Consider the following 54,890-nt stretch of genomic DNA (forward strand, 5'->3'; position numbering starts at 1 on the left):
AGCGCCTGCCGGTGCAAGCGGTTGCGCGGCGGGCCGGGTATCCGCCGATAGGCGACCTGTTGAGCCAGGATGTGCCGGAAGAAGTAGCGAGCCGGCCCGGTCTCGCGCAGGATCGTGGCGCGCAGGGCTTCGGTCAAGCCCCGCGAGCCCTGTTCGGAATCCAGGCCGGCGACCTCGGCGAGGAGGTCCTCGGTGGCGGGGACGCCGAGGACTGCGGCAGCCTCCACCACAGCCACCGCGGTCGGCGGCAGGACGGCCAGTCGTTCGGTCAACGCTTCGCGCAGCCCTCGGGGCAGCTCCGTCAGCTCCAGATCGGCGGACTTCCAACCGTGGTGCGGCCCGTGCTCACTGAAGGTGATCAGGTCCTCCTCAACGACCAGCGGCACGCCCTGGCTGCGGTCGAAAAGGACGTTTCCCAGAGCCGTCGAGGCCTGGTCGCCGAGGGCGTCGCGGGCCAACTCCTGGACCGCCTGCGCCGACAGCGGTTCGAGGTGGATCTCGATTCCGCCCGTGCCGGGCTGGCGTCGATACGCCGAGCCGAGCAGCGGCAGGTTCGGCGGCAGGTCCTCGCCGCGGAACGTCAGCACCAAGCCCAGGTGCTCCGGCATGTCGCGGGAGAGCAGCAGGAGCATCTCCCGGGTGGCCTCGTCGACCCAGTGCAGGTCTTCGATCACCAGCACCGCGGGACCGACCGCGCCCAGGAAGGACCGTAGACCGTGCAGCACCTGGTGGCGCTCGGCGCGGGCCTCCGAAGCGCGGGGAGGTGGGCTCGGCAGCCGGTCGGCCAGGTCCGGCAACAACGAGGCCAAGGCTCCGGCGCTGCGGGGGATGTCCTCGACCGGAGGCAGCCACTTGCCGGCCTTGCGCATCGCGTCCACGACCGGGCCGTACGGCGAGGGCTCGCGCAGCGGATGACAGAAGCCGGTCAGTACCCGGGCACCCTGCCCGACCAGCGTCTTCGCGGCCTCGTGGACCAGGCGGGTCTTGCCGATGCCCGCTTCGCCCTCGACCAGCACGACGGCCGGCGGACGGCGCAGCGCGGCCAGTACCAGCCCGACTTCGTGCTGACGCCCGACGAACGCGAAACCTCCGATGGAGGACACCTTGTCGTCGTTGTCATGGTCGGCGATGCCCACGCGATCGCCCGTCTCGTCCACTGCTGCCCGTCGGTTCGGGTTGAGATCAAGACCAATCATAGGAGCGTACGGTCTCGAGTGCGCGCGAAGCGCGTCCCCGAGGGGACGAGCGGATCACCTCCGCGTGCGATGACGAGCTCGCCAGAGCACGGCTCTGCCGAAGACGTCGTGACAGCGGCGGTTCCTGTCTCGGAGGTCTGACCGCCCGCCCATAATTCGATGTTATCCCTTTTTGATATGCCTTCAGCTCTAGGCGCGCGTACGCGGGATCGCATACCGTTTCGGGCCACATCCCCCAACGTCCCAGCCAGGAGGCTTATATGCGCGTGCCCATATCCAGACGGGCGCTGGCGGCGCTGGCGCTCGTCGTCGCCGTCACGATTCCGGCGCAGACCGCTTGGTCGGACGGCTCGACGCCGCCGACGGCCTCCTCGAGCCATACTCCCGACGACGGCACGGGCGACCGTGCCGCCGAGCTCGCACAGTTCTCGTCGATGCGCGACGCGCCCGGCACCGCGTCTGTCGACTCCCGAGCCTACTTCGCTGGATTCCAGGCGGGGCAACAGCTTCCCGCCGCGCCGGGCCCCTGGAAGGAACTCACCGACGTCGACGTCCAGCAGGACGATCCGACCGCCATGGACCCGGTCTGGTCCGACTCCGGTTCCGGCTGGGGCGATGTCGCCGGCCGGGTGTCGGCGCTCGCCCTCGACGGCCCGCACACGATCTACGCCGGCTCCGCTTCAGGCGGTGTGTGGCGCTCGCGCGACGGCGGCGCGCACTGGAATCCGCTGTGGGACGGGATGCCGACCATGGCGATCGGCGCACTGGAGGTCGACCCGGCCGACCAAAGCGTGTGGGCCGGTACCGGCGAGGCCAACACCGCAGGGTTCGAGTTCAAGGGCGACGGCATCTACCGCTCGGGGGACCAGGGCCGCACCGCCCAGCCCGGTCCCTGAACCGTTCGCCGACCTGCTGCTCCGCCTATGCGACCAACGCCCGAGTATGGCTATGGCGACCAACCGGAACAGCCCGTGGCTCCTGCCCGGGCGACGGGCAGGCCGGCCGATGGAGGCGAACACCATCCGCAAGCGGCTCGCCCTCGCCGGCCTCCCGAACCTGCACGCCCGGACCGCTGCCCTACGGCAGCTCGTACTGCAGGTCCCCGCTCCCGTGGTCGCCGGGATGCTCGGCCTCCACCCCGTCCATGCGGCCTTTGTCACTAGAACGGCCGGCGCTGACTGGAGCCGCTACGCGGCTGGTGACCACACGCGGCCGACGAGCCAGCGAAGCCCCCAGACCCAACCTTGACAGGGTCCTCCGAGGCCTTGTTAGATTCCCTGCACTCCCAGCTCAGGGGCTTGCACGGCTGGCGAGGACGCTCGGGTGTGGTTACGGGACCTGACCGATCGCGTCAACGATGCCGCCACCGGTCACTGCTCGGCCTCCCTGGACCTTGTCGTGGGCCGACGACTGGAAACCGAGCAACTGGAAGTCGGCATCGAAGACCAGCTGGGAGGTGCCGCTGCTGCTGCCGCTGCCGAGCGTCCGGGTTACCGCAATGCCATGCCGACCAGCGCAGTCTGTCACGTTCTTGACGACCTTCGTGCCGGCAATCAGAGCCGCGGCCCGGAAGAGATTGGCTCGTACCTGCGGCGGGATGTAGGCCGATGTCGCGCCGTTGGCGATGATCCAGAAAGCTTCGCCGTCCCGGTCGGTGGAGATGACGCTCGCCTCCTTGTCGACGACGGCCAGGAGCGCTGCAGGGTCAGTGGGCAAGCTGAGAAGGAAGTCGTAGGTCGGGAAGAAGAGCGCGGGGAGTGTGGCAATGTCGCCGTTCCCTACTACGGCGCCTTCGACACCTGGCCCGAGTCCGACCCATTGGTGGTTGAGAGTCTTCGTCTCCTGGGTGCCGTTGAGGCTGCCTGTGGTGCGGATCAGTCCAGCGCCCTTGCCGTCGGGCGGAAGCCACTCCATACGCGTCACCTTTGAACCGCACTCCATCGTCTGGATGAAGCTGAGCTGCCCGGGACGCACGGTCGGGTTCGGCTGGGCGGCGGCGGTGCTTGCTGCCTTGTCCAGCACATCTGCTGCGGATGCGGAGTCCGCGCCGACGAGGGCGAACGCCATGAGTCCTGCGGTTGCGGTCGCGGCGGTGGCCCCGGCGACGGTGATCCGCATTCGTAGACGGCTGCGGTGACGCATGGCGGGCAGGAGGGCGGTGCGGGTCTGGGAGAGGTACTCGGAGGTGGGTGCTGGCAGGTCTGCGCGGAACTCGGTGAGTGGATTGGTGTCAGGCATCAGAGTTTGTCTCCTGGGAGGTCGAGGACAAAGTCGCCGAGTACGGGGCGGAGCTTTGTACGGGCTCGGTTGAGGCGCGATCGGACGGTCCCAATGGGGATGCCGAGAGCGTCGGCGGTCTCGGCGTAGGTGAGGTCACCCCACGCAATCAGGAGAAGGACGTCGCGGTCACCCTTGGCGAGGCTGGCCAGGCCGGCGGCCAGGTCGCGGGTTAGTGCGCTGGCTGCGACGCGGGCTGTGACGGCGTCCGCGTGGTTCTCGGTCACCGGGTCGAGGCCGGTTCTGGCCAGGGCTCGGTACTGGCGGGTTTCCTGGCGGTGGTGTCGGTGAAGCAGGTTGGTCGCTATGCCGTAGAGCCATGGGCGGGCATTGGTCTGCGCTGAGTCGTAACCGGAGCGCTTCTTCAACGCCACGAGGAAGGTCTCGGCCGTAAGATCGTCGGCGGCGTGCGGGCCGACTCGGCGGGACAGGTAGCCATGGATCGTCACAGCATGGCGGTCGAAGAGGACGGCAAAGGCGTCCGGGTCGTCGATCGACCGGGCTATGACGTCGGCGTCGGTACTCATCTCGGAGTCGAGCACCCGCCGCATGGCACTCACCGGCGACACGCTCTCGGTCTAGGGCGGCTACGCGGTCTCATCCGGGTCAGCCTCTTTGAGTAGGCGGTCATGCTGGCTGTTGCCCGATAGCTCCGAACGGGTTCACGGCCGGCCTCGGAAGCCTATTCGGGACTTCCTAGAGATAGGCCGGTCAGGCCGTCCCGTGGCTCGCGTTTCAGAGCTAGACCAGGTCGGTGGCATACAGCACCGAAGCGGGAACCAGATTCAACACCGGAGAACTGGCGACACTTCGATACGCGACACCACCAGTCATAACTCTGCGTGTCCGGAAAACGGCCTCGCCGAGCGGTCTGGGCGCCAGAGTCCGGCCGAATGTCCGTGTCCCTCGGCCCGATGTCCATGTCCGGACCGGAGGCGATGTCCATGTCCGCTCGCCTCCGGATGCCCATGTCCATGTGGACATCCATGGACGGGACATCGGGGCAGGTGTCCGTGTGCCGCCTATTGGCCTATGTCCGCGTTTCCGCGATGTCGGGCCCTCGTTGGCAGAACTATGACCGAACCACGTGCTGATCAGCGTTTTCCATCCATCGAGGAGGAACGCGCTTTGCTGCTGCGCGCAGCGGCGGCCTGTGCCGCGACGCTGGAGAACCTGTCCCGACTCTTCGACCAGGAACGTCGGTGGGAAGATGCCCCGACACCGGAGGATGGATCCGGCGTCGTCCCGCGTCCTCGCGCGCAGCGCCGTCGGGCAGGCACGGCCGGCCCGGCCCTGGACATCAGAACTGCGACGGATCCGCGACACGGTGCCTCGCTCAAGGCCCGGTTCTTCGCTGCCGCGGACCGGGAGACCGAAGGCAATCCGGATCATCCCCTACTCAGCGCCGACTCTGTAGTGCGCAACCAGGCTGCTGCTGCCGTTTTGGCAGCGATTGGCCATGCCGACACTCAAGCACAGACCGCGCGTAAGTACTCGCGAGAATTCAGAAGGACCAGAGCCCTGAGGTAGGGCGGCCTCGTCCCGCCGGTCGACGACTGAGTGACCCCGATCGCGGCTGGCGAAGGCCGGCCAGGCCCGCCGTTCCGCTCCCGGCCGGGTTCCCGGACACCGCCCACCTACGATCGCGCAGGCGCGGTACGGCGGGCACCTGCCGCAGGGGCGCGGCATATCTGCCCTCGCCCGGCGTATCTGTGGCAGCTGCGCTGCCACAGATACATTAGTCCTCGGAAAGCTTCGAGTTAAGGCACCACTAAACGCTGTTCAGCAGGAACTGCACGAAGTTCGGCTACTGCAAGGGCTCCTCAGGTTCGGGTGGGCTCCGAACTGGTCGAGGCTGGCTGCCCTAGGAAGCCGCACGGAGTACTAGGGTTGGGTCTGCAGCTCTGACAGGCGACATCACGACTGTGGGTACCGCGGGCGCAGTCGTCGCCGCGATAGCCATCGTTCGGTGGGGAAACCAACGGGGGACTTGGCAGACTGCGCAGGAACGCGGTGGGGCAGACACGCAACTGCGGGAGGAACATGCGCGTCGTGGGCGTGGACGTCGGCTCTGTGAAGCAGTCAAATTTCGCCTGGGCAGTAGTTGACTCACCGGAGCGCGCAGTGGTCTCCTGCGGGGACGATCCGGAGGGCGCTGTTCAGGCTCTGGTCCAGTCTCTGACTGAGGACAGCCGGGCAGTCCTGGTAGTGGAGGCGCCTATGGCCGTCCCCGTCCCGGCTCCAGACATTGATGGGTGGCAGTGGCTGGGCCGCGCCCGTACCGGCGAAGGCAACCGGGCTTGGTCGGCTGGTGCTGGCGCCGGAGCACTGGCCACTGGAGTTGCGCAGACCGCCTGGATGCTCTCCCGCCTGCATGCGCTCGCTCCGCGGGTGGTCGCGACCACCCAGGCCGAGTGCTTCACTGCCGGGAAAGCCCATCTCCTGCTCGCCGAGGCCTTCGTCTCAGGCGCCGGCAAACCTGCACAAGGAGCGGCTGGTCAGCACGCTGCCGACGCTGAAGCCGCAGCCCGCGCGACACTGGACTACCTTACCCACGGACCAGAAGGCTTCCTCCAGGTCAGCTGTGCACCCCGCCGCTGCTTCAACGTCCTTGCCGCTACTGCCAGCTGGGCCGGGTTGTTGGTGCCAGGCGACGAACTCCAGCAGGACGTGTCTCGGATGCCGCGGAAGGTTCGAACGGCCGAATGTCCAGCGTCATGGTCTCCCCCAAGTTTCGAGTGTCACTGTATGACGCCTTGCCGCCGGAAAGCCGCCAGAAAGCCGCCAGCCGAGTCGCCCCCGAGCGACTCGGCTGCTCCCGATTGACCGCAGTGCGGACGGTGCGGACAGTCAGGACCCGATCAGCTTCGCGATCGCGTCGTCGATCGCGCTGGGCGTCGGAGGCGCGGGTGTCGGAGCGGTGGGCGGTGGCTGCGGCCTGCTGGTAATGGTTGTAGGCAGTGGAGACGTCGGCCCACTTGAGGGTGAAGGCGTTGATCGCCGCTTGTTCGGCCGGGGTGGCGGTGGCGGCTTCGCCGAGGGTGCGGACGGCCAGTTCCGCGTTCTGCATTTCGGGCGTCGAGTGCGTCGGCGACCTTGTTCACCGGGTCGGCGATGAGGGTATTCGGGTTCTGGTTTACCGTGTCGACCAGTGTGGTGAAGGAGTTCGCGGCGGTGTTGACTTTGGTGCCGAAGTCGGTCGCCGCGGCGGTGGCGGCCTGGTCGTCGGCCTTGGCCTGCTGCTGGGTCTGGGTCTGGAAGTCGCGCAGGGTCTGGATTTGCGGGATGTCGGCCAGGGCGGTGTCGATGGACTGCTGGACGCTCGGGGTGAGCGCCTCGGGGCCGCCGAAGATCGTGGTCGTGCTGAGGTTCGGCATTTCGAGCAGGGTGCGGGCCGTGGGCAGCGACAGCTTCGCGCCGTCGGTCGTCAGCAGTGCGCCCTTGGGGTGGGCCGCGTAGACGCCGGCGACCAGGGGGTCGGCGAAGTCGGCCCCGGTGGCGACCACGGTGCTCTTGGCGTTCTTGAGCTCCGACTGGTCGCGACGGCCTCGGCGGTGGCGTACCGGTCGGCGTCGCCGATCCGGTCCACCGGGTGGCCCAGGGCCTTGAGCTGCGCTTCGACCTGCGGGCTGACGGTGTCGGCGCCGCCGAGGATCGTGATGGTCTTGGCGGTGTCCGAGCCGAGGGCCCGCTGGATCTCCGCGGCCACGCCGGGAGTCAGGGAACTGCCATCGGTGAGCAGCAGCGCCGCCTGCTTGGCGGTGGCCAGCGGAGTGCCGGCCAGGGCGTCCACGTACAGGTCGCCGCGGGCGATGACGACGCCGTGGGCCGATCCCGCGGCCGGGAAGTCCTCGACCGAAGCCTGGCTCGTGGTCGCGTAGCGGTCGGCGCCGCTGATGCGCACGGACTTCGCGGTGTCCGCGCTGCCGTTGTCGGCGGCCAGTGCCGGGGACGCGGTGACGGCGCCGGCCGCCACAGCGGTGGCGACGAGAGCGGCGACCGTCATGGGACGAGTCTTGATCATTGTGGTGGTACCCCCGCTGATGATGGATGAGCTCGATAAGGAGCCGCATCTCATCGCAAAGATGAGAAAAGAGTGAAATCGGCAACGGGGGTGGATGGCGTCGCTACCGACCGGAGCGGCGGGAAAGAGACTTATGGGGCGCGACTATCGCCTCGTCCTACCGGTATCCGACGCTGGAAGCGAAGGTACTGACGCGTAGCGTCGATGAGACCCACGCCACCATCGAACGCTCTGGCGATGTCGGTCGGGGCCCTGTCATGATCGCGTCACCATGGCTATGTCAGGCATTGGCCGAGCTTGAGGCGGACGGCTTCGACCACGGCTGAGCGCATATGAGGTTTCTGGCTCCTCCACGAGCGGTGTCCAAGTTGAGCGAGTGGGGACTCGTATTCGCTGGATGCTTGAAGGGCCAGAGAGGCGGGGCCGTCGGTTTCGGCGGCCCCGTACTTGTTGGACACCGTGGCTGATCATGGAACGTGAGAATTGTTCAGCTCGCCTCTTCCTACTGACGGGTAGCTGGGGCTACCCTTCCGGGACGGCTTGTTGTGACGACGGTCACAGCCGCCGGTTTCATGCGCTTCTTCCCTGTCCCCGGGCTCGTCAGGAATCGATGACATGCGTAAAACAGTTCTCGTCTTCGTCGCCGGCGCTGTGGTGTGCGCTGCTGCCGCGGGGGTGATCCGGTTCAAGTTGGTGCCGGATGCCGAGCGCGTTCAGAGCGACCAGAACACCGTCACGCGGTATGCGGGGACGGCTTCCTACCTTGACCAGCAGGCTGTGGCCGGCGGTGATCTGGCGCACGCGTTCGTCAAGGGGTCGCCGTTCACGGCGGTGGAGACCGTCAAGGCGACCGGTATGCACGGCAACGTCGCGGTGCTGTCGGACGTGACCGCGATCAGTGGTGCCGGCGGGGTGCTTGGCAATCCAACCGCGACGTGGGCAGTTGATCGCAAGACTCTGATGCCCGCGACCGCGCCGGCCGGGGTCGACGCCGATGCGCACCAGGGGCTGGCGGTGGGCTTCGCCTTCGGGCCGGGCAAGCACGACTATCCCTGGTGGGACGGGGCCACGGCCACGCAGGCCACGGCCAAGTACGTGCGCAGTGAGAATCACGTCGGCCGCTCCACCTACGTGTACACCGTGGATGTCTCTGGTGCGCTGAAGGATCCGGGCACGCTCAAGCAGCTGCCGCCGGCGGTGCCGGTGGCGGTGCTCAAGGGCCTGGCCGCGACGATGGCTCCGGACATGCAGGGCGCGTTGTCGGCGCTGCTGCCGCCGGGTGGCGACAGTGTGATGGTGCCGCTGTCGTACACGTCGTCGACGAAGACCACGCTGTACGTGGACCAGCTGACCGGCACCACCGTCGACGCCGACGCGCACCAGACGGTGACCGCGCAGATGAAGTCGAAGCTGGGGACGGTGCCGTTGACGGCGGTCCTGGACGTGGACACCAAGATGTCGCCGGCCGGGATCGCGGACGCGGTCAAGCAGTCCAAGGACGACCAGTCGCAGCTGCTGTGGGAGGGCACCGTGGCTCCCGTGGCGTTGGGGGTCCTCGCGCTGGCGTTCATTGGCGGCGCGGTGATGGTGGGTCGGCGCGGGAGGGTCGCCGAAGCGGGTGCTCAGGAAGGTACGCCGGCGCCGGAGCCGAGCGAGGCGACCTCTGAAGAAGAGTGATCTTCTCGTGGCGGCGATGGTGTTGGCGCCGTCGCCGCCACGAGGAACTTCAGCGTCGCCGCACGGTGGCGGTGACTGATTCGCCATGAGTTGCGGGGGTGGTGAACACCAGTACCCTTCCCGAACGTCCGGGCCCGGTCGGTGGGATGGTCACCGCCATCGCCCGGCCGGACACCGCTACCGCGACACCGTTCGGGTAGACGGAGCCCGGCAGCACGATTTCGGTGGTCTGCAGGCCTTTCCCGCTCTGTGTGTAGCTCAGGGTGTACGTCCCGGAGGCGGCATCGAAGGACGAACCCGTGGGCGTCCCGGCCACCGCTGAAGCGAAGGGCACGAACATCGGTGCCTCGCCCGGCAGCGGATTCCCGGCCTTGTCCAATGGCGCGTACCCGCCGGTCCCCAAGCCCCAGTACCAGCGCGTCCATCCGGTCGCGAACGTCGGCATCGCCTTCATCTGCGCCACGATCAGCGCGGCGTTCCCCGGTGTGCCGGTGTTCTCGCCCCACTCGCCCACGATCACCGGCATGCCGTGCGCCTTCGGGTAGGCGGTGATCGCGGCGACGTAGTTGTCAACGAAGCCGTCCGTCGGGTTCCAGTCCTGGCCGTCTTCTACAGCCGTGTCGTAGAAGTGCGGCGCGTACCCGATCCGAGGCGTTCCGTGGCGCGGGTCGGCGAAGCCCGGCAGGGCGGTCGGTACCCCTTCGCCCACCAACACCGTCGGCTCCACGAACAGCCAGGACTGCTGATCGACCTTTCGGATGGCGGAGATCAGCCGCTTGTACATCTCCTGCAGCCGGCCCTGCTCCAGCGCTTGCGAGGAGGCGATCAGCACCGCCGGATCGGACGGGTCGCCGAGAACAGGGCCGCTCGGCTCGTTGAAGAGGTCGTAGCCCAGCAGGCTCGGGTGCGACCGCAGCGCTGTGGCGACGTGCTGGTAGAAGGCGACCTGGGCCGCCCGCAGGTCCGCGTCGTCGTAGAGGTGCCGGAACGCGGCCTGCACCGAGGGTTCGAAGTATTCGCTGAACCAGTCGTTCGGGATCGGCGTGAACGGCAGTCCGTCGTCCCGGGTTGCCCACGCCGGGATGCCGTCCTGTCCGCCACCGAAGTAGGGCCCGTAGACGTCTTGGTGGAAGTCGACCAGGACGTGCAGTCCGTACCGGTCGGCCGCCGTCATCAGCTGCTGGATGCGCCCCATCGCGGCGGCGTCGTAGACGCCGGGGGCCGGCTCCAGCCGTGCCCAGGTGATGTCCAGCCGGATCAGGGTGAAGCCGCGGTCGGCGATGGCCCGGATGTCGTCCGGTGTGGACTCGTCGTACTTGTCGAGGTTGAAGCCGCGCAGGTCCAGCACTCGGCCCGACGAGTCGGTCAGGCGAGTGACACCGTCCGGTGTCGGTGCTGGTGTCGGCGCGGGCGGAGAGGCCCGCACCGCGCCGGGAAGAGCGAGGACGGCCGCGACAGTCGCTGCGGAAACCGCGGCGGCCAGACGTAGACGGAGACGGAGACGAGAAGGCGTTCGCATGTGACCTCCCACGAAAGGATCGTGGAGGCACGGTACTGAGGATCCTTCATGTTTTGAAGGGGATGGCGCTTCCTTGCCACGCAGCGTGAGCGTCGTTAACTTCCAGTGAGTAAGGTCACTGATTCACAGACGCACGAGCCCGAGGAGAGACCGCCGTGGAACTGCCCGCCGTCGTGTCGCAGGAGGAATGGCGCGAAGCCCGGACCGCGCTGCTCAAGGAGGAGAAGGCGGCCACCGCGCTGCTGGACCGGATCGCCGAACGCCGCCGGGCCCTGCCGATGGTCGAGGTGGTCAAGCCGTACACGTTCAAGGGCCGCGACGGCGAGGTCGCCCTGGCCGACCTGTTCGACGGCCGCCGGCAGCTGATCGTCTACCACTTCATGTGGATGGGCGACGCCGGCTGCTCGAGCTGCTCGATGGTCGCCGACAACATGGGCCACCCGGCCCACCTGGGAGCCGCGGACACGAACCTGGTCATGGTGACGCGCGCGCCGTGGCCGGACATCGACCGGTTCCAGCAGCGCATGGGCTGGAGCACGCCGTGGTACTCCTCCTGCGACAGCGACTTCAACTTCGACTTCCACGTGACCAACGACCCGGAGATCGCCCCGGTCGAGTACAACTACCTGAACCAGGCCGAGCTGGAGGCGAAGGGGATGGACTACGCCCTCACCGGCGACAACCCCGGCCTCAGTGTCTTCCTGCGGGACGGCGACCGGATCTTCCACACGTACTCCGCCTACGCCCGGGGCTGCGAGGCGCTGGTCGGCACGTACACCTACCTGGACCTGACGCCGCTGGGCCGCCAGCTGCACATCACCGAATTCCCGCACCACGACACGTACGACGGCGCGGCGCACCACTGCCACTGAACAGGAACGGGAGTGGGGGCGGGAGCGGGAACAGGGACAGGGACAGGGACAGGCTCGCCGAAGGCCGCCGCCGCGATCATCGCTGTCGTGGCGGCGGCCCGCTTTAGTCAGGGGGCAACCAAAATCAGGGGGCGACGAAAGCCGTGACCGCCTCCGCGAACAGTTCCGGCTCCTCCAGGTGTCCGAGGTGTCCGCTGTTCTCCAGGATCAGCAGCCGCGAGTCTGGAATCAGACTATTGAGTTCCTGGCCCCAACGGACGCCGCAGATCACGTCGAAGCGGCCCGCCACCACCAGCGCCGGTACGCGCAGGGTCGGCAGCGCGGCTCGGTCGTCGACGGGGTCGGGGGTGCCGTGCTCGTCCAGGCCGGAGATGTAGGTGGCGCGGATCTGCTCCTGGAGCTCGGTCCAGCGCTCGGGGTCGGCCCAAAACGAGGCGACGTAGGCCGGGATGATGCCGCGGGCCACGCGCATCATCGATGCGTCGTCGGAGATGGTCGGGATCGACGCGAACGCCTGCAGCGTGTCCGCCAGATGCGGGTTGCCGGCATGCCGTTCCGCTAGCTCGCCGACCATGCGCGCGGCTTCGGCGCCGAATTCGGGGCCGGCGGCCGGGGCGCTCTCGTAGAGCACCACGCCGGCCAGCTGGTCCGGGCGCAGGATCGCGTGGTGCTGCGCCACGAATCCGCTGTGGGAGTGGCCCAGTAGATGGACGCGTGCGACCGGCAGGTGGTCGATCAGTGCGGCCAGGTGCCGGCTGTACAGGTCGCGGGTGTAGCCGTGCGGGTGTGTGGCGAGGCGGCCGGAGTCGCCGGTGCCGGCCGGCTCCACGTAGACCATCGTCAGGTGCTGCTCCAGGGCTGCGGAGCGCAGGTACTCCCAGGCGATGCCGGGGCCGCCCGGGACGGCCACGCATACGGGTCCGGCGCCGTGGACGTGGTAGCGCAACGTGAGCCCGTCGACGTCGAAGGAGTGCGGGCCTTCGGTCAGCCGGTCGGCGGAGGGGGCGGAGGGGGCGGAGGAGGTGGCCACGTGCGGACTCCCGATCTTGTTGATGAGTGGTTCACCGGCACGATGCGGAGGGCGGGCCCGAGTTCGATTTCGGAGAAGTGATCTGGCTCACAGGGCGTCGGCTGGGGCCGCGAGGCGTTGCTCCACAACCGATTCGGCCATCGGACGCGGGTGGAAGAGCCGCAGCCGCTTGACCTTGCCGCCGTCCAGATCCATGACCCACGCCGCGGACGGCGGGCAGTGTCCGGGGTTCTCCGGCGGGCTGGTGATGTCCATCTCCCACACCGCCAGCGACCGGCCGGCGGTCACGTTCACCGGCCGCTGGCGCACTCCGGCGGCGAGATCGCAGTCCATGGCGCGGGTGATCAGGGCACTGCCACCGAGGCGGGCGGCGCCGTACATCAGCGCGACCTCGGGCGACCAGCGCTGGGCCACCACCGATCCGAAGGCGCCGGCTTCGGCGGTGGCGAGGGTGTCGCGGGCGTCGTCCCAGGTCGCCGCGGTGCGGGTGCGGGCGTCGCTGTGGGCGGCCTCGGCGGTGGCGGTCAGCGCGTCGGCGAGTTTGGTGCGGGCCTGATTCAGTCTGCTGCGAACCGTGCCGACCGGGACGCCGCAGACGCGCGCGATCTGGTCGTACGCCGTGACCTGCGAGCTGAAGTGGCGCAGCACGAGCGGCAGCTGCAAGGTCGGGGACAGCTGCTCGATCGCCTCCCATACCCAGTCCTGCATCGCGTGCCGGTCGAGCGTCTCGTCCGGGCCGGCGGCCGGATCCCGCCGCGGAGCCAATTCCTCAACCGGCACAAGGCGTCGCGCCTCACGCAGCCGGCCGCGACACTGATTGCGCACGACCATCCGCAGCCATGCCCCGACCGCGTCCGGATCCCGCACGTCGCCGATCCGGCGCAGCGCCACCAGAACCGCGTCCTGCACCGCGTCGTCCGCGTCCGATCCCGGGCCCAGGATGCTCAGCGCCACGGCGCGCATCCCGGCCCGGTGGTGTTCCAGCAGCAGTGCCAGCGCGGTGACCTCACCGGTCTGCGCGGCACGGACCAGCTCCGCGTCGGGGTCAGGCAGCGAGTTCATAGTCGAGGTTCTCATCGGTCGTCGCGGTCTTCGGCGCGGGCTTCAGGAACAGCGCGAGCCCGATCCCGACGGCCAGGGCCGGAGCGATCCACAGATATCCGGTGGCGGTCGCGTGAGCGAAGGCGTCCAACGCGTTCTGCCGCAGGCCTGCGGGCAGGTGGCCGATGCTGTCGGGCCGTGCGGCGTCGAAGCCGCCGGCGGTCGGCAGGCTCCGGGTGCGGTGGGCGAAGCCGGTGTCGAGCAGCGTGCCGAAGACGGCGACCCCGAACGCGGCGCCGATGGAGCGTGTGAAGGTCACCACGGCGCTGGCCGCTCCGAGGTCGGAGGCCGGGACGCTGTTCTGGACGGTCGTCAGCACCACCATCGGCACCATGCCGATGCCGATACCGGTGATCAGGAAGTAGACGCTCAGCAGCACCGTGTTCGGGCCGCCGCCGATGGTGCCCAGCAGGAGCAGTCCGGCCAGGTTCGCTCCGAGGCCCGCGAGCAGGATCGCGCGCAGCCGTTCGACGTGCGCGGCCCACCGCCCGGCCAGGGACTGGCTGACCACCAGGCCGGCGACCAGCGGCAGCATCGATATACCGGACAGCGTGGCCGAGACGCCGTGCACGATCTGCAGGTAGGTCGGCAGGTAGACCAGCACCGAGAACATCGCGGCGTTGGCGAAGAAGGCGATGAGCGAGGAGAAGACGACGGTCCGGGAGCCGAGCATCGCCGGCGGCAGGACCGGGGCGGCGGCGCGGCGCTCGACCGGGAGCAGTACCGCGGCCAGGCCGACGGTCGCCAGGATCAGGCCCACGATGGCCGGCGAGCCCCAGCCCCAGCGCTGGCCGAAGGACGTGACCAGGACCAGGCCGGTGGCCATGGACGCGAGGATCAGCGAGCCCAAGTAGTCGATGCGGGCCTTGGCGCCGCGGACGGCCCTGGGCAGCGCCCGCGCCGCGATGGCCAGCGCGACCAGGCCGACGGGCAGGTTGATCAGGAAGGCCCAGCGCCACGAGAGGTGGTCGGTGAACACGCCGCCGAGCAGCGGCCCGACGATGCTCGCGACGCCGTAGACGGAGCCGAACATGCCCTGGTAGCGGCCTCGCTGCGCCGGCGGGACGATGTCGCCGACCAGCGCGAAGGTCAGCACGATCATGCCGCCGCCGCCCACGCCCTGAAGGACCCGGGCGCCGATCAGCTCGGCCAGGTTCTGGGCCAGGCCGCAGGCCACCGAGGCTATGAGGAAGGTCGAGGTCGCGGCCAGGTAGAGCGGCTTGCGGCCGACCATGTCGCCGAGCTTGCCCCACAGCGGGGTGACGGCGGTCGAGGCGAGCAGGTAGGCGGCGCTGACCCAGGCGATGTTCGCGAATCCGTTGAGATCCTCGGCGATGCGCGGCAGCGCGGTCGAGACGATCGTCTGGTCCAGGGAGGCGAGCAGGACGGCCAGGACCAGGGCGGTCATCGCGGCGGCGACGCTCGTCTTACGACGGGTCCCGGGCTGGGTCTCGGGACGGTTCTCGGGATGGGTCTCGCGATGGGTCTCGGGGAACTGCCGTGACGTCGGCATCTGCGGGCCTCCTAGCTCGGTTCTGTCACATGAATGTAGCACTTAAGAGTGGAGGATTCATTCCTGTGTGACGATAGCCACCGCAGGCTGCACAGCGGACGGCTAGACTCGGGCACCGTGAGAGCCGACGCAGCACGCAATCTGGAAGCCGTACTGACCACCGGGGCCCGCATGCTCGCCACCGATCCGGGGGCGAGCATCGCGGCCATCGCGGCGGCGGCGGGCGTGGACCGCCGCACGGTCTACCGGCGGTTCGACTCCCGGGAGCAGTTGCTCGAGGCGATCTACGAGGCCCGCCTGGAGTCGATCGGCCGCGCCATCGACGACGCGCGGCTGCGCGAGGCGCCGGTGCCCGTGGCCCTGCACCGCTACGTCGAGAACATCATCGTGGTGAACCGGAAGTGGCCGGTCGACCTGTCCCGCATGCTCAGCGACGACGCGGTCCGCCGGCGCCGCGACGCCTACGTCGACGAGGTCGACGCGTTCCTCGCCCGGGCCACGGACGAGGGTCTGCTGCGCCCCGGGCTTCCCGCCGGGTGGGCCGGGGCGCTGCTGCCCGAACTGGTGAACCTGGTGAACCGGGAGCAGCCGGGGCTCAGTCCCGGCCAGGCGGCCGATGTCGTGGTGCAGACTCTGCTGCACGGCATCGGCGGCGCGTCCCGGTAGCGGCCGGCTCAGGCGCTGGTCTGGCCCTGGCAGCCCGGGTCGGGCGTCGGCCAGCCCCCCGGGTCGGGCGTCGGCCGGCCGCCGACTCAGGCGCGCGTCAGCTGGTTGCGCGCCTCGATCTCCTTGATCGTGTTCTTCAGCGCCTTGCCCAGCACGCCCTTGCCGACGCTGCCCAGCAGCACCCCGGTGGCGCGGCCCTTGAAGTTCTTGCCCTCGCGCACGACCACGACGTCCAGCTGCGTGGACCCGTCGGGCAGCGGGGTGAAGGTGTACGTGTGGCCCGAGGCGCCGCCCCAGATGTTGGAGTCGGTCGTGGTCATCACGACGCGGCGCGGGTCGGACCAGTCGTAGTCCAGCCGCTCCCATATCCCGCCGGAGCCCTCGGTGACGTCGGCGTGGTCCACCCCGGAGGAGTGGACTTCCAGGTACTCGTCGGCGCTGTTGGGGAAAAGCTGCTTGCGGCCCGGTCCGAAGTCCGTGAGCGCTGCCACGAACTGCTCCGGGGTCGCGAGGGTCTTCTCGGTGAAGTGGATGGTCGCCATGACCGTTCTCCTGTGCTCCTGGGTTCTCGTCCGTTTACCTCCCCAGGTTCCCTCGGCGAGGGCTCGATCGAGCCAGTACCGAACCCTGGTGGCACGGGCCCGGGGCCCGGCCAGGGTTCGTCCCTGGCGCGGGCCGGGGCCGTACGGGCCGAGTTCGACGGCGGCAAGGACGTCGCGTTGAGCACGGACTTCCCGGGGAGCGCCGACAACGCGGTGCTGTGAAGTCTCGCGATGAGCTTGCCGGCCCCCTGTGAAGCGCGCGCCCGTACGATGGCGCGAAACCGCCGGTAGCTCGAACCGCAGTGGGGGACCAGCACGATGAGAGCGCTTCTGTATGCCACCCTCATCGCGCTGGTCTGTTCGCTGGCCGGCACGCCGGTGGCGATCCGCTTCTTCACCCGGCGCGGCTGGGGGCAGGAGATCCGGGACGAGCTGCCGGAGCTGCACCAGGTCAAGCGCGGGACGCCGACGATGGGCGGCACGGTCATCGTGCTCTCGGCGCTGGCCGCGTACTTCCTGACCAAGGCCGTGACGATGAAGGCCCCGACGACGTCGGCACTGCTCGTGCTGTTCCTGATGGCGGGCCTGGGGGCCGTCGGGTTCATGGACGACTTCATCAAGATCTTCCGGCAGCGCTCGCTGGGGCTGCGGGCCAGGGCGAAGCTGGCCGGGCAGTTGGCGGTGACGCTCACGTTCGCGGTGCTCGTGCTGCACTTCCGGAACTCCGCGGGCCTCACGCCGGCCAGCGAGCACGTGTCGTTCCTGAGGGACATCGGCTGGCTCAGCCTGGGGCCGGTGCTGTTCGTGATCTGGAGCTACGTGATGATCGCGGGCTGGTCGAACGCGGTGAACCTCACCGACGGCCAGGACGGTCTGGCCACCGGCACCTCGGTCATGGCCTTCGGCGCGTACGTCGTGATCGGCCTGTGGCAGTACGGCCAGAACTGTGCCGTGTCGCCGAGCAAAGGCTGCTACCAGGTACGCGACCCGCTGGATCTGGCGATCGTCGCGGCCTCGGTGGTGGGCGCGTGCTTCGGATTCCTGTGGTGGAACGCGTCGCCGGCGAAGATCATCATGGGTGACACCGGTGCGCTCGCGCTGGGCGGGGCCTTCGCCGGTCTGGCCATCTGCTCGCGGACCGAGCTGCTCGCCCTGCTGATCGGCGGCGTGTTCCTCATGGAACTGCTCTCGGTGGTGATCCAGGTGGGCTCCTACAAGCTGCGGCACGGCAAGCGCGTGTTCAAGAACTCCCCGATCCACCACCACTTCGAGATGATGGACTGGCCCGAGGTCACCATCACCATCCGGTTCTGGATCATCGCAGGACTCTGTGTCGCGCTGGGCCTGGGCATGTTCTACGGCGGGTTCAAGGCTTCGGCATGACCGGATCCGGTTCTCCTCAGCTGCCGATGGCCTGCGGGTAGGAGAAGAAGCCGGCCGGGTCGTAGTCCTGCTTCACGGTGACGAGCCGGTCGTAGTTCTGTCCGTAGTACGCCGTGCGCCAGTCCTCGAGCAGGGGGTCGGGGAAGTTCTGGTACGAGTGCCGCGGCGGTCCGAAGGGGAAGATCGCGCCGTAGAACTCGTCGAGCCAGGCCAGGTTCTCCTTGACGACGCTGCGCGGATCGCTGTCGGCCCACGTGGTCTCGGCGTTCAGGATGAACGCCGCGCGGCGGTGCACGAACGCCGTCGCGTCCGGGGCGATCTCGTTGATCCGGCCGCCCATCCCGAACATCGCGAAGCCGGCGCCGTCGGGGTTCGCGCTGCCGGGCCAGGCCTTCAGCGTCTCGGCGGCGGCCTGGACCTGGTCGGCGTCGAGGAGGTCCGTGGGAGAGAGGACCGCGCATTTGGCGGCGAAACGGTCGACCGGTGTGGTGTGCGACAGCAGCTCGCTCGCCCGGCCGGGGGTGACTTCGCGGACTGACTTGGCGTTGCTCGCGCGCTCGCCGGGGGTCCCGATCCGCAGCAGGGGATCGAGGATGCCCAGCAGGTCCTCGACGCTGCCGTAGTGCTGTCCGATGACGTTGACGTTCGCGTTCGCCTCGATCTCGCCGCGGCGCTGTCCGGCGGTGCCGATGCCGAGGCGGCAGTGGAATCGCTTGTCGCCGAGCGTCTCCGTCGCGATCTGCTGCATCGCGGCCATGACCGGCTGCACGCTTTCGACGGTCCACGTGAAGGAGTAGAAGGCGACGTTGCCGGCGAACTGGTCGTAGCCGAAGGTGAAGGACGTGTGCACGCCGAAGTTGTTGCCCGCTCCGCCGCGCACCGCCCAGAACAGGTCGGGGTTGGAGTCCTCTCGGGCCTCGACCACGCTGCCGTCGGCCAGCACCACGGTGGTGGACAGCAGCCGGTCGCAGGTCATGCCGAACATCTTGTCGCTGAAGCCGATGCCGCCGCCGAGCACGAGGCCGGCGACGCCCACCGACGGACAGCGCCCGGTGGGCACGAACATCCCCTCGTCCTCCAGCAGCGGATGCACGTCGCCGTTGGTCACCCCGGCTCCGACGGTCACGGTGCCTGCGTCGTGGGAGACCTGGATCGGCCCGTACCGCCGGGTCCGGCCGCCCGGGCCTTTCGCGGACGTGATCGCCTTCATGCGGCTCATGTTCAGCAGCAGGCCCGTGGTGGTCGAGTATCCGGCGTAGTTGTGTCCCAGGCCCGAGCGCGGCACCGCCGGCATCCCGACCGCGCCGGCCCAGCGGATCGCGGCAGCCACGTCGGCGGTGGTCGCGCAGGCGACGATGCCGGCCGGCCGGATGGCTTCGTAGCGGTGGTTGAACGGGATGGAGAGCGGCCAGAAGGCCGGGTCCCAGGGGCGGTAGAGGGAGGCCGCCGGGGAGAGGGACTTGGCCAGGGCGCGCCAGTCGGCGCCGGATACGTCCCGCGCTGTGGCTGTGGCTGTGGTTCTGGACGTGGCCGACGCGGACGCCGGTTGTGCGACCGCTGCGCTCGCCGCCGCCAGCGTGCCCGCCGTGCCGAGCCTGAGCACATCTCGCCGGTCCAACACGTCGGACTCCTGCCGCGTCGGGGATGGAGAACATGGAAAGCGGGATCACCGTATGTGCAGGTGGCGCCGGGTCCGGCGTGGCGCGGCGTCGCCACCTGCGTGGCCACTCGGACGGCCTATCGGGACGTATGGCCCTGGCCCAAAGACCCGGTCGAGGCGCATCCTGGAAGTGGGAGGAGGAAGGGATACCAGGAGGCGCCGTGCAAAGCCGTATCCAGCCCGACCGCAAGTTGACCGTGCGGATGGGCCTGACTCTTTTCCTGCTGGGACTGCTCTACGTCGCCTTCGCGGCGGTACTGGTGGTCCTGCTCAAGTCCGTCGTGCTGATCGTGGTGATCCTCGGCGGCCTGCTGTTCGTCCAGTACTGGTACTCCGACCGCATCACGCTGGCCGCCCTCAAGGGGCACGTCGTGACCGCCGAGGAGTATCCGCAGCTGCACGCGATCGTGGACCGGCTGTGCGCCCTGGCCGACATGCCGAAGCCGAAGGTGGCCGTCGCCGAACTGGACGTGCCCAACGCCTTCGCCACCGGCCGGAACGCCGAGCACGCGGTGGTGTGCGTGACGACCGGCATCATGGGGATCCTGGATGAGAAGGAGCTGGAGGGCGTCATCGCGCACGAGCTGACGCACGTGGCGCACCGGGACGTCGCGGTGATCACCATCGCCTCGTTCCTGGGCGTGCTGGCCGGCATGATGATGCGCTTCGCGCTGTTCTCCGAGCTCGGCCGCCGCCGCGACCAGAACACGGCGGTCATCCTGATGGCCACCATGGTGGTCTCGATCACCGTCTACGCGCTCAGTTTCCTGCTCATCAGGGCCCTGTCGCGCTATCGCGAGCTGGCCGCGGACCGGGACGGCGCGATCCTGACGGGACAGCCCTCGGAGCTGGCCTCGGCCCTGGTGAAGCTGTCCGACCGGGCCAACCGGATCCCGCGCCGGGACCTGCGGACCGTGCAGGCGTTCAACGCGTTCTTCATCAACCCGGTCGGCGGGTCGATCGCCGATGTGTTCTCCACGCACCCGAAGCTGGAGCGGCGGCTGGAGCAGCTGGCGCGGATCTCCGAGCAGTTGGGGCGGCCGGTCTGAGCGTGGCGGGCGTTCGGGCGTCCGGCCGTCAGGATCGTCCCGGGCTCACTCGTCGTGCTCGTCGTCGGGGTGGTGCGGGATCCGGCGGCCGACGACCTTCTCGGTGACGATCTTGATGAAGTGCTCCCGCTCGCCCGGGGCCCACGGGTCGACGCCCAGTCCGGCCAGCCGGGTCTGTTCGGCCGGGCTGGTGATCAGCTTGGCGCGGCCCAGGAAGGTGACGTACCAGCCGTCGTGCGCCGCCTCGTCGATGCGGTCGACCTCGAAGGCGACGACGGTCTCGGCCACGCCGGCGCCGAACATCGAGCCCTTGCGGGTCCGGAACACCGGGTCGCGGCCGTCCAGCCGGAAGTTGACGACGAAGACGGCCGGCAGCGCGTAGCGGCTGTAGACGATGCGGCCGATCGGCACCGTCGCGGCGAGGTCCAGGGCCTCGGCCTCACTGAAGTGCTCCATTCGCTGTCCCACGGTCATGCCTCGATCGTGTCCACCGCCCGGGAGGCGGCAGAAGAGGCTTTGGACCCTACTTCCCGTGGCCTCTCACTCCGCGTCATCCGGGCAGGGCCGGATTACAGTGGGAACGACGGGGCCGGCCCCGGCCACCGGTTGGCCAGCGGTTCGCCAACGCTTCGCCAACGCTTCGCCAACGCTTCGCCAACGGTCGGAAGGGTGGCTCGGGGATGGCCGATCGGGACTCGGGCGAACCCCGGAACTCTTTGCTGCCGCAGCTGCGGATGGACGAGCTGCTGGACGAGCTGATCTCCCGGGTGACCCAGATCCGGGCCACCCGCGACCGGGTGCAGCAGCTGTTGCAGGGCGTCCTGGCGGTCTCCGGCGGTCTGGAGCTGGACCAGGTGCTCTCCACCATCATCAGCACCGCGACGGAGCTCGTGGACGCCCGGTACGGCGCCCTGGGCGTCATCGACAGCGCCGGGGAGCACTTGGAGCGTTTCATCACCGTCGGGTTGAGTCAGCAGGAGATCGACGCCATCGGGCCCTATCCGACCGGAATGGGGCTGCTCGGCGAGCTGATCCGGCATCCGGTGCCGCTGCGGCTGCACGACATCGCCGGGCATGAGGCGTCGTTCGGGTTCCCCGACAATCATCCGCCGATGCGGACTTTCCTGGGTGTTCCGATCCGGGTTCGGGAGAAGGTGTACGGCAACCTGTACCTGACGGAGAAGCGCGGCGGCGCCTTCTTCGACGCCGACGACGAGACGCTGCTGACCGCCCTGGCCGCGGCGGCCGGCGTGGCGATCGACAACGCCCGGCTGTATGACGAGGCGCAGCGGCGGCAGCGGCGTATGGAGGCGACCGCGGAGCTGACCCGGGGCCTGCTCTCCGGCGTCGACTCCCGGGACCTGCTCGCCGTGCTGGTCGAGCGGGTGCGGGACATGGCCGGGGCGGAGCTGGTGATGATCTCCCTGCCGGACCCCGCGGCCGAACGGCTGACGGTCCAGGTCGCGGCGGGTACCGGGGAGAAGCGGGTGCTGGGGGAGTCGGCGCCGGTGGCCGGATCCGAGGTGGGCGACGTGTTCACCGACGGCGTCGGGCAGGGGATCGTCGACGGCGAATGGGACGCCCGGCCGCTGTGGAAGGAGCTCGGCCTGGGGCCGGCCCACATCGCGCCGCTGGGCGCGGCGGGCAAGGTGCGCGGGGTCCTGGTGGCCGCCAAGCGGTTCGGCGCGCTGCCCTTCGACGCCGGTGTCGTGCGCATGCTGACCGAGGTCGGCGGGCAGGTCGCGGTCGTGCTGGAGCTGGCCGACCACCGGTCGGACGCGGATCTGCTGGCCTTGTACGCCGACCGGGACCGGATCGGGCGGGATCTGCACGATCTGGCCATCCAGCGGCTGTTCGCGGCCGGGATGACGCTGCAGTCGGTGTTGAAGATCACCGAGAAGCAGGCGGTGCGGGACCGCGTGAACCGGGCCGTGTCCGAACTCGACGACACCATCAAGGTGATCCGCTCGACCATCTTCGCGCTGTCCGAGCATGGCGGCCCGGACGAGGTGCCCGGGCTGCGGGCGCAGGTGTTGCAGGTGTGTCAGGACTCTTCGGCGGTCCTGGGCTTCACGCCCGCGGTGCGGTTCACCGGCCCGGTCGACTTCGAGGTCTCCGACGGCGCGGTCGAGCACGCGCTGGCCGTGACCCGCGAGGCGCTGTCGAATGTGGGGCGGCACGCGCACGCCTCCAAGGCCGAGGTGGACGTGGAGACCGCCGACGGATCCCTGGTGCTGCGCATCGCCGACAACGGGGTGGGGATGCCGGCGGACGGCACTCGCCGCAGCGGGCTGGGGAATCTGGCCGACCGGGCCGCGGCGTTGGGCGGGGAGTTCCTGGTGGAGCCCGCCGAGGGTGGGGGGACGGTTCTGACGTGGCGGGTTCCGTTGGACGACTGAGCTCAGGGTTGGACGACTGAGCTCAGTGGTGGCGGGACTGCCCGGACTTGATCTCGGAGACCATCACCGCGGCCTGGACGCGGCGGGTCAGGCCGAGTTTGGCCAGCATCGCCGAGACGTAGTTCTTCACGGTCTTCTCGGCCAGGAACATCCGCTCGGCGATCTGCCGGTTGGTCAGGCCCTCGCCGATCAGGTCCAGCACTTTGTGTTCCTGCGAGGTCAGCTGTGCCAGCGGGTCGCGTTTCTCGTCGGCGGCCCGCAGTTTGGCCATCACCTTGGCCGCGAGTCTGGGGTCCAGCAGCGATTCGCCGCCGGCGACGGTGCGCACCGCCGAGACCAGTTCCGGGCCGAGGGTCTGTTTGAGCAGGTAGCCCGAGGCGCCGGCCATGATGGCGTCGAACAGCGCCTCCTCGTCGGCGAAGGAGGTCAGCATCAGGCAGGACAGTTCCGGCAGCTTGGAGCGCAGTTCGCGGCACACGGTGACGCCGTCGCCGTCGGGGAGCCGCACATCCAGCACGGCGACCCGGGGCCGCAGCGCCGGGACCCGCGCCAGGGCCTCGGCGGCCGTGGCGCCCTCGCCGACGACCTCGAAGTCCGGCTCGTCCTCCAGCATGTCCCGCAGACCGCGCCGGACCACCTGGTGGTCGTCCAGCAGGAACACGCCGATCTTGCCGCCGGTGCCCATCTTGCCGTCGGTGCCGGTGCCGGTGCCGGTGTCGGTGCCGCTGTCACCGTCCATGTCGCCCAGCCTTGCCGAAAGTCCTCGGTCGCGCGAGCCGGGGATCAGGGTGCCACGCGGCGCAGGAACACCACGTCCGCGGAGTGTGCGAGTGCCGTGTGGGGCGCCAGGGCGGCCCGTACCGCGCCGCGGATGTCGACGCGGGCGGTGGGCTCCACGATCTGGATGGTGCTCACGTACACGGTCGCCAGGTGCTCGCGTTCGATCACCGCGATCCTCGGCCGGTCGTCGTCCCAGTGCGCGGCCAGTGCCCGCTGGACTGCGATGAGCAGGTCGCGGTGCGCGTCGGGGCTGAGCTCCGAGCTGGGTGGGGAGGGTGGGGCCTGATTGTCGTAGACGGTGCTCATGGCCTGGCCGATCTGTCGGAGGATCCCGGTCCTTCTCCAGATTCGCGCCGCGCAGGGCGTCGCCGCAGAGGCCATGCTCCCGTTGTCGCAGGGTCGAAAGTCCTGCTTGACCGGGCCTTCGGGCTCCTCGCCGCCGTCCAGCGCCTCACGGTATCGGGCCGGATCCCGGTGCCCGGGACCGCGCCGAGGCCCACTGCATCGCGCGGCTGACGTCCGACGGGGTGACCATGCCGACCAGCCGGCCGTCGTCCAGGATCAGCGCGTGGTGGGCCGGTGCGGTGGTCAGGCGCGGGATCAGGGCTTCGGCCGGGTCGTCCGGGGCGGCCACGACCACCTGGTCCAGCGGGTACATGATCTCGCGGAGCCTGATGTCGTCCCGGGCGTAGGGCGGGACGCGGTGGATGCGTTCCAGCGTGATCAGGCCGATCGGGGTCGGGTCGCCGACGGTGAGGGGGAACGCGGAGCCGCGGTGCAGGAGCGAGCCCTGCTCCAGGAAGTGCTCCACGGTCAACGAGGCCGCCACCGGCTCCGGGTCCGGGGTCATGATCTGGCGCGCGCGGATCCCGGCCAGCAGGGCGTGGACCCGGGTCTGTCGGCTCTCGGCCGTGGCCGAGACCAGGAGGAACCAGCCGGTGAGGGCGAACCAGAATCCTTCGATGCTTCCGGTCAGGAAGAGCAGTACGGTTCCGCCTCCGATGAAGAGCCAGCCCAGGAACCGGCCGGCCGAGGCGGCCGCCAGCGCGGAGCGGTCGCGGTCGCCGGTGCGCCACCACATGACGGCGCGCAGCAGGCGTCCGCCGTCCAGCGGCGCGGCCGGCAGGCTGTTGAACACCGCCAGCAGGATGTTGATGGCGCCGAGCCAGCCGGCCGAGGCGGTGACGGGGCCGGGGGCGCCGGCTGTCCGCAGCGCGAGGGCGAAGCCGGTGAACAGCGCGCCGAGGACCAGGCTGACCAGCGGTCCGATCCCGGCGACGCGCAGCTCGGCGGAGGCCGACGGCATGTCGCCGTCCAGCCTGGTCATGCCGCCGAGCAGCCACAGCGTGATGCCGGAGACGGTGAGCCCGTTGCGGCGGGCCACGACCGCGTGCGAGAGCTCGTGGGCGAGCAGGCACAGGAAGAACAGCGCCGCGGTGACCAGGGCCGCCGTCCAGTACACGGCGTGGGAGTGGCCGGGCTCCTCCTGGGGCAGCACGGTTCTGGCCAGGCCCCACGCGATGAGGACGAAGACGACCAGGACCGACCAGTTCACCCCGACCTCGACGCCGAGGACGCGGCCCAGTTTCACGGTGTTGCCCACTTCGACCTCCGCTCCATCTCCACGCTATGGCGGCGCCGGGCTGTGCGCGCAGGGGCGAAAGTCCTCCAGACCCCGGCACGACAGGACCATCGGCCCTGTTCAACGGCTGGTGCAGGACATTTCCTGGACAGGTGGGACAGGCGGGCGGACAGCCGCGCGGCCCCGGAGGAGGCGCCATGGCCAGCATGGGACGGCACGTCGTCGTCGGCGTGGACGACAGCGACAACTGCCTCATCGCCGTCGATGCCGCGGCCGCGGAGGCGGCGCTGAGGCGCCTGCCGCTCCATGTCGTGCATGCCGCCGTGCATGCCGCCGTGCATGCCGCCGTGCATGCCGACTCGTTCGCTGCGGCGCACTCCGGCGCCGCTCAGCCGCCTGAGCCGGGACGCTGGGTGGACCGCGCGGTGCGGCGGGCCGAGGCCGGCCATCCGGGCCTGACCGTCACCGGGGAGGTGGCCAGGGGCCGTCCGTGTCCGGTGCTGGTCGCGGCGTCCCGGGACGCCGAACTGGTCGTCATCGGCGACCGCGGGCTGGGCGCGCTGGCCAGGGCGCTGGTCGAGACGGTCGCCGGCGGTCTGGTGATGCGGGCGTCGTGTCCGGTTCTGGTGACGCGCGGCCCGGGCGATCCGGACGGCCCGATCGCGGTCGGCGTCGACGGCTCGGCCGACTCCCAGTCCGCAGCCGGTTTCGCCTTCGCCGAGGCGGATCTGCGCGGTCGGCGCCTCGCGGTGGTGCACGCGTGGACGCGTCCGGAGCCGCAGATGCCCGGTTCCGTCATGCCCGGTGCCATCGTGCCCGGCACCGCTGTGTCGGTGCGGATCGGCGCGGAACAACTGGTGTCCGAGGCGTCGGCCGGCTGGTGTGAGAAGTACCCGGACGTGGCGGTGAGCGAGGTGCTGGTGCACGGGTACCCGCGCCACGCGCTGGTCGACGCCGGCGAAAGCGCATCGCTGATGATCGTCGGCGCCGGGGGCCGGACCACGACGGCGGGCCTCGGCCCGGTCAGCCGGCACCTGGTCTATCGCGCGCCGTGCCCGGTGGTCGTCGTGCCCCGTTGAGCGCCGTACCCCTTCGAGCGCTGTACCCCTTCGAGCGAGGAGGCAACACACCATGGAATCCGGAGTCGTCGTCGGCTACGACCAGGGCCCGTCCAGCGAGCGTGCGATCGACCTGGCGGTGGAGGAGGCCGCACGGCGTGGCGTCGAGCTCACGGTGATCCACGCGCTGCACCATCATCACGGCAAGGCCGAGGCCTCCTCCGCGCCCACGGCGCGGGACGTCGCCGAACAAGGCGCCGAACGGGCCCGGGCCGCTCACCCCGGTGTGCCGACGCACGCGGTGTCGGTGGAGGGTTCGGCTCCGGCGGCCCTCGGCGCGGCGTCGGCCGAGGCCGATCTGCTGGTCGTCGGGCATCGGGAACGCGGCGGCTTCGGACTGCGGTACGGCGACGTCGCGCTGCGGACCGTGGCCCGGGCCGGCTGTCCGGCCGTGATCGTGCAGGGCGCTGCCGACGGAGGGCGGGGCGTCGTATTGGCGGCCATGGAGGTCGGCGAGACCCCCGAGGAGGTCCTCGAATTCGCCTTCGGCGAGGCGGCTCGGCGTGGTGCCCGGCTGAAGGCCGTCAGTGCGCTGGAGATGCTCTGGCCGTTCGCGTACGCCGGAGACCGGGGCCAGTTGCGCCATGCGTCGGATCAGGCCGGGGAACGTGCCGGCGCGGCCTTGGAGGAACGGCTGCGGCCGTGGCGGGCACGGCATCCGGACGTCGTCGTGGAGTGCGAACTCGACCAGGGGGACCCGGCGGTGGTTCTGGCCCACGCCACCGCGCACGCGGACCTGATCGTCGTCGGCGGTCGCCGACGTGGGGAGCACCACCAGGGGATGCACCACGGCGCGATCGCGGACGCGTTGCTGCAGCACGCCGACTGCCCGATCGCGGTCGTTCCGCACGGGTGAACGGCGGCGGCCGTACGAGTGACCGGCGGCCGTACGAGTGACCGACGGCCGCGCCGTTCGGGGCCTCGAGGGAGGTTCCCGGATGGCGCGGCCGCAGGCGTTCTCTCAGGCCAGCACCTTCTCCTTGGCTCGCTGGAACTCCTCCTCGCTGAGGACCCCGGAGTCCTTCAATCCGGCGAGTCTGGTCAGTTCGGCGCCGGTGTCCGAGGCGCCGTTGCCGCCGCTGCTGCCCGCCGTCTTGCGGATGTAGTCGTCGAGCTGTTCCTGGCTCTGCCGGGCCTGGGCGACATCCCGGTCACCCATGCCGTGGCCCCGCACGATGAGGTAGATGAACACCCCGATGAACGGCAGGACGCAGACGAAGATGATCCACCCCGCCTTGGCCCAGCCGGACAGCTTGTGGTCCCGGAAGAGGTCTGCGAACACGCGGAACAACAACATGAACCACATGATCCACAGGAAGAACCAGAAGATCATCCAGAAGGCGTTGAGAAGGGGATGGGACATGGTGTGCCTCCTTCGGTCGCCCCGCAGGCGGGGCGGGTCGCGCGGTCTACCACGGTCACGATTCGATCGTCCGCTTGGCACGGAAGGGGCAGCAGAGGCTTTAGGCCCTAGTTATCCGTATATGTATCGTTTTCAACCGGATGCCTCGACCGCTGCCGATGCGGCCCTCCAGGGCGACACTTGAGGCGGAGGTGCCGCATGAACGCCGTCGTGCCGCAGTCGATGAACGCCTGGGTCGTCCGGCGTCCGGGCCCCATTGAGGACGGACCGCTCGACCTGGTCTCCAAGCCGGTGCCGCGCCCGGGGCCGGGGGAGTTGCTGGTGCGGGTCGTCGCGTGCGGGGTGTGCCGGACCGATCTGCACGTCGGCGAAGGCGATCTGCCGGTGCGGCGGGAGCGGGTCACGCCGGGCCACGAGGTGGTCGCATCGGTCGCCGAACTGGGGCCGGGTACCGGCGATTCCGGGTTCGCGGTCGGCGACCGGGTCGGGGCGGCCTGGCTGCGCAGTACCTGCGGGCACTGCCGGTTCTGCCTGCGTGGCGCGGAGAACCTGTGTCCGCAGTCCTCCTACACCGGTTGGGACGCCGACGGCGGCTATGCCGAGTACATGACGGTTCCCGCCGCGTTCGCGTACCGCCTCCCGTCCGGCTACACCGACGCCGAGCTGGCGCCGTTGCTGTGCGCGGGCATCATCGGTTACCGCGCGCTGCAACGTGCGGCGGTCCCGGACGGCGGCCGGCTCGGCATCTACGGCTTCGGCGGCAGCGCGCACCTGGCCGCGCAGGTCGCGCTGGCGCGGGGCGCGACGGTCCATGTCATGACGCGTGGCGAGCGCGCTCAGCGGCTGGCCTTGCGGCTGGGTGCGAGTTCCGTGGTCGGGGCCTACGACGAGCCGCCGGAGAAGCTGGACTCGGCGATCCTGTTCGCCCCGGTCGGCGACCTGGTCCCGGTGGCGCTGCGGGCGCTGGATCGCGGCGGGGTGCTGGCGATCGCCGGGATCCATCTGTCCGACGTGCCCCCGCTGGTGTACGAGCGCGATCTGTTCTACGAACGCGAGATCCGCAGCGTCACGGCGAATACCCGCGCCGACGGGGAGGACTTCCTGCGGTTCGCCGGTGAGCACCGTCTTGAGGTGACGACTCATCCGTATCCGCTTCGGGAGGCGCAGCAGGCGTTGCGGGATCTCAAGGCGGGGTTGTTCGACGGGGCCGCGGTGCTCGAGGCCTGATACGCCCGATACCGCTTCGGTTTTCAGGCGTGCAGGTCGAGCACGGCCGAGCGGATGCCGTCCAGGGCCTGGTCGAGTTTGTCGATCGCCTCGGCCACGCGGTCGCTGGCGGCGCAGTCGCCGATCAGGCTCTGGGCGCCGGCCAGGCTCAGGCCGGCGGACAGCAGGGCTCGGACGATGGTGTCGGTCAGGTCCAGGACGGTGGTCTGCGGCGATGCCGCCGCTGATGAAGCCGATGCCGATGCCGATTCGAGCTCGGTCAGGGCGGCGCCGTGCCGGTCGTCGAGGCGGCGCGGCGATCGTCCGTTCAGGCTCCTGGCCAGGGCCTCGCCGGCCACCAGGCCGTAGAGCCGGGTCACCTCCAGGGCCCTGGCACTCGGGGGGCCGGGGTACGGGAAGTGCGTCGACACCACGCCGACCAGGTTCCCGTCGATGTCGATCAGCGGTGTGGACTGGACGGCGCGGAACCTCGAGGCGGCGGCGACATCGCGGTGCGGGGCGTACTCGTCGTCGGCGTCCACATCGGCGATGACGGCCTGCCGGCGGTCGGCCAGCGCGCGTCCGCAGGCGGAGGTGTCGTCGGCGACGACGGCGAAGTGGTCCAGGAAGTCCTGGCCGAAGCCGGCGGAGGCGGCGATCCGCAGGGTGTGCGCGGCGGGCTCGACGAGCTGCACGTTGCCGAGGTCGGCCCCGGTCAGGGCCATCGTCTCGTCCAGGATGGTGGTGGCCGCGACGTCGGCGGGCCAGCCCGCCGCGAGCTGCGCCGCGGCGTGTTGCAGCAGGTGGGCGGTGGCGGCGTCGTCGAGGCTGAGGCGGATGAAGGCCGTCAGGTTCTGGTCCGGTGCGGCCGGCTCCAGCGCCGCGGCGCGTTCGAGAAGTCTTGGAACGGTCCCGATCACTGTGGTCATGGGCGCCTCGCCTCCTGATGACTCAACAGTACGCCCGACCGGCGGGAACGTGATCTCGGATCGGAGGCGGTGCGGAAGCGGGCTCAGGACCCGGGGCGATCCAGGAGCTCGTACTGTCCGGCGTTCGGCGGCCGGTCCCGCGGGCCGTCCCGGTCGTACTCGAGGTCGTCGACCACCGCCGCGACGCCGTCGGCGCGCCCGACCATCTCGGCGATCAGCCGGGCCAGCCCGCGGGTCTCGACCCGGCCGCCGAGCAGGACCACGCCGTCGTCGACGAGGATGCGCAGCGTCGCCGGATCGATCCAGAAGACACCGCGGATGATGTCCTCGGCGACCTCGCGCCGGATCTCGGCGTCGGCGCGCACGAACGCGGCCAGCAGGTCCGAGCGGCTCACCACGCCCTTCAGGACGCCTCGCGCGTCGGTGACGACCAGCTGCCGCACATGCTGCTCGGTCATCCTGCGGGCCGCCGCCGGGACCGCGGCCTCCGGCCCGATCGTCAACGCCGGGGAGGTCATCAGCTCCCGCGTGGTGGTCGCCGCGATCTCCGCCTCGGCCTTCCGCCGGGCGCGGCCGGGCAGCAGGCGCTGTCCGAACCCGGGCGGATCGACGGCGCAGGCCGACTCCTTGCGCACCAGGTCCGACTCGGACACGACGCCGAGCACCCGGCCGTCGCTGTGCACCACCGGCACGGCGCCGATGTGGTGTCGGTCCAGCAACTCGGCGACGGCGCTGAACGGGGCATCGGCCAGAACCGTGACGACCTGGTCGGCCGGAGTCATCAGGCGGGAGACGGCTGTGTGCTTCATGGTTGCTCCGCATCCCCCCGGGCGGGTGTGCTGATCCGGCTCTCAGACGGCCTTCGGCTCCCCCATGACCGTCCGGTGTTCCGGCATCGGTCTGAGCCGCACCTTCCAGTCCTCACCGTCGCGCACGACATCGATCTCGGCGGCGCACGACCAGGTCTCCGCCTCGGCGATGGCGCAGGCCAGCCCGCGCGCCACGGCCATCGCGGCCTGCCACTCCTCGACCGCGGCGACCACGAACTGGCTGCCCCCGATCGTCACGACGCGCACGCCCTCCACGGAGTTGATCTGCCGGATCTGGTCCGCACGGAGGAGGTCGCCGCTCGCGGTGCTGATCCAGACATGGTTCATGACTGCTCCCTCTATGGCTATTTTGCCCTGCTTTGGCCGATTGGGGAACGGTCTTTCGGCCCGGTGCGGGAGTGGCCATAGGTCCCGGGTGGGTGGTGGGTGGTCGGCCCCCGCAGCCTCGACTCGCACCGCCAACGTGATGAGCCGCGACAGACGAGCGTGACTATGGGATTGCCAGTAGGTCGATTGGCAAAATGCTTACCGCTTCACAGCATTGCGGAGTCCTGAAATCATGGTGCTCTCTCCGAAGTGGATATCTAATCGGAGGCGGTCTTGGCCGGAGAATTATTCCCGGCATTCCCCGAAGTGGACCAAGGAGTGGTATGGGCTCTAGGTACCGCAAGACTTTCAAAGCCGGACCGATCAGGGTGACCGCGTCGAAGTCCGGCATCAGCTACTCGGCGGGAGTCAAAGGAGCCCGCGTCACGAAGCGGGCCGACGGCCGCGTGCAGACGACGTTATCCGCTCCGGGAACGGGACTGAGCTATACCAAGTCGAGCGGCGGCACGAAGAAGGCTCGCCCCAGCTCGGCGAAGCCTTCCAAGGCGACCGCCCCGCCGAAAAGCCGGGCTGTCAAGCCCCGTGTTCCCACCCGGTCCGAGATCGAACGAGCATGGCTGGCCTCGGGGGAACTGCTTCCTGCGCATGGCCCTCGCATTAGCGAGCGCAAGGCTATGTTCCTCGCGGGATTCATGGCGTCACTTGCCGAACCCGGTGAGGAGACTCGCCTCTTCTTGGCCGTCAGTAAGCTCAATCCGGCGCGGGACGTGTTGGTTTTGACAACACGGAGGTTGCTGATGTTCCAGGCCGACCAGCTCCTTCGCGGTGGCCGAATCGTCTCCGTGAATCTCAGCTCGGTGGGCGAGGTGACTATCCGACGTCGCCTGTGGTCGGCGTCTTTGGTGCTGAAGGATGCTCACGGTTCTGACCGCATGGTATGCGGGTCGGTAAGCCCCAAGAGCCTGGCCTGGCTGAGAACGGCTACAAAAGGCGACCCCGTCTTCGTCTTGCCCGGTTGAGACAACAGGTGCGTGCGTGCAACACATAAGGTGGGGAGGGATCCACTTGCAGTATCGCTTCAATGCCGCGCCCGGCTGGCCGCCGGTACCCGAGGGCTGGATGCCACCCCCGGGCTGGCAGCCTGATCCGGCCTGGCCGCCGGCCCCGCCCGGCTGGCAGTTCTGGCTTCCGCTCACGCACTCCGACGTGCCGAAGCAGTCGTTCGCGTTCGCGGCGCCGACGTACACCCCGATCGGGAGTGGCCAAAGTGGCCTCCTCGGCAAACGTAAGCGCGCGGAAGTGGAAAACGAGGCTCTTCGGGCGGAGATAGCCCGGCTGACGGGGATGGACCCGAGGCAGATAGCCGAAGAGGTCGCTTTGGCGACGAGGGAGCTCTCGGAGCTGAAGCGCCAGCAGATCGGGGCGTTGGAGGTGCTTTCGCGGGCGCAGGCGGAGGCCGAGTCGCTTCGTTCCGACATCATCCAACTCCGCGATGAGCAGCTGCTCCAAGAGGTCGGCATCTACGAGTATCGGCACCGGCTCGAGGACGCGGTGGCGTACAAGATGCGCCTGGAGAAGCTGCGCGAGCTCATCAAGGAAAGCGGGCGCCGGGGGAACGCCGTGCTGAGTGCCACCGATTGGCGGGTCAACAATTCCCTGGCTCAGGGCCGGAAGATGGTCAAGGAGTTCTCCAAGCTGATGTTGCGTGCTTACAACGCGGAGGCGGACACCCTTGTCCGGGATCTTCGCGCCTTCAAAGTCGACGCCGCTGTGGCCCGCTTGTCGAAGACGCGCGAGACCATCGCGAAACTCGGCACCACGATGAACATCCGTGTCTCGGATGCCTACCATGCCTTGCGCGTCCAGGAACTGGAGCTGACGGCTGACTACCTGGTCAAGGTGGAGGAGGAGAAGGAACGGGTCCGCGAGGAACGCGAGCGCCAGCGTGAGGAAGCCAAGGCCCAGAAGGAGTTCGAGCGGGAGAAGGCCCGTCTGCTCAAGGAGCAAGCCCACTACCACGGGGCGCTCGCTCGTCTGGGCGACGCGGATGATCGAACGACGCTGGAGGGCAAGCTTGCCGAAATCGACGCCGCGATCAAAGGCGTCGAGGACCGTGAGGCGAACATCCGGGCGGGCTATGTGTACGTCATCTCCAACGTCGGTTCCTTCGGCCCGGACGTCGTCAAAATCGGCCTCACCCGCCGGTTGGATCCGATGGACAGGGTGCGTGAGCTCGGCGATGCTTCGGTGCCGTTCCGGTTCGACGTGCATGCGCTCGTTTTCAGCGAGGACGCCGTGTCGCTGGAGACCGCGTTGCACCACGAGTTCGCGGAAAGTCGGCTGAACCGCGTGAACATGCGTCGCGAGTTCTTCCGGGTGACGCCGGCCGAGGTACGCGACGCGCTAAGTCGGCATGTGAGCCATCACCTGCTGGAGTTCACCGCCACACCCGAAGCGCTGGAGTGGCGCCAATCGCAGCACGCTATGTAGCGGTCATGTCGGGCTCGCCCTCGAACGCGCTATTTCCATGGCTCAGCGGGTCAGGCCGACAGCCCCAGAGGACCGCCGGCCTGACCTGCTTCACCCCCGTTCCACCGCACCGATCGTCAGCGCTGCAGCTTCTCCGGCGTCATCCCGGGGCAGGTCGTGTTCGCGGGCAGCAGCTCGCGCGCGGCCTGCTCCTGGGCGTCGCTGGTGCCGCCGACCAGGGGGGCCGTGGCGGTGGTTCCGTTGGGGCGGACGATGGTCACGGAGGTGATGTTCGGGTAGGCCAGGAAGCCGGTCTTCGGGTCGCGGGTCGTGAGTTTGACCTCGACGACGCCGGATGCTCCGACCGTGACCTGGTCGGACTGGAAGGGCTCCGTGGTCCCGTTGACGATGTCGGTCGTCTTGGTGCCCGCGACCGTCACCTTCGAGCCGGGGGTGGCGACGACGGGGGCGTAGAAGACCTGAGCCGGGGAGTCCAGTTCGGCCAGCGGTGCCGCCTCGGGGTGGGTGGCCTCGCTCGCGTCGATGGTTTCCGGCAGCTCCAGCCAGATCCCCTTGTAGGAGTCGGAGCCGAACATGCGGTAGACGGCGCCGCCGTGGCTGACGTCGACGACGGCCGCGCCGTCGCCGCCGGAGTGGGCCAGGTTGCCGGCCCACTCGATCTTGAAGGTGTAGGACGACAGTGTGTAGCCGCACAGCTTGAACGAGCCGACCAGGTTGTCCAGGACGTCGCGGGTGCCGTCGCCGACCGGCTTGCCGTAGGCGTGGATCATCGCGTCCACGGTCGGTTTCGCCTGCGCCGTCGACGTCTGGTAGCCCGGGAACAGCGCGTAGTCCGTGGGCCAGCCGAACATCATCGCCTGGCCGGTGGTGGAGCTCGAGCTCGGCGGCGACGATGTGGTGGCCGACGGGCTGCTCGGCGGCGTGGTCGGCGCGCTGTCATGCGTCACCGGGCTCGTTGCGGGGCTCGTCGCGGGGTTCGTCGGCGGTGCCAGTGGCGAGTGCGTCGGGCCGCCCGCGGCCGCGGCCGAGGCCGGGCCCGAGCCGCCGCGCCCCACCGCGCTGCCGATCCCGACCGCGGCTCCCAGCACGGCCACGACGGCCAGCGACGCGCCGAGGGTGGTGCGCCTGCGGCGGTCGCGGGCGATCGCGGGGCCCAGCGGGCCGTAGGGGTCGGCTGAGCGCGGGCTCAGAGCGGCAGCCGCCCGCAGGCTGCCGGCCAGCTCGTCGGTGAACGCGCTCTCGTGTTCGTCGGTCATGGTGTCCTCCGTCATCCGGTTCACCCGGCTTTCCACGTGGTCGCCGCTGCCCGCTCGGCAGCGGCCTCCGTTCCGAGTTGCGTCCGGAGCTTGGCCAGGGCCCTGGACGTCTGGGATTTGACGGTGCCGACGGAGCACCCGAGGACCTCGGCGGTCTCGGACTCCTTGAGGTCTTCCAGGAAGCGCAGAACGATGATCGCCCGCATGCGCGGCGGCAGCGTCAGCACGGCCCGCCACACCAGGTCGCGCCGATCGACGGCCTCGGTGCCGTCGGCCGCCGCCACCTCCGGCAGGAAGGCGACGGGGCGCTCGGACCGGTGCGCGGCACGCCGCCACCAGGAAGCGTGCAAGTGGATCACGATGCGCCGCGCGTAATGCTCCGGCACATCCCGCCGCTCGATCCGCCCCCACGCCCGGTAGGTCTTCACCAGCGCGGTCTGCACCAGGTCCTCGGCCCTGGCGTAGTCGCCGGTCAAGACGTACGCCGTGCGCACCAGCCGATGCCGGCTGTCGATCACGAACTGTCGGAAGTCCTCTTCGTGTTCCGCGCGCACGCCCCGCCCCTTCGTCGTTCGTATCCGGGCTCTGCCGGACACCGTCAGGGGTCAGAGGCCTTCAGGGGGTGGGAAGGTTGGCTCGGGGGTGGAGGAATGTCGGCCGGCTCAGCTCGACTCCCGCACGATCAACCGCGTCGGCAGTATCAAAGGGCTGGGTTGCTCCCCGTCGACGACCGCCAGCAGCATCCGCGCCATCTCCCGGCCCCACGCCTGAATCGACTGGTGCACCGTCGTCAGCGGCGGCGTGGTGTGCCGGGCGGCCTGGTAGTCGTCGAAGCCGGTGAGGGCGACGTCGTCGGGGACGTGGCGGCCGGCCGCGGTGAGGACGCGCAGGGCGCTGATGGCCATGGTGTCGTTCCCGGCGGCGACCGCGTCGAGGTCGGGGTGGCGGGCCAGGAGGGCCTGCATCGCCTGGGTGCCGCTGGCTTCCGTGTAGTCGCCGTGGACGACGCGCGTGGCGTCCAGTCCGGCCACGGCCATGGCGTCCAGGTGGCCGCGGTGGCGGGCCAGGCCCGCATCGCTGTCGAGGGGGCCGGTGATGGTGGCTATGCGGCGGCGGCCTTGGGCTATGAGGTGTTCGGTGGCTGCTCGGGCGCCGCCGCGGTTGTCGGAGTCGACGTAGAAACGGGGTTCGAAGTTCAGCGGGCGGCCGCCGAAGACGACGGGGGTGTCGGCCTGTTCGGCTTGGTCAGTCAGGGGATCGTCGCTGTGGCGGCCCATCAGCATCACGCCGGCGGCGCTGTGGGTCTGGAGGACCTGCTGGAGTTTGGCGCGGCTGCGCGGTGAGTTCACCAGGACCAGCATGAGTTCCAGGCCGGTCTCCTCCAGGGCGGCGGTGACGCCGGCGATGGCCTGGCTGTAGAAGGGGGTGTCCTGGCCGAGGGCCGAGTCGTCGTCGGTGATGGCCAGGACCACGGCGCCGGCGCGGCGGGTGGCCAGGGCCCGGGCCGTCGCGTTGGGGACGTAGCCCAGTTCCCGGACCGCTTTCTGGACCGCCTCGCGCTTGGCCTTGCTGACGTGCGGGGCGTTGTTCAGGACCCGGGAGGCCGCGGTGCGCGAGACGCCGGCCCGCTCGGCGACCTCGTCGAGGGTGGGCTGGCGGCGGGAGGCCTCGGGCATGGCGGGTCTGCCTTTCGCCGGGGGACTGGAAGCGCTCCCATCATCTCATCATGCCGTGTGCCGCGAGCAGGCGAGCCGTGAGCTGTGGCAGGGCTCGTCATTGCCGGTGCGTAACAGAATCCTTGCAAGCCCCCTTCCCTGTCGGCCATTGCGCGGTTACTCTCACCGGAAGCGCTTCCAGTTCCGCATCCCGGGCTGACATCGGCTGATGATCTCAACACCAGGTCGATCGGTTCCGCCATGCCGGAAGCGCTGGCACCCCCGACTCCATCTGCCCCGACTCGACCGGGTCAGACCGACGCAAGGGAAGGTTTTGCTCATGGCTCAGTTCCCCCGCACCCCGCTCCCTCGGAAGTGGCGCGGCTGGCTGCTCGCACTCACGGTGGCCGCCGCGGGCGTCTTCACCGGACCCGCGGCCCACGCGGACACCGCGATCTGCGGACAGTTCGACAGCACCTCGGTTTCCGGCGGCCAGTACATCGTGCAGAACAACGAATGGGGCGACACGATCCAGCAGTGCCTGGACGTGACGAACGACGGGTTCTCCGTCACCACCGGGAACCACAACGTCAGCACCGGCGGCGCGCCGGCGGCCTATCCGTCGATCTACGCCGGCTGCCACTACGGCAACTGCTCGGCCAACAGCGGCCTGCCGCTCCAGGTCTCGGCGTTCGGCAACCCGCAGTCCAGCGTCAACTTCAACACCGCCGCCGGCCAGTGGGACTCCTCGTACGACATCTGGTTCGACACCCAGCCCAACCCCTCCGGCCAGAACGACGGCGAGGAGCTGATGATCTGGGCCAACCACGCCGGCGCGCCCCGGCCCGCCGGCTCGCAGGTCGGCACCGCCGTGATCGAGGGCGCCACGTGGGACGTCTGGGAGTCGCGGATGAACAACGGCGGCATCGGCTGGAACGACGTCTCCTACGTCCGTGAGAACCCGACCAACGCGATCACCGTGAACATCAAGGACTTCACGAACGACTCGCTCAGCCGCGGCTACATGAGCAGCGCCTGGTACCTGACCAGCGTCCAGTTCGGCTTCGAGCCCTGGCAGGGCGGCCCGGGCCTGGGCGTGAACTCCTTCTCCTTCAACGCCAACGCCTCCGGCAGCGGTGGTGGTGGCGGTGGCGGCGGAACCGGCGGCGGCAACGAGGTCGTGGGGCAGGGCAGCGGCCGGTGCCTGGACATCCAGAACCTCGGCACCGCCGACGGCACGCCGGTGCAGCTCTGGGACTGCGGCGGCGCCTGGAACCAGCGCTGGTCCTCCACCGGCGGCAGTTTCGTCAACCCGCAGACCGGCAAGTGCCTGGACGTCGCCGGCGCCGGCACGGCGGACGGCACCCAGGTGCGGCTGTGGTCGTGCAACGGCAGCGGCGCCCAGCAGTGGCAGGTGAACGGAAACGGCACGATCACCAACCCCAACTCCGGCAAGTGCCTGGACGCGGACAACCAGGGCACCGGCAACGGCACCCTGCTCCAGATCTGGGACTGCTACGGCAGCGGGACACAGGCCAACCAGGTCTGGTCGCTGCGCTGACCGGGGCCGGAACCGGGGCGGGTCCTGCGTCGTGCCGCGGCGCGGGACCCGCTTCGGCGTCCCCAGAAGGCAGCCGATGCCCGGCGTGCGACAGTGAATCACGGCGAATCAGAGCTCTTCATAGCCATCCGCTCCGGTGAAGTCCGCCGCCGCGATGTTCACGCCCGCCCGGGCTGGGTACCACGCCCCGAAAGGCCGATGGCCGAAGCAGCAGGACCCCAGACCGCAGGAGCCCGGGAGGCGATCATGAACGGCTCAGCCGACACCACGCGCGACGACTGGCGGCGTCCGAGCGGCACCGTGCGGATCGTGGCCTCCGGGCGCGGACAGGTGCGCGTCCAGAAGTCGTCGGGACGCAAGCTGCGCGATCTGCCGGAGCTGGATCTGCGGACTCCGTCGGGGCGGTTGTTGCCGTTCTGACTGAAGGAAACACGACATGACGTCAGAGTTCTGATTTCGGCGATCATTCCCTGAAATCCCTTTCGCCCGTCGCCGTGTTGCCAAAAGCGTGACGCCCCACATAATCCCGCATTGACGCTAACCGGACGCCGGGACAAGCGTGGTCATTGCTTACCACGATGTTCGAGTGCCACCGCATCGGCGGAAATGGTCGGTGCGAGGCACGCGAAGGGGGTTGGAAGGAGTGGCACTACCCAAGATTCTCGGCCTGATCGTCGCCCTGGTGATGCTGATGATCGGCCTCACCTCCGGCGTCGCCACCGCGGCCGGAGCCACCGCGGCCGGAGCCACCGCGACCGGAGCCAATGCCGCCGGGACGGCCGTCCGCGCCGACGGCACCCGCGTGGCCGCGCCGGCCGCCGTCACGCCGCAGGACAGCGGCAACAACGGCGCGTGGGTGAGCGGCATCGGGCAGTGCTCGATCAGCTCGACGTCGGACTGCTGGGGCTACATCAACACGACCAGCGGCACCCCGTGCCCGGCGAACCACTTCTGCGTCTACCAGAACCAGTACGCCTACCAGGGCGGCAAGGTGTACTCGTTCTACCACTGCCACAACGGCGGCTCGGACTGGGCCCTGGAGAACTGGAACGGGACGGGCGAGTACCACAACAGCGACTCGCCCGGAACCCACGCCTACATCAAGGGCTCGAGCCACAACGTCCTGGTGAACATCCCGCAGGGCGCGGACAACGACGACTACAACTTCATCCCGGCCTACTACGTTCAGGCTTGCTGAGCGGGGTCCGGAACCATTAGGTGAAATCCTGTCCCGCCGTCGCCGGTGCGACGGCGGGACTCGCTGTTCCCGGCGATTCCGTGAGGCGCCGAATATCAAATGTTTGTGAAAACCTGCTGGGGGCGACAGGCCTGTGGCCGATCAGTACTCTGTGCTGCCACCGACCACTTCAGGAAAGAGATCAGATGTCGACGATGTCGGGTAAGACAGTTCTCGTGACCGGTGCCAACCGCGGTATCGGGAAGGCTTTGGTGCACGAGGCTTTGGCCCGGGGCGCCACGCGCGTCTTCGCCGGGACGCGGCAGCCTCTGGACTACACCGACGATCGCGTCGTGCCGTTGACGCTGGACATCACCGACGCCGCCCAGATCCGCGCCGCCGCCGACGCCGTGGACTCGCTGGACCTGCTCGTCAACAACGCCGGACTGGCTCTGTGGGACGACGACCTGACCGATCCGGCCCTGCTCCAGCAGCACTTCGCGGTCAACGTCTTCGGGTCCTTCGCGGTCACGCAGGACATGCTGCCCGCCCTGACCACCGCCCGGGGCGCGGTGCTCAACATCCTGTCCACCTCGTCCTGGGCGAACATGCCGCTGCTGCCCAGCTACTCGGTGTCCAAGGCCGCGGCCTTCTCCCTGACCCAGGGGCTGCGCGCCTACCTGGCCAACCGCGGCGTGCGCGTGCACGCGGCGATGATCGGCGTCGTCGACACGGACATGACCAAGGGCTTCGACATCCCCAAGGCCGCGCCGGAAGCCGTCGCCAAGCGCATCTTCGACGGCCTGGCCGCCGGCGAGGACGAGATCTTCCCCGACCCGATGTCCGAACTCGTCGCGGACTCCTGGCGCGGCGGCGCGCTGAAGGCGATGGAGGTCGAGTACGCGGCGCTCGTGGCCGATTCCGAGTCGGAGTAGTGCCCTTGGCGATACAGCACGACGCGCTCCCGGTCGGTACCGGGAGTGCGTCGCAGTGGTCTTACTCGGCGGTGCTCACTGAACGGTGTAGTGGTACGGGAACGCGGCGAGTTCGTCGCCGGTCGGCGACATGCCGTTGTTGCTCAGCGCCGAGGAATCGTCGAGGTAGACGACGCCGGACACCGCGGTGCCCGACACCTGGCTCGGGGTCAGGGTCAGCGTCAGGGTGGCCTGCCCGCCGGGCTGCACGATCACCGGGGTGAACGCCGCGTTCGGATTCACCCCGAGCTGCCAGAGGTCCCCGGTGCCCGACACCGCGTCCGCGTTGAAGGCCTGGCTGACGGCCGTCATGGACAAGGACGCCGTCGAACTCGCGGTGCCCGCGGTGCTGCCGAACGGCCCGGTCGGCTGCGGGACGATGTCCCAGTCGCCTTGGGTAATGCTGGTGCTGCTGCCAGAGTGCGGAGCGCTGTAGCTGGCGAAGGCGTCGTTTCCGACAGCGGTCGAGGCGACGTCCGGCTCACCGTTGAACGGCGAGGAGTCGAACTGGACCGGCGCGGTCGAGACCGCCGCCATCGAGACCTGGCTGGTCCGCGTCGGCACGATCCACTGCGGCTCCGGGTTGGTGGACGCCAACGGCAGGGTCAGGTTCGCCGTCGGGGTCGTCGAGGCCAGCGGCATGGTGACGTACTGGTCCAGCCGCGGGTCCAGGAAGTAGGACTCGATGCCCTGCGAAGTGTTGTGGACGGTGAAGCTCATGGTGACGGGCTTGTTCCGGGCGAGCACGCCGCCTCGCGGGACGCCGGTGGAGGCCGCGCCGACGCCGTGGAGGTCGACCTCGCCGGTGAAGGTCGTGTCCAGCGCGTCGCCGGTGACCGGGTTGGTGAAGGTGGCGATGACGGTCCACTGGCCGGGTTCGGGATTCAGGACGCTGAGGAGAGCCCCGGAGCTCGCGACGGTCTTCGCGCTGCTCCCGCTGCCTTCAAGGGTCTGGTTCGACGCCCGCGCCGGGTTCTGGCCGTCCGGCGAGACCAGGTAGACGTAATAGGGATCGGTCTTGTGGCCGGCCAGCGCGGTGCGGACGTCCAGCGCCGGCGCGCCGGCCGGGACGTTCACGACGTAGAACTCACTCTGCGCCGGCACGTAGCCGCGGCCGTTGCCGCCCTGGATGTCGGAGGAGAAGGACCCCGTGCCGTTGGTCATCGCGACCTGCGAGCGCAGCGTCATCGGGACGGTGCTGCGGCCGGAGCGCGAGCCGCTGATCACGAGTGCGGCGCTCAGGTCCCCGGCCTGCGGCGGGGTCTCGGCGCTCACCGCGATGTTCGTGCTCTGACCCGGTCGCAGCGTCACCGTGGACGGCGTGACCTGGCCGAACGGCACGAACTCGGCCACCGTGGCGTTGAACAGCACGCTCCCGGTATAGCCGGACGTGGCGGCGTCGGAGATCACCGCGGTCCAGGTGCCGGGCACCGGCGAGTGCACGTCCACATGCCCGTGGTTGCCGTTGCCGTTGGGCAGGCTGTTCGCGGTGAACCGGCCGTTCGGGTCGAGCAGCACCAGGTTCACCGGGTACTGTCCGGTTCCGGGCCAGGCGATGTTCGAGTCCAGACGGTCCTGGCCCGGCGGGACCTGGAAGGTCACCTTCAGGTAGTTGTTCTTGACGCCGGACTGGTCCACGTAGGTGGAGCCGCCGTTCGTCAGCTGCACGGTGCGGTTCGCGACCACGCTGCTCGGGCCGAGGGTGCGGCCGGCCAGGCTGACGGTCTGCGTGCCGGTGCCGGTGTTCGTCAGGGTGCTGGTGAAGTGCTGCGCCGTGTCCGGGGCGGCCGTGGCGTCGAACTGATCGGCGCTCAGGGTCACGGTGTCGCCGGTCGGCTTGCCGGCGCCATCCGGGGTGTGGATGGACAGCGCCGCTTCAACGGCGCGGTAGGCGTCCACGAGTCCGGAGCCCTGCTCGGAACCGACCACATCGAGGTCGTCCGCGGTGCTCTCGATCAGCTGGTCCACCAGGGCAGGTGTCGGGCTGGCACCGGCGTGCGCGGAGCGGTACGCCTGGATCACGAGCGCTGCCACGCCGGCCACGAGGGGGCCGGCCTCGCTGGTGCCGCCCTCCTGGAGCACCGGGCTCGGCCGGCCGAGGCTGTCCAGGCAGTCCGGCGCCAGGGTCTTGTCCGGGGTGCAGATCATCCAGTCCAGGTCGCCGGGCGCGACGACCGAGATGCTGCGGCCCTGCTCGGTGGACCCGCCGGAGGACAGGGAGCTGATGTTGTCGCTGACGTGGCCGGTCGCGCCGATGTCGTCGTAGCCGGCGGTGTCGGCCTGCGCGTAGGAGCGGAACGTGGTGGACGCCCCGACGGCGATGACGCCGGGCTGGGACGCGGGAGACCAGATCGTGTTCTGGTTCCCGGCGTCATAGGACGGCACCGTGATGGTGACGCCGGCCGCCATCGCGGCCGCGTTGGCGGCCTTGATCAGGTCGGCGCTGGTGTCCGGCATCGGGAAGCTGCCCGCTTCCTCGTTGAGGACGTTGACGTGGTCGACGGTGGTCGCGTAGTCGATGGCCTGCAGGAACGCGGAGGTCGTGGTGTAGTCGTCCTCGCCGTAGACCTTGTAGGCGTCCAGGGTCACGCCGGGGGCCACGCCCTCCAGGCGGATCAGGCACGGCTTGCCGAGGGCCGAGGCGGTGTAGTCCTGGAGGTTGTACACGTGGTCGCCCTGGGCGGCGATCATGCCGTCGTCGAGCATTGATTCGATCTCGTTGCCGCCCAGGACGTTCCCGCCCTCGCCGGTGAAGTCCTGGTAGTCGGCGATGACATGCGAGCCGTCGGACCGGACCAGGTCCGGGGTGGTGACGTCCATCTCGGCGGCGATGTCGCCGACGGTGACCCCGGCGCCGGTGAAGCCGAGGGAGCGCGCGGTCTTCGCACCAGGCACGTCGGAGTCGGCCTTGATCGCCTCGTCCGCCTCCGGGTTGAGCTGCACGCCGCCGTTCGCGGCGCATGTCCCGGATGGAAGGGTCGCGGCGGCGGCCTTGGCCGGACCGCTCTGGCTTCTTGGAAGAGTCGGGAGGGTCAAGCCGGGGCGTACCTTGATGGCCGAGTCGGGCACGACCTCGGACACGTCGGGATCGCTGCGCAGCGCCTGCTCCTCGGCGGGCGACACGGTGGCACTCAGGGCATTGATGACGGTCAGCGGGCGGACGTTCCGGCTGTTCGCCGACTTGAGCGAACTGAGCAACGGGGCCTGTGCGGAGGCGATCGCGGAGTGCCGGAGGGACTGATTCGCCATCACGACGATCACGGGTTGGTCTACGGACATGGATGGTGCCGGTGCTGATGAAGCGTTCGCGGGTATCGCTGTGAGGGTGAGGGTGGCTGCGCACAAGGTGGTGAGCACAGCACTTCGGCGGCGACGAAGGAACGGCATGTACGCTCCGAATCGATATAAGAGCCCTGCGGGATTTCCGCACGACGCCTGATTGTCGCCCCGGCTCGGCGCGTGGGCCAGACCCGATGGCCGGACCTGATGGCGTACCGTGCCGTCGTGATCCTCGAAGCTGTGTACCTCCTGCCGGCCGCGGTGTGGACCGGTTCCATGACGTACAGCCTCGCGGTCGTGCAGCCGCGGAGCGCACGGTTCTTCCGCGACGACGACCAGCTGGAGGAGTTCCTCACGGTCCTCGCGCACGGGAACCGGTGGCGGGTCCTGGCCATGGCGGCGACGCTGATCGCGAGCGCCACGGCGTTGGTCGTGGTGTGTCCGTGGGCCGGCGCGCGCGTGGTCTACGGCATCGCGCTGGCCCTGGACTTAAGCGCGACCGCCGTGTTCGTGCACGTGTCGTGGCGGCACTGGCCGGCCCGGGTCTTCGCGCTCTCCCAGGAGCGTCCGGACTTCCGTCGCAGGCTCTTGATGAGCGCGCGGGCGATCTGGCTGCTGGTCGGCGCCGGGTTCGTGCTCGCGCTGGTCGCGAGCGTGGGGCGGCACTGATGCGGGTGGTCGTCGCCGGATCGAGCGGGCTGATCGGCGGCGCGCTTCGCGCGGCCTATCACGGCGACGGCCATGAGGTGGTCCGTCTGGTCCGCCGTCCGGCTCAGGCCCCTGACGAAGTCCGGTGGGATCCGCTGCGTCCGGATCCGCGGCTCGTCGAGGGCGCCGACGCGGTGGTCAACCTGGCCGGCGCCCCGCTGGGCGATCGGCGGTGGAATGCCCGCTACCGCGCCCTGATCGCCTCCAGCCGCATCGACACGGCGTCCGCGCTGGCCACGATGGCCGCGCGGGCTGCCGCACCGCCTTCGGTCCTCGTCTCGATGTCCGGGATCCGGTACTACGGCGTCGATCGCGGGGACGAGGAGCTGACCGAGACGAGCGCCGCCGGGACCGACGGATTCCTGCCGCTGGTCACGGCGCGGTGGGAGGCCGCCACCGGGACGGCGGCCGAGGCCGGGGTCCGGGTCTGCCACCTGCGGACCGCGCTGGTGTTGGCGGGGGAGGGCGGCTTGGTGCCGCGGCTCCTGACGCCTTTCCGTTGTGGACTGGGATCGACGCTGGGATCGGGGCGGGCGTATTGGAGCTTCCTGACACTGCACGACACGGTCGCGGCGATCCGGTTCCTGGCCGAGCGTCCGCGGACTGAGGGCCCTTACAACCTCGCGGCCCCGAACCCGGTCCGCGCGGCCGACTTCACGAAGGCGCTGGCTTCGGCGATCGGGAGAACGGCGAGACTGCGGCTGCCCCTGTGGGCTTTGCGCATCGGGGTCGGTCAGATGGGGCCCGAGGTGTTGGGCAGTTTGCGGGTGATTCCGGAGCGTTTGTCGGCGGCTGGATTCTGTTTTGGATACCCGGATATCGAGGCCGCGTTGCGCGCGGCACTTAAGGGAAATCCCGATACTCAGCGGCTGCGTCGTTCATCAGACCCGTGATTGACCCCGCGTGGGATGTTCCCGAGTTTTCGCACAATTTCTCCGACCTGCTGGACGCGGCCCCCTGAGCTGCGCAATGATCGCTCGGCGCGCGAGGGGACTCTGGCGCGTTTCGCATATCGGGAGGGGAAGGCAAATGCCGCAAGGAGCCGTTGGCAAGAAGCGTCAGCCGTGGGGTGTGTGGGGGCTGTCCCTCATCACGTTCGGCATCTACTTCTACGTGTGGTGGTACAAGGTCAACCGCGAGACCCGGGACTTCGACAACTCGATCACCGTGAACCCGGCGCTGTCGGTCCTCGCGTACATCCCGGGCGCGTACATCGTGATCCCGCCGTTCGTGTCCGCCTACCGCACCGGCAAGCGCATCGCGCAGGCCCAGACCGCGGCCGGCCTGCCGGCGACGTGCAGCGGTGGCCTGGGGATCCTGCTCTCCATCCTGTTCAGCCTGAACACCGTGTACTACCAGGGCCAGCTGAACAAGATCTGGGACAGCTACCCGGGCGCCGGCGAGGGCACCGCCGTGCCGCACCGCGGCGCGGGTGCGGCGGCGCAGGGCGCGCACGTGGCCTGAGGCTGACGACAGTGGTCAGTCCGCCCCGGCCGGTTCTCAAAGGCCGGGGCGGACTTTTCATGTCGCTGAGCGGGTCCAGACCCTGACCGCGGTTCGGGCGGCGAGATAGTCGTTCCTGTCCAGGACGGACTCGAGATGGATGCCGCCTTGGATGCGCAGGCCGCCGAAGTTCCAGGGGTTGAACGTCACGAGTTCTCCGCCGTCGGTCGCGATGCTCGCCATGACGATCTGTCCGCCCTCGGACGCAGCCTGGACGAGCTGGCCGCGCTGAACGCGTCCTGGCAGCCGCTGGCCCGGCTCACCCCGGCCCAGTTCAACGCCTATCGTGCGGCGTTGGGTGAGGGTTCGGGGTTCCAGTCCGCGATGTACCGGCGGCTGGAGTTCCTGCTCGGCGAGCGGTCGGCGTCGATGCTCGTGCCGCACGCCGGGACGCCCGACATGCATGCGGAATTGCGGCAGGCGTTGGGCGAGCCGAGCTTGTACGACGAGGTGCTGCGTCTGTTGCATCGGCGCGGTCACGCGATTCCGCAGGCGGTCCTGGACCGTGACCTCGCCCGGCGCTACGAGGGCGATTTGGTGGTGGAGCAGGTGTGGGCCGACATCTATGCCGCTCCCGAGCGCGAGCCCGATCTGGTGCGGCTCGGTGAGGCGCTGACCGATGTCGCCGAGGCGGTGTGGCGATGGCGTGGCGACCACCTGATGGCGACGCGGCGGGCGATGGGGGCGAAGGTCGGGACCGGTGGGTCGTCCGGCGTGGCCTGGCTGGCCAAGCGCGCCGAGGCTTTGGTCTTCCCCGAGTTGTGGACGGCGCGCAGCCGGGTGTGACCGGCGCGGCCGGCGTGACCGGTGCGCCCTCGCGCTGAACCGCTCATGGCGCGAAGCGCACCGTCAGCACCAGCCCGCCCTCCTCGCCGGCGCGGGCCGTCAGCTCCGCGCCGTGTGCCTCGGCGATCGAGCGCGCGATCGACAGGCCCAGGCCGTGGCCGGCGGTCGCGGTGCGGTCGGGGCCGTGGCGGCGGAACGGTTCGAACAGGTCGGGGATCTTCTCGGGCGCCACGATCGGGCCGGTGTTGGTGACCGTCGCCGTCGCGGCGGCGGTGTCGAGGCGGATGCGGACCCGGCCGCCGGGCCGGTTGTACTGAATGGCGTTGCGCGTGAGGTTCGTCAGCAGATGACGCACCAGAACCGGGTCCCCGGGGACGACCAGCGGGGCGTTCGCGTCGGCATCGAGGCTGACGCGCACCTTGTTCTTCGAGGCCAGCGGCGTCGATTCGGCCGCCACGATCCTGGCGGTGGCAGCCAGATCCACCGGTTCGGTCTCATCGAGGCCGCGATCGCTGCGGGCCAGCAGAAGCAGGGCGTTGATGAGCCGTTCGGCCTCGTAGTTGGCGGCGAGCACATCGTCGCGGACGTCGGCGAGATCGCCCGGGAGCGGATCGGCGAAACCGACCTGGAGGCACGTGCGCTGGACCGCGAGCGGCGTCTTGAGTTCGTGGGAGGCGTTGGCGACGAAGCGGCGTTGGCTCTCGAACGACTTCTCCAGCCGGTCGAGCATGGTGTCGAAGGTGTCGGCGAGACGGTGCAGCTCGTCGTCGGGCCCGGTGAGCGACAGCCGTTGGTGCAGGTTCTCCTGGCTGATCTGCCGCGCCGCCCCGGTGATGGCGGCGACGGGACGCAGCGCGCGGCCGGCCAGCCGCCAGCCGAGCACCCCGGCGACGACCGCCAGGACGACGAGCGCGACTCCCGACCACAGCACCATCTCCCGCAGCGCGGTGTTCTGCACGGCCTGAACGGTCTGATCGATCTTCTGCACCAGCGCCTCGCCCGACGCCGCGTTCGTCCCGACGGCCGACTGAGCCGGAGTGGTGGGCCCGTACGGCGCGCCGTCGAACGGCGCGTCGACGTGCGCGATCGCCATCCCCTGCACCTTCTGGGCGGTGCCGTACCGCGCGAGCGCCACGACGGAGGCGAGCAACGCGCTGCCGACGAGGAGGAAGAGCCCGGCGAAGGAGACGGCGAGCCGCGCACGGAAGGGCAGACGGCTTATCAGGGTTCGAGGATTGAAGGTCACATCACGAGGCGTGAGGCGCATGTCCCGCAGCTTCAGTCGCACAATCGGTATCCGCCCTGCCGGTCGGCGACGATCACCCCGGGATCGCCGAGCTTGCCCCGCAGCCGGCTGACGGTGGCGCGCACCGCACCGGTGCGCGGGTCGAGGTACTCGTCCCAGACACTGCGGACGAGTTCGTCATGCGGCACCGCCTTTCCACCCGCGGCCATCAGCAGACGCAGCACGGAGAACTCCTTCGGGGTCAGCTCCAGAAGGCGCCCGTCCACGGACACCTCGTGCCGCGTCTCGTCCAAGACGATGCTCCCGGAGCGCAGGACGGCCGGGGTCGGCCGGTGGGCCCGGCGGCTCAGCGCGCGCACCCGGGCGACCAACTCGCCGAAGTCGAAGGGCTTGGCCAGGTAGTCGTCGGCGCCGAGAGTGGTCAGGCCGTAGACCTTGTCGGACAGCGCACCGGCCGCGGTCAGCATCAGGATCTGCGGCGGATCGGCCAGCTCGCGCAGCCGCCGGCACACCTCGTCGCCGCTCAGCCCCGGCAGGTCGCGGTCCAGGATCAGGACGTCGTACGCGGTGAGCAGGCACATGCGCTCCGCGTCGTCGCCGGCCAGCGCGACGTCCACCGCCATCGCCTCGCGGCGCAGCCCGGTGGCGATCGTGCGCGCCAGGACGCGGTGGTCCTCGGCCACCAGGACTCTCATGCCTCCATGGAACCATGATCATGATTACAGCCGGATAAGACCTTATGCCGCTGTCACAGCTTTATCGAGCCGTACGTGCCGCGCTGCTTGCATCGCCGCATGAACTTCGTCAAGCGCGCCGGGATGAGCCTGGTCGTCAGAGCCTCCAGGACCGTCGCCCTGCTGGCGATCTTCGCCGTCATCTGCGCGCTGCTCCTCGGTGGCTTCCTCTTGCGCAGCGCCGCGGCTCGTCAGGAAGCCGCCGCGCAGCGTGACATCGGCGTGGATGTGACGATCCGCAGCCCGACGGGGTTCACGCCAGAGCTGGCCGACCGTCTCGGCGCAGCTACCGTCGTACACCGCTACAACCCGGAGACCAGAGTGTCGGCCGATCCGCTGACCGTGTACGGCGTCCGGGATCCGGGGCTGCTTCTGCCTTTCTCATACGGATCGACGAAGGTCACCCAGGGACGCGCGATCCTTCCCGAGGACGCCGGGCGCGACGTCGCAGTGGTCGAACAACGACTTGCCGTCAAGAACCACCTGGCGATCGGCGACATCTTGCAGACACGCTCTGCCGACGGCAGGCACACGGTCCCGGTCACCATCGTCGGCGTCTTCCAGGACCCCTCACCGGATCCGGCATTGCCGACCGCGCCGCGCGACCTGCCCGGCAACGCGGTGTACGTACCGTTGGCCACGGCACGGAAACTCAGCACCACACCGTTGCCGGTGACCGAGGCCGTCTACCGGATCGGCGCGCCGGACCAGGCGGCGCAGCTGAACGCGCAAGCCGATCGGCTGTTGGGCGCCGGCTCCTTCACCGTGCAGGTCAACGACAAGGCCTACCGGGACCAGGTCCGCCCGGTCCAGCGGGTCGGCGCGTTCGCGGCGCTGGTGGTCTGGGTGATCGCGGTGGCCGGGGCGCTGGTCCTGGGCCTCATCGTCATGCTGCAGATCCGCGAGCGCCGCTCCGAACTCGGGGTGCTGCTGTCGATGGGCGAGAAGAAGTGGAAGCTCATCGGCCAGCACGTCGTGGAGATGACGGCGGTGGCGCTGCCCGCTGTCGCGCTCGCGGTGCTGGCCGGGGCTGTGGCCGGGCCGGCCCTGGCCCATGCGCTGCCCGGTCCGGGGCAGACCACGGTGCGGGTCGAGCCGGTCGCCGTCGCCGAGGTCGCAGGACTCGCGCTCGGTATCAGCCTGGTCTCCACTGTCGTGCCGGGCATCGGAATTCTCCGCCTGCACCCCCGATCCATCCTCACCGACACCGAATAGTGCCGACACCGAATAGTGCCGACACCGAATAGCGCACGGACACCGAATAGCCCTAGGAGAACCGACTTCCCATGAACTTCGTCAAACGCGCGGCGCTCAGCCTGTGGGCCCGCAAGAGCCGCACCCTGATCACCCTGGCCACGTTCCTCGCCATCGCGGTGATGGTCCTGGCGGGCGTCCTGATCGACTCCGCGACGGCGCGCGCCGAACAGGGGGTGAAGCGGTCTGTGGGCGCCGAGGTCACCCTCGAAATGGACCCGAGCAAAATAGGCGCCGGCGGCGGATCGTTGCAGGCCCCCCACGTCGACGCGTCGCTGGTCGACAAGATCGGCGCGCTGCCCCAGGTACAGAAGTACACGTACTCGACGTGGGACCGCGCGATCCTCAGTGGCGGCACCACGTTGGTGGACGGCGGGCCGGCAGCGCCGATGGGTCCGGGTGGCACCGTGGACCAAGCCGTCCGCGACAGTTCCGTGCTGTCGGACTTCCGCAGCGGCCGGTTCACGCTTCTGTCCGGTGCGCACATCACGCCCGCGGACAAGGACAAGCGCCAAGTGCTGATCGAGGAACGACTCGCCCTGAAGAACCACCTCAAGGTCGGCGACAAGCTCACCCTCGTCGGCAACGACGAGAAGACCACGGCCGACTTCACCGTCGGCGGGATCTACCGGGACCCGCGGGCGGTCACCGAGACAGACCCCGAATACGGCATCGACCCGGCCAACATGATTTACGGGACGTTCGGCGGCCTCGCCGCGCTGGGTTCGCAGCAAGGCGGATCGCCGCAGGTGAGTACCGCGACGTTCATCCTGCGGGACGCCGACGCGCAGAGCGCCTTCACGGCTGCGGCCAAGCAGATCGGCGGCTCGGCGCTCGACGCCTTCAAGCTGGACGTCAACACAAAGGCCATCCAGCAGATGACCGGCCCGCTGGGCAGCATCCGCACCACGGCGACCGTGGCCATGTGGCTGATGGGCCTGGCCGGCGCGGCCGTCCTGGCCCTGCTGGCCAACCTGGCGGTCAAGCAGCGCCGCAAGGAGTACGGCGTCCTGCTGGCGATGGGGGAGCGCAAGACCAGGCTCATCGCTCAGCAGATCCTGGAGATCGCCGCGGTCGCGGTCCTCGCCGTGGGTATCAGTGCCCTCATTGCACCTGGCCTGACGCAGAGCGCCGGCCAGTGGCTGCTGGGCCGCGACGCGACCTCGGCGAAGCAGAAGATCGACGCCTGGAAGCCCCCGCCGCCCGGCAGCACCGGCCTGGGCGAGGGCGTCGACTGGAACGACCAGCCGGTCCAGAACGCCGACCCCGTCGACCGGATCACAGTGGCGCTCGGCCCGGCGGACCTGCTGGCGGTCGGCGGCGTCGGCCTGGGCGTCGGGCTGCTCGCCACCGCGATCCCGGCCGCCGCCGTGCTGCGGCTCAGTCCCCGCACCATCCTCACGAAGGGCAAGTGACCGGCCATGACCGACTCTGGTATCGACAGCACGGGCAACCCCGGCAGCAGCAGCGGCCCCGTCGCCGCGACGCCGAGCGCCACCGCGCCTGTCCTGCGCCTCGAGGGCGTCAGCCACACCTACTCGGACCAGCGCCGCAGAAGTGCGGTGCTCAACGACATCAGCTACGCGTTCCGGCGCGGCACCTTCTACACGATCCTGGGACCGTCCGGCAGCGGCAAGACGACGCTGCTCAGCCTGGCCAGCGGTCTGGACACCCCGACCCGGGGCACCATCAGCTTCGAGGGCCGCGATCTGCGGGAGCTGGGTCTGGGCCGCTACCGCAACCGGCACGCCGCCACGGTCTTCCAGCAGTACAACCTGCTCACCTACATGACCGCCCTGCAGAATGTCACGGCCGCCATGGAGATCACCGGTGTGAAGCCCGCTTCGGGCAGCCGCCGGGCCCGGGCGCTGGAGTTGCTGGAGCGGATCGGCCTGGACAAGCCGACGGCCACTCGCAACGTCCTGCGGCTCTCCGGCGGGCAGCAACAGCGCGTCGCCATCGCCCGCGCCCTGGCGTGCGACGTCGACATCCTCTTCGCCGACGAGCCCACGGGGAACCTCGACGAGGACACCGCTCAGGGCATCATCGACACCTTCCGCGGCCTGGCCCACGGACAGGGCAAGTGCGTGGTCGTCGTGACGCACTCGCAGCGGCTGGCCGCGCAGTCCGACCGGATCCTGGTCCTGCGCAAGGGCAGGCTGTCGGAGCAGGCGAAGGCCAGATGACGGCTGCGCGGCCAGGTGTCGGCCGTCAACGTTTTACGACCCCGGATGGTTAGCATGGCCAGGGGAAGTACGGAGAGGAAGGACCATTCAGGTGGAAAAGCGAACCTTGGGCCGCACCGGCCGACAGGTCGGCGTCATCGGTCTCGGCGCGTGGCAGCTGGGGGCCGACTGGGGCGAGGTGGCCGAGGACGACGCGCTGGCCACGCTCGGCGCGGCGGTGGACGGCGGCGTGACCTTCCTGGACACCGCCGACGTCTACGGCGACGGCCGCAGCGAGCAGCTGATCGGGACGTTCCTCAAGTCGCGGCCGGGCGAGGACCTCACGGTGGCCACGAAGATGGGCCGCCGGGTGCCGCAGGTGCCGGAGGCGTACACGCTCGACAACTTCCGCGCCTGGAACGACCGGTCCCGGAAGAACCTGGGCGTGGACACCCTGGACCTGGTGCAGCTGCACTGCCCGCCCACGCCGGTGTACTCCAGCGACGAGGTCTTCGACGCGCTGGACACCCTGGTCGCCGAGAAGCGGATCGCCGCGTACGGCGTGAGCGTCGAGACCCGCGCCGAGGCGCTGACGGCGATCGCGCGGCCGAACGTGGCCAGCGTGCAGATCATCCTGAACATGCTGCGGCTGGGCCCGCTGGCGGACGTGCTGCCGGCCGCGCGCGAGGCCGGGGTCGGCATCATCGCGCGCGTGCCGCTGGCCAGCGGACTGCTGTCCGGCAAGTACGACGAGCACACCACGTTCGCCGAGAACGACCACCGCTCCTACAACCGGCACGGCGAGGCCTTCGACGTCGGCGAGACGTTCTCCGGCGTGGACTTCGCCACCGGGCTGGAGGCGGTCCGCCGCCTGGCACCGCTGGTTCCCTCCGGCGTCGCGATGGCGCAGTTCGCGCTGCGCTGGATCGTGGACCAGCCCGGGGTCAGCGTGGTCATCCCGGGCGCGCGCAACCCGAAGCAGGCCGCCTGCAACGCCGCCGCGGCGGATCTGGCGCCGTTGTCGGACGCCGACCTGGCCGCGGTGCACGAGGTCTACGACGAGCTGATCGCGCCCCAGATCGGCGACCGGTGGTGAACAGCCGGCGGTGATCCGTTGGTGAACAGCCGGCGGTGATCCGTTGGTGAACGGCCGGCGGTGATCCGGCGGTGAACCATCGGGCAGCGCTCGGCCTCAGCCGCCGAGCGCGTCCACCATGGTCATGATGCTCTCGATCTGCGCGCCGCCCTGGATCGGGTAGTTGGTCGCCCCGAGGTAGCCCCACCAGTCCCAGCAGCCGTACGGGTTGCTCGGGCCGGTGGTGGCCTGCGGATACAGGACGATCAGGTTGTTGGTGTCGGCGTACTGGTCGAGGTTGGCCCGGTCGACGAAGGCCGTGCCGACGCTGTCGTAGCCCTGTTCGCAGCCGTGCAGGGCGACCAGCAGGCGGCAGGTCGAGCCGGCGGAGCAGGACTGCGGGACGTATGCGAATCCGGATCCTGACATGTCCAGCGCCCCGGCCGAGCCGCCGTCGGCGTACGCGTCCTGGTCGAACTGCGTGAGGGTCCCGGTCAGCGGGCCGGTGTTCGCCGCGGAGACCGATCCGAGCAGCGCGGTGAGCAGGTCGTGCTCGGGATCGGTGCCGCAGTTGTTCAGGTACGGCGAGCCGGTGGTCGCGCAGGAGTTGGTGCCGTACGGCGTCACCCACGCGTGGCCCGCGCCGGTGCCGGTGACGGAGGTGACGTGCGCGCCGAAGTGGGACCAGAAGGCCGCCCCGTCCTTGCTCACGGAGGCCGCGATCGTCGTGTCCTGCGAGCCGTGGTAGACCCAGACCGGCTTGCCGGACAGGTCGCCGATCGGGTCGATCCAGCCGTACGCCGACCACAGCGAGGCGTCCGACTCCAGCGTCCCGAGATAGTCCGGGTAGGTGTTGGCCGCGCAGCCGTACACCGCCTCCGCGGCATTGTTCTCGGCGCAGTAGTAGGGACCGGCGCCGAAGACCGCGGTGCCCCGAATGCGGCTGGAGTAGGCGACCTGCAACTGCCCGGCCATGTATCCGCCGGAGGAGACGCCGGCCACGTAGACCCCTGAGATCCGGTGGCCGGACAGGCTTCCGGCCACCGGGCTCACGGTGTAGGGGCCGCCGCTCGCCGACGCTTCAGTGGTCGGTACCGCCATAGTCGCCACGGCCGCACACAGTGTCAGGGCCCATAGTGCCGCCCACCGTCTTCTCATCACTGCCACTCCTCCGCCGAGCGCCGCCGATGTTTCGGGGAACGTAGCTCCGGCAAGGAGGTCCGACCATGTGAGCGGCCGCCATATCGGCGGCCGCGATTGTGGGGTGAGGGCTTCCGATCCGCTACCGATCCGCCATGGCCCGGCCCGCGGTATTCAGGCTCAGCACCTTGTGCAGGACGCCGTTCAGCGTGGACTCGGCATCCCGGACGCCGTCCGGCGACCGCCACGCGACGAAGCCGTCGGGCCGCACCAGCACCGCGCCGTCGGGCCCGATGCCGTACGCCTTCTGCCATTCGCCGTTGTCTTCGAGGCCGTGGCACGCCACCGGGACGCCGGTCTTCGCGGCCGCCGACGCCGCAGCCTTCTGCCACGGGCTGTCCTGGACGGTCAGCACCACCGGGACGCGTTCGAACAGGTCGATCGTGGAGACCTGCGCTCCGTCCTGGTCCAGCCAGACGTGCGGGGCCCTGGTTCCGGGCTCCCCGGTCGCCTCGAAGTGTTCCGGGACGGTCGGTGCCTTCGCGTCCGCGCCCACCAGCGCACCGTCGGTGTACCGGTAGCCGAGCGCCACCGACAGGACCGAGGTGCGCCCGCCCGTCGGGGGCGCGTCGAAGCCGGGGTGGCTGTGTTCGGCCGAGCGCTGGGCGGCGCGGGCCGCGGTCTCCACGGCCACCGGGCGGCGCTCGGTCCCGTACGACTCCAGCAGGCCGGGTCCCGCCCACCCGGACAGCACCGCGGCGAGTTTCCAGGCGAGGTTGTGAGCGTCCTGGATCCCGGTGTTGGAGCCGAAGGCGCCGGTGGGCGGCATTTCGTGGGCTGAGTC

At 69.7% G+C, this 54,890-nt stretch carries 53 protein-coding genes (2 of these 53 cut by a window edge); 26 read left to right on the forward strand and 27 right to left on the reverse strand.

Features of this window, described 5'->3' with window-relative positions; translation table 11 throughout:
• Positions 1-1,157: the 5' end (the start) of an AAA family ATPase gene (locus ABIA35_RS25625; protein WP_370359575.1), read on the reverse strand. 1,753 nt of this gene lie to the left of the window's left edge; 1,157 of the gene's 2,910 nt are visible here — the first part of the coding sequence; its start codon is at positions 1,155-1,157; the stop codon falls past the left edge of the window.
• 299 nt (positions 1,158-1,456) lie between these two features.
• Between ABIA35_RS25625 and ABIA35_RS25630 the strand changes: the two genes are divergently transcribed.
• Positions 1,457-2,092, forward strand: coding sequence for a WD40/YVTN/BNR-like repeat-containing protein (locus ABIA35_RS25630; protein ID WP_370343500.1), 636 nt, complete (start codon positions 1,457-1,459; stop codon positions 2,090-2,092).
• A 433-nt stretch (positions 2,093-2,525) separates the two neighbouring features.
• On the opposite strand, the gene ABIA35_RS25635 is transcribed toward ABIA35_RS25630, so the two are convergent.
• Both ABIA35_RS25635 and ABIA35_RS25640 read right to left on the reverse strand, forming a co-directional pair.
• The gene (locus ABIA35_RS25635; protein ID WP_370343501.1) at positions 2,526-3,434 is read right to left on the reverse strand and encodes a CU044_5270 family protein; all 909 of its coding nucleotides are present in this window, start codon (positions 3,432-3,434) and stop codon (positions 2,526-2,528) included.
• Positions 3,434-4,024: an RNA polymerase sigma factor gene (locus ABIA35_RS25640; RefSeq protein WP_370343645.1), complete on the reverse strand. Its 591-nt coding sequence runs from the start codon at positions 4,022-4,024 to the stop codon at positions 3,434-3,436. The genes ABIA35_RS25635 and ABIA35_RS25640 overlap by 1 nt, the downstream gene beginning before the upstream one ends.
• Before the next feature lie 523 nt (positions 4,025-4,547).
• Here ABIA35_RS25640 and ABIA35_RS25645 point away from each other — a divergent pair.
• Positions 4,548-5,003 carry a hypothetical protein gene (locus ABIA35_RS25645; protein WP_370359576.1) on the forward strand — a complete coding sequence of 152 codons (456 nt, stop codon included), beginning with the start codon at positions 4,548-4,550 and terminating at the stop codon, positions 5,001-5,003.
• 1,331 nt (positions 5,004-6,334) lie between these two features.
• On the opposite strand, the gene ABIA35_RS25650 is transcribed toward ABIA35_RS25645, so the two are convergent.
• Positions 6,335-6,979 (reverse strand): cell wall-binding repeat-containing protein, encoded by a 645-nt coding sequence (locus tag ABIA35_RS25650; RefSeq protein WP_370359577.1) that lies wholly within the window; start codon positions 6,977-6,979, stop codon positions 6,335-6,337.
• Positions 6,901-7,479 carry a cell wall-binding repeat-containing protein gene (locus tag ABIA35_RS25655; protein ID WP_370343505.1) on the reverse strand — a complete coding sequence of 193 codons (579 nt, stop codon included), beginning with the start codon at positions 7,477-7,479 and terminating at the stop codon, positions 6,901-6,903. The genes ABIA35_RS25650 and ABIA35_RS25655 overlap by 79 nt, the downstream gene beginning before the upstream one ends.
• Before the next feature lie 633 nt (positions 7,480-8,112).
• Here ABIA35_RS25655 and ABIA35_RS25660 point away from each other — a divergent pair.
• Positions 8,113-9,174 (forward strand): porin PorA family protein, encoded by a 1,062-nt coding sequence (locus ABIA35_RS25660; protein ID WP_370359578.1) that lies wholly within the window; start codon positions 8,113-8,115, stop codon positions 9,172-9,174.
• 49 nt (positions 9,175-9,223) lie between these two features.
• Here the strand turns inward: ABIA35_RS25660 and ABIA35_RS25665 are convergent, their stop codons facing one another.
• Complete coding sequence (locus ABIA35_RS25665; protein ID WP_370359579.1) at positions 9,224-10,693, reverse strand: cellulase family glycosylhydrolase; 1,470 nt, start codon at positions 10,691-10,693, stop codon at positions 9,224-9,226.
• A gap of 155 nt (positions 10,694-10,848) precedes the next feature.
• Between ABIA35_RS25665 and ABIA35_RS25670 the strand changes: the two genes are divergently transcribed.
• Positions 10,849-11,565: a DUF899 domain-containing protein gene (locus tag ABIA35_RS25670; RefSeq protein ID WP_370359580.1), complete on the forward strand. Its 717-nt coding sequence runs from the start codon at positions 10,849-10,851 to the stop codon at positions 11,563-11,565.
• Between the two features lie 124 nt (positions 11,566-11,689).
• On the opposite strand, the gene ABIA35_RS25675 is transcribed toward ABIA35_RS25670, so the two are convergent.
• From ABIA35_RS25675 to ABIA35_RS25685, 3 genes are all read right to left on the reverse strand, one after another.
• On the reverse strand, positions 11,690-12,595 hold the full coding sequence (locus ABIA35_RS25675; RefSeq protein ID WP_370359581.1) for an alpha/beta fold hydrolase: 906 nt from the start codon (positions 12,593-12,595) through the stop codon (positions 11,690-11,692).
• Positions 12,596-12,682: 87 nt separating this feature from the next.
• Positions 12,683-13,657: an RNA polymerase sigma factor gene (locus ABIA35_RS25680; protein ID WP_370359582.1), complete on the reverse strand. Its 975-nt coding sequence runs from the start codon at positions 13,655-13,657 to the stop codon at positions 12,683-12,685.
• Positions 13,641-15,209 carry an MDR family MFS transporter gene (locus ABIA35_RS25685; RefSeq protein ID WP_370359583.1) on the reverse strand — a complete coding sequence of 523 codons (1,569 nt, stop codon included), beginning with the start codon at positions 15,207-15,209 and terminating at the stop codon, positions 13,641-13,643. Before ABIA35_RS25685 ends, ABIA35_RS25680 begins: the two co-directional genes overlap by 17 nt.
• A gap of 171 nt (positions 15,210-15,380) precedes the next feature.
• Between ABIA35_RS25685 and ABIA35_RS25690 the strand changes: the two genes are divergently transcribed.
• Positions 15,381-15,875, forward strand: coding sequence for a TetR/AcrR family transcriptional regulator (locus tag ABIA35_RS25690; RefSeq protein ID WP_370343646.1), 495 nt, complete (start codon positions 15,381-15,383; stop codon positions 15,873-15,875).
• An 86-nt stretch (positions 15,876-15,961) separates the two neighbouring features.
• Here ABIA35_RS25690 and ABIA35_RS25695 read toward each other — a convergent pair whose 3' ends face one another.
• Entirely contained in the window at positions 15,962-16,417 is a 456-nt protein-coding gene (locus ABIA35_RS25695) for an SRPBCC family protein (RefSeq protein ID WP_370343514.1), read from the reverse strand.
• 12 nt (positions 16,418-16,429) lie between these two features.
• On the opposite strand from ABIA35_RS25695, the gene ABIA35_RS25700 reads away from it, so the two are divergent.
• Together ABIA35_RS25700 and mraY are read left to right on the forward strand one after the other, a co-directional pair.
• Positions 16,430-16,639: a hypothetical protein gene (locus ABIA35_RS25700; protein WP_370359584.1), complete on the forward strand. Its 210-nt coding sequence runs from the start codon at positions 16,430-16,432 to the stop codon at positions 16,637-16,639.
• A gap of 96 nt (positions 16,640-16,735) precedes the next feature.
• Positions 16,736-17,800 carry a phospho-N-acetylmuramoyl-pentapeptide-transferase gene (mraY, locus tag ABIA35_RS25705; protein WP_370343515.1) on the forward strand — a complete coding sequence of 355 codons (1,065 nt, stop codon included), beginning with the start codon at positions 16,736-16,738 and terminating at the stop codon, positions 17,798-17,800.
• Positions 17,801-17,816: 16 nt separating this feature from the next.
• Here mraY and ABIA35_RS25710 read toward each other — a convergent pair whose 3' ends face one another.
• Positions 17,817-19,421, reverse strand: a complete 1,605-nt coding sequence (locus tag ABIA35_RS25710) for an FAD-binding oxidoreductase (protein ID WP_370359585.1) — start codon at positions 19,419-19,421, stop codon at positions 17,817-17,819.
• Positions 19,422-19,621: 200 nt separating this feature from the next.
• Here ABIA35_RS25710 and htpX point away from each other — a divergent pair, with 200 nt between their 5' ends.
• Positions 19,622-20,509: a zinc metalloprotease HtpX gene (gene htpX, locus ABIA35_RS25715; RefSeq protein ID WP_370359586.1), complete on the forward strand. Its 888-nt coding sequence runs from the start codon at positions 19,622-19,624 to the stop codon at positions 20,507-20,509.
• 45 nt (positions 20,510-20,554) lie between these two features.
• Here htpX and ABIA35_RS25720 read toward each other — a convergent pair whose 3' ends face one another.
• Complete coding sequence (locus ABIA35_RS25720; protein ID WP_370343518.1) at positions 20,555-20,983, reverse strand: pyridoxamine 5'-phosphate oxidase family protein; 429 nt, start codon at positions 20,981-20,983, stop codon at positions 20,555-20,557.
• A gap of 206 nt (positions 20,984-21,189) precedes the next feature.
• Between ABIA35_RS25720 and ABIA35_RS25725 the strand changes: the two genes are divergently transcribed.
• Positions 21,190-22,908, forward strand: coding sequence for a GAF domain-containing protein (locus ABIA35_RS25725; protein ID WP_370359587.1), 1,719 nt, complete (start codon positions 21,190-21,192; stop codon positions 22,906-22,908).
• A gap of 22 nt (positions 22,909-22,930) precedes the next feature.
• Here the strand turns inward: ABIA35_RS25725 and ABIA35_RS25730 are convergent, their stop codons facing one another.
• The 3 genes from ABIA35_RS25730 to ABIA35_RS25740 all read right to left on the reverse strand — a co-directional run bounded on the left by ABIA35_RS25730 (position 22,931) and on the right by ABIA35_RS25740 (position 25,291).
• Entirely contained in the window at positions 22,931-23,647 is a 717-nt protein-coding gene (locus tag ABIA35_RS25730) for a response regulator (protein ID WP_370359588.1), read from the reverse strand.
• 44 nt (positions 23,648-23,691) lie between these two features.
• A complete protein-coding gene (locus ABIA35_RS25735) occupies positions 23,692-23,994 on the reverse strand; it encodes a hypothetical protein (RefSeq protein WP_370359589.1) in 303 nt (100 codons plus the stop codon).
• Between the two features lie 145 nt (positions 23,995-24,139).
• On the reverse strand, positions 24,140-25,291 hold the full coding sequence (locus tag ABIA35_RS25740) for a site-2 protease family protein (protein ID WP_370359591.1): 1,152 nt from the start codon (positions 25,289-25,291) through the stop codon (positions 24,140-24,142).
• 176 nt (positions 25,292-25,467) lie between these two features.
• Here ABIA35_RS25740 and ABIA35_RS25745 point away from each other — a divergent pair, with 176 nt between their 5' ends.
• Both ABIA35_RS25745 and ABIA35_RS25750 read left to right on the forward strand, forming a co-directional pair.
• Positions 25,468-26,349: a universal stress protein gene (locus tag ABIA35_RS25745; RefSeq protein WP_370359592.1), complete on the forward strand. Its 882-nt coding sequence runs from the start codon at positions 25,468-25,470 to the stop codon at positions 26,347-26,349.
• 52 nt (positions 26,350-26,401) lie between these two features.
• Entirely contained in the window at positions 26,402-27,244 is an 843-nt protein-coding gene (locus ABIA35_RS25750) for a universal stress protein (protein ID WP_370359593.1), read from the forward strand.
• A gap of 105 nt (positions 27,245-27,349) precedes the next feature.
• On the opposite strand, the gene ABIA35_RS25755 is transcribed toward ABIA35_RS25750, so the two are convergent.
• Positions 27,350-27,751, reverse strand: coding sequence for an SHOCT domain-containing protein (locus ABIA35_RS25755; protein ID WP_370343531.1), 402 nt, complete (start codon positions 27,749-27,751; stop codon positions 27,350-27,352).
• Between the two features lie 222 nt (positions 27,752-27,973).
• On the opposite strand from ABIA35_RS25755, the gene ABIA35_RS25760 reads away from it, so the two are divergent.
• The gene (locus ABIA35_RS25760; RefSeq protein ID WP_370343647.1) at positions 27,974-28,978 is read left to right on the forward strand and encodes a zinc-binding alcohol dehydrogenase family protein; all 1,005 of its coding nucleotides are present in this window, start codon (positions 27,974-27,976) and stop codon (positions 28,976-28,978) included.
• A gap of 23 nt (positions 28,979-29,001) precedes the next feature.
• Here ABIA35_RS25760 and ABIA35_RS25765 read toward each other — a convergent pair whose 3' ends face one another.
• The 3 genes from ABIA35_RS25765 to ABIA35_RS25775 form a co-directional block, all read right to left on the reverse strand.
• Positions 29,002-29,886 (reverse strand): GAF domain-containing protein, encoded by an 885-nt coding sequence (locus ABIA35_RS25765; RefSeq protein ID WP_370359594.1) that lies wholly within the window; start codon positions 29,884-29,886, stop codon positions 29,002-29,004.
• 83 nt (positions 29,887-29,969) lie between these two features.
• Positions 29,970-30,695 carry a CBS domain-containing protein gene (locus ABIA35_RS25770; RefSeq protein ID WP_370359595.1) on the reverse strand — a complete coding sequence of 242 codons (726 nt, stop codon included), beginning with the start codon at positions 30,693-30,695 and terminating at the stop codon, positions 29,970-29,972.
• Positions 30,696-30,737: 42 nt separating this feature from the next.
• Entirely contained in the window at positions 30,738-31,043 is a 306-nt protein-coding gene (locus ABIA35_RS25775; protein WP_370343538.1) for a hypothetical protein, read from the reverse strand.
• Positions 31,044-31,366: 323 nt separating this feature from the next.
• Between ABIA35_RS25775 and ABIA35_RS25780 the strand changes: the two genes are divergently transcribed.
• Entirely contained in the window at positions 31,367-32,062 is a 696-nt protein-coding gene (locus ABIA35_RS25780; protein ID WP_370359596.1) for a DUF4236 domain-containing protein, read from the forward strand.
• Between the two features lie 46 nt (positions 32,063-32,108).
• Positions 32,109-33,533, forward strand: coding sequence for a DUF4041 domain-containing protein (locus ABIA35_RS25785; RefSeq protein WP_370359598.1), 1,425 nt, complete (start codon positions 32,109-32,111; stop codon positions 33,531-33,533).
• A 116-nt stretch (positions 33,534-33,649) separates the two neighbouring features.
• Here ABIA35_RS25785 and ABIA35_RS25790 read toward each other — a convergent pair whose 3' ends face one another.
• From ABIA35_RS25790 to ABIA35_RS25800, 3 genes are all read right to left on the reverse strand, one after another.
• On the reverse strand, positions 33,650-34,789 hold the full coding sequence (locus ABIA35_RS25790; protein WP_370359599.1) for a hypothetical protein: 1,140 nt from the start codon (positions 34,787-34,789) through the stop codon (positions 33,650-33,652).
• 20 nt (positions 34,790-34,809) lie between these two features.
• Positions 34,810-35,343 (reverse strand): SigE family RNA polymerase sigma factor, encoded by a 534-nt coding sequence (locus tag ABIA35_RS25795; RefSeq protein WP_370359601.1) that lies wholly within the window; start codon positions 35,341-35,343, stop codon positions 34,810-34,812.
• A 108-nt stretch (positions 35,344-35,451) separates the two neighbouring features.
• Positions 35,452-36,465 (reverse strand): LacI family DNA-binding transcriptional regulator, encoded by a 1,014-nt coding sequence (locus tag ABIA35_RS25800; RefSeq protein ID WP_370343542.1) that lies wholly within the window; start codon positions 36,463-36,465, stop codon positions 35,452-35,454.
• A gap of 319 nt (positions 36,466-36,784) precedes the next feature.
• Here ABIA35_RS25800 and ABIA35_RS25805 point away from each other — a divergent pair, with 319 nt between their 5' ends.
• The 4 genes from ABIA35_RS25805 (at position 36,785) to ABIA35_RS25820 (ending at position 40,117) form a co-directional block, all read left to right on the forward strand.
• Positions 36,785-38,005 (forward strand): RICIN domain-containing protein, encoded by a 1,221-nt coding sequence (locus tag ABIA35_RS25805; RefSeq protein WP_370359603.1) that lies wholly within the window; start codon positions 36,785-36,787, stop codon positions 38,003-38,005.
• Positions 38,006-38,251: 246 nt separating this feature from the next.
• Positions 38,252-38,425, forward strand: a complete 174-nt coding sequence (locus ABIA35_RS25810; RefSeq protein ID WP_370343544.1) for a hypothetical protein — start codon at positions 38,252-38,254, stop codon at positions 38,423-38,425.
• Positions 38,426-38,648: 223 nt separating this feature from the next.
• Positions 38,649-39,203, forward strand: a complete 555-nt coding sequence (locus ABIA35_RS25815) for a hypothetical protein (RefSeq protein WP_370359605.1) — start codon at positions 38,649-38,651, stop codon at positions 39,201-39,203.
• Positions 39,204-39,388: 185 nt separating this feature from the next.
• Positions 39,389-40,117, forward strand: a complete 729-nt coding sequence (locus ABIA35_RS25820; RefSeq protein ID WP_370343547.1) for an SDR family NAD(P)-dependent oxidoreductase — start codon at positions 39,389-39,391, stop codon at positions 40,115-40,117.
• Positions 40,118-40,192: 75 nt separating this feature from the next.
• Here ABIA35_RS25820 and ABIA35_RS25825 read toward each other — a convergent pair whose 3' ends face one another.
• Positions 40,193-43,405 carry a S8 family serine peptidase gene (locus ABIA35_RS25825; RefSeq protein ID WP_370359606.1) on the reverse strand — a complete coding sequence of 1,071 codons (3,213 nt, stop codon included), beginning with the start codon at positions 43,403-43,405 and terminating at the stop codon, positions 40,193-40,195.
• Between the two features lie 255 nt (positions 43,406-43,660).
• Here ABIA35_RS25825 and ABIA35_RS25830 point away from each other — a divergent pair, with 255 nt between their 5' ends.
• From ABIA35_RS25830 to ABIA35_RS25845, 4 genes are all read left to right on the forward strand, one after another.
• Positions 43,661-44,104 carry a hypothetical protein gene (locus ABIA35_RS25830; protein ID WP_370343550.1) on the forward strand — a complete coding sequence of 148 codons (444 nt, stop codon included), beginning with the start codon at positions 43,661-43,663 and terminating at the stop codon, positions 44,102-44,104.
• Entirely contained in the window at positions 44,104-45,036 is a 933-nt protein-coding gene (locus ABIA35_RS25835; protein ID WP_370359608.1) for a TIGR01777 family oxidoreductase, read from the forward strand. The genes ABIA35_RS25830 and ABIA35_RS25835 overlap by 1 nt, the downstream gene beginning before the upstream one ends.
• A 136-nt stretch (positions 45,037-45,172) precedes the next feature.
• Positions 45,173-45,607: a DUF4234 domain-containing protein gene (locus ABIA35_RS25840; RefSeq protein WP_370343552.1), complete on the forward strand. Its 435-nt coding sequence runs from the start codon at positions 45,173-45,175 to the stop codon at positions 45,605-45,607.
• Positions 45,608-45,754: 147 nt separating this feature from the next.
• Positions 45,755-46,432, forward strand: coding sequence for a tryptophan 2,3-dioxygenase (locus ABIA35_RS25845; RefSeq protein ID WP_370359609.1), 678 nt, complete (start codon positions 45,755-45,757; stop codon positions 46,430-46,432).
• Between the two features lie 43 nt (positions 46,433-46,475).
• Here ABIA35_RS25845 and ABIA35_RS25850 read toward each other — a convergent pair whose 3' ends face one another.
• The gene (locus ABIA35_RS25850; protein WP_370359610.1) at positions 46,476-47,699 is read right to left on the reverse strand and encodes a sensor histidine kinase; all 1,224 of its coding nucleotides are present in this window, start codon (positions 47,697-47,699) and stop codon (positions 46,476-46,478) included.
• A gap of 11 nt (positions 47,700-47,710) precedes the next feature.
• Entirely contained in the window at positions 47,711-48,373 is a 663-nt protein-coding gene (locus ABIA35_RS25855; RefSeq protein ID WP_370343557.1) for a response regulator transcription factor, read from the reverse strand.
• Between the two features lie 99 nt (positions 48,374-48,472).
• On the opposite strand from ABIA35_RS25855, the gene ABIA35_RS25860 reads away from it, so the two are divergent.
• The 4 genes from ABIA35_RS25860 to ABIA35_RS25875 all read left to right on the forward strand — a co-directional run bounded on the left by ABIA35_RS25860 (position 48,473) and on the right by ABIA35_RS25875 (position 52,927).
• A complete protein-coding gene (locus ABIA35_RS25860) occupies positions 48,473-49,627 on the forward strand; it encodes an ABC transporter permease (RefSeq protein WP_370359612.1) in 1,155 nt (384 codons plus the stop codon).
• A gap of 71 nt (positions 49,628-49,698) precedes the next feature.
• The gene (locus ABIA35_RS25865) at positions 49,699-51,081 is read left to right on the forward strand and encodes an FtsX-like permease family protein (protein WP_370359613.1); all 1,383 of its coding nucleotides are present in this window, start codon (positions 49,699-49,701) and stop codon (positions 51,079-51,081) included.
• Positions 51,082-51,087: 6 nt separating this feature from the next.
• Positions 51,088-51,852, forward strand: a complete 765-nt coding sequence (locus ABIA35_RS25870) for an ABC transporter ATP-binding protein (protein WP_370343561.1) — start codon at positions 51,088-51,090, stop codon at positions 51,850-51,852.
• A gap of 91 nt (positions 51,853-51,943) precedes the next feature.
• Complete coding sequence (locus ABIA35_RS25875; RefSeq protein ID WP_370359615.1) at positions 51,944-52,927, forward strand: aldo/keto reductase; 984 nt, start codon at positions 51,944-51,946, stop codon at positions 52,925-52,927.
• 96 nt (positions 52,928-53,023) lie between these two features.
• Here ABIA35_RS25875 and ABIA35_RS25880 read toward each other — a convergent pair whose 3' ends face one another.
• Positions 53,024-54,064 carry a PHB depolymerase family esterase gene (locus ABIA35_RS25880; protein WP_370359617.1) on the reverse strand — a complete coding sequence of 347 codons (1,041 nt, stop codon included), beginning with the start codon at positions 54,062-54,064 and terminating at the stop codon, positions 53,024-53,026.
• A gap of 124 nt (positions 54,065-54,188) precedes the next feature.
• A protein-coding gene (locus tag ABIA35_RS25885; protein ID WP_370343649.1) for an FAD-dependent oxidoreductase crosses the window boundary here: on the reverse strand, positions 54,189-54,890 show its end. 918 nt of this gene lie beyond the right edge of the window; the window shows 702 of its 1,620 coding nt (coding positions 919-1,620); its start codon lies off the right edge, out of view; it ends in the stop codon at positions 54,189-54,191.

It is taken from the genome of Catenulispora sp. MAP12-49 (assembly GCF_041262705.1).
GTDB lineage: Bacteria > Actinomycetota > Actinomycetes > Streptomycetales > Catenulisporaceae > Catenulispora.

What these genes read in the sequence shown, in the direction of transcription:
- ABIA35_RS25750 (WP_370359593.1), top strand. Translation starts at nt 26,402, where the DNA reads ATGGAATCCGGAGTCGTCGTCGGCTACGACCAGGGCCCGTCCAGCGAG.
- ABIA35_RS25855 (WP_370343557.1), bottom strand. Translation starts at nt 48,373, where the DNA reads ATGAGAGTCCTGGTGGCCGAGGACCACCGCGTCCTGGCGCGCACGATC.
- ABIA35_RS25735 (WP_370359589.1), bottom strand. Translation starts at nt 23,994, where the DNA reads ATGAGCACCGTCTACGACAATCAGGCCCCACCCTCCCCACCCAGCTCG.
- ABIA35_RS25870 (WP_370343561.1), top strand. Translation starts at nt 51,088, where the DNA reads ATGACCGACTCTGGTATCGACAGCACGGGCAACCCCGGCAGCAGCAGC.
- ABIA35_RS25820 (WP_370343547.1), top strand. Translation starts at nt 39,389, where the DNA reads ATGTCGACGATGTCGGGTAAGACAGTTCTCGTGACCGGTGCCAACCGC.
- ABIA35_RS25835 (WP_370359608.1), top strand. Translation starts at nt 44,104, where the DNA reads ATGCGGGTGGTCGTCGCCGGATCGAGCGGGCTGATCGGCGGCGCGCTT.
- ABIA35_RS25780 (WP_370359596.1), top strand. Translation starts at nt 31,367, where the DNA reads ATGGGCTCTAGGTACCGCAAGACTTTCAAAGCCGGACCGATCAGGGTG.
- ABIA35_RS25860 (WP_370359612.1), top strand. Translation starts at nt 48,473, where the DNA reads ATGAACTTCGTCAAGCGCGCCGGGATGAGCCTGGTCGTCAGAGCCTCC.
- ABIA35_RS25825 (WP_370359606.1), bottom strand. Translation starts at nt 43,405, where the DNA reads ATGGCGAATCAGTCCCTCCGGCACTCCGCGATCGCCTCCGCACAGGCC.
- ABIA35_RS25850 (WP_370359610.1), bottom strand. Translation starts at nt 47,699, where the DNA reads ATGCGCCTCACGCCTCGTGATGTGACCTTCAATCCTCGAACCCTGATA.
- ABIA35_RS25645 (WP_370359576.1), top strand. Translation starts at nt 4,548, where the DNA reads ATGACCGAACCACGTGCTGATCAGCGTTTTCCATCCATCGAGGAGGAA.
- ABIA35_RS25730 (WP_370359588.1), bottom strand. Translation starts at nt 23,647, where the DNA reads ATGGACGGTGACAGCGGCACCGACACCGGCACCGGCACCGGCACCGAC.
- ABIA35_RS25800 (WP_370343542.1), bottom strand. Translation starts at nt 36,465, where the DNA reads ATGCCCGAGGCCTCCCGCCGCCAGCCCACCCTCGACGAGGTCGCCGAG.
- ABIA35_RS25865 (WP_370359613.1), top strand. Translation starts at nt 49,699, where the DNA reads ATGAACTTCGTCAAACGCGCGGCGCTCAGCCTGTGGGCCCGCAAGAGC.
- ABIA35_RS25660 (WP_370359578.1), top strand. Translation starts at nt 8,113, where the DNA reads ATGCGTAAAACAGTTCTCGTCTTCGTCGCCGGCGCTGTGGTGTGCGCT.
- ABIA35_RS25790 (WP_370359599.1), bottom strand. Translation starts at nt 34,789, where the DNA reads ATGACCGACGAACACGAGAGCGCGTTCACCGACGAGCTGGCCGGCAGC.
- ABIA35_RS25690 (WP_370343646.1), top strand. Translation starts at nt 15,381, where the DNA reads ATGCTCGCCACCGATCCGGGGGCGAGCATCGCGGCCATCGCGGCGGCG.
- ABIA35_RS25720 (WP_370343518.1), bottom strand. Translation starts at nt 20,983, where the DNA reads ATGACCGTGGGACAGCGAATGGAGCACTTCAGTGAGGCCGAGGCCCTG.
- ABIA35_RS25635 (WP_370343501.1), bottom strand. Translation starts at nt 3,434, where the DNA reads ATGCCTGACACCAATCCACTCACCGAGTTCCGCGCAGACCTGCCAGCA.
- ABIA35_RS25880 (WP_370359617.1), bottom strand. Translation starts at nt 54,064, where the DNA reads ATGAGAAGACGGTGGGCGGCACTATGGGCCCTGACACTGTGTGCGGCC.
- ABIA35_RS25755 (WP_370343531.1), bottom strand. Translation starts at nt 27,751, where the DNA reads ATGTCCCATCCCCTTCTCAACGCCTTCTGGATGATCTTCTGGTTCTTC.
- mraY (WP_370343515.1), top strand. Translation starts at nt 16,736, where the DNA reads ATGAGAGCGCTTCTGTATGCCACCCTCATCGCGCTGGTCTGTTCGCTG.
- ABIA35_RS25760 (WP_370343647.1), top strand. Translation starts at nt 27,974, where the DNA reads ATGAACGCCTGGGTCGTCCGGCGTCCGGGCCCCATTGAGGACGGACCG.
- ABIA35_RS25745 (WP_370359592.1), top strand. Translation starts at nt 25,468, where the DNA reads ATGGCCAGCATGGGACGGCACGTCGTCGTCGGCGTGGACGACAGCGAC.
- ABIA35_RS25655 (WP_370343505.1), bottom strand. Translation starts at nt 7,479, where the DNA reads ATGACGGTCGCCGCTCTCGTCGCCACCGCTGTGGCGGCCGGCGCCGTC.
- ABIA35_RS25805 (WP_370359603.1), top strand. Translation starts at nt 36,785, where the DNA reads ATGGCTCAGTTCCCCCGCACCCCGCTCCCTCGGAAGTGGCGCGGCTGG.
- ABIA35_RS25695 (WP_370343514.1), bottom strand. Translation starts at nt 16,417, where the DNA reads ATGGCGACCATCCACTTCACCGAGAAGACCCTCGCGACCCCGGAGCAG.
- ABIA35_RS25640 (WP_370343645.1), bottom strand. Translation starts at nt 4,024, where the DNA reads ATGCGGCGGGTGCTCGACTCCGAGATGAGTACCGACGCCGACGTCATA.
- ABIA35_RS25685 (WP_370359583.1), bottom strand. Translation starts at nt 15,209, where the DNA reads ATGCCGACGTCACGGCAGTTCCCCGAGACCCATCGCGAGACCCATCCC.
- ABIA35_RS25680 (WP_370359582.1), bottom strand. Translation starts at nt 13,657, where the DNA reads ATGAACTCGCTGCCTGACCCCGACGCGGAGCTGGTCCGTGCCGCGCAG.
- ABIA35_RS25725 (WP_370359587.1), top strand. Translation starts at nt 21,190, where the DNA reads ATGGCCGATCGGGACTCGGGCGAACCCCGGAACTCTTTGCTGCCGCAG.
- ABIA35_RS25770 (WP_370359595.1), bottom strand. Translation starts at nt 30,695, where the DNA reads ATGAAGCACACAGCCGTCTCCCGCCTGATGACTCCGGCCGACCAGGTC.
- ABIA35_RS25775 (WP_370343538.1), bottom strand. Translation starts at nt 31,043, where the DNA reads ATGAACCATGTCTGGATCAGCACCGCGAGCGGCGACCTCCTCCGTGCG.
- ABIA35_RS25765 (WP_370359594.1), bottom strand. Translation starts at nt 29,886, where the DNA reads ATGACCACAGTGATCGGGACCGTTCCAAGACTTCTCGAACGCGCCGCG.
- ABIA35_RS25810 (WP_370343544.1), top strand. Translation starts at nt 38,252, where the DNA reads ATGAACGGCTCAGCCGACACCACGCGCGACGACTGGCGGCGTCCGAGC.
- ABIA35_RS25630 (WP_370343500.1), top strand. Translation starts at nt 1,457, where the DNA reads ATGCGCGTGCCCATATCCAGACGGGCGCTGGCGGCGCTGGCGCTCGTC.
- ABIA35_RS25840 (WP_370343552.1), top strand. Translation starts at nt 45,173, where the DNA reads ATGCCGCAAGGAGCCGTTGGCAAGAAGCGTCAGCCGTGGGGTGTGTGG.
- ABIA35_RS25665 (WP_370359579.1), bottom strand. Translation starts at nt 10,693, where the DNA reads ATGCGAACGCCTTCTCGTCTCCGTCTCCGTCTACGTCTGGCCGCCGCG.